Source organism: Rhodococcus sp. NPDC056506 (genome assembly GCF_042794945.1).
Taxonomy (GTDB): Bacteria; Actinomycetota; Actinomycetes; order Mycobacteriales; family Mycobacteriaceae; genus Rhodococcus_F.
Genome location: NZ_JBHTSW010000001.1, coordinates 407056 through 464726, shown reverse-complemented (window position 1 = coordinate 464726; position 57671 = coordinate 407056). Strand labels below are relative to the sequence as shown.

At 62.2% G+C, this 57671-nt stretch carries 53 protein-coding genes and 1 tRNA gene (2 of these 54 only partly in view); 27 read left to right on the top strand and 27 right to left on the bottom strand.

The genetic code is table 11. The features are described 5' to 3' along the window. On the top strand, positions 1–2188 hold the 3' portion of the coding sequence (locus ACFQ6H_RS02110) for a penicillin-binding protein (RefSeq protein ID WP_378445777.1). The gene continues 173 nt to the left of window position 1, outside the view; only the last 2188 of its 2361 coding nucleotides appear in the window; its start codon lies beyond the left edge, outside the window; the stop codon is at positions 2186–2188. 77 nt (positions 2189–2265) lie between these two features. On the opposite strand, the gene ACFQ6H_RS02105 is transcribed toward ACFQ6H_RS02110, so the two are convergent. Beyond that, positions 2266–2742 carry a GatB/YqeY domain-containing protein gene (locus tag ACFQ6H_RS02105; RefSeq protein WP_230816530.1) on the bottom strand — a complete coding sequence of 159 codons (477 nt, stop codon included), beginning with the start codon at positions 2740–2742 and terminating at the stop codon, positions 2266–2268. Positions 2743–2874: 132 nt separating this feature from the next. On the opposite strand from ACFQ6H_RS02105, the gene ACFQ6H_RS02100 reads away from it, so the two are divergent. From ACFQ6H_RS02100 to ACFQ6H_RS02085, 4 genes are all read left to right on the top strand, one after another. Continuing rightward, positions 2875–3843, top strand: a complete 969-nt coding sequence (locus ACFQ6H_RS02100; protein ID WP_378634165.1) for a metallophosphoesterase — start codon at positions 2875–2877, stop codon at positions 3841–3843. Positions 3844–3897: 54 nt separating this feature from the next. Beyond that, positions 3898–3971, top strand: a tRNA-Pro gene (locus ACFQ6H_RS02095). Between the two features lie 74 nt (positions 3972–4045). Continuing rightward, entirely contained in the window at positions 4046–4369 is a 324-nt protein-coding gene (locus ACFQ6H_RS02090; protein ID WP_378537074.1) for a hypothetical protein, read from the top strand. Between the two features lie 76 nt (positions 4370–4445). Continuing rightward, the gene (locus tag ACFQ6H_RS02085; RefSeq protein WP_378643336.1) at positions 4446–4799 is read left to right on the top strand and encodes a VOC family protein; all 354 of its coding nucleotides are present in this window, start codon (positions 4446–4448) and stop codon (positions 4797–4799) included. Between the two features lies 1 nt (position 4800). On the opposite strand, the gene ACFQ6H_RS02080 is transcribed toward ACFQ6H_RS02085, so the two are convergent. Next, positions 4801–6357 (bottom strand): acyl-CoA synthetase, encoded by a 1557-nt coding sequence (locus ACFQ6H_RS02080; RefSeq protein WP_378643333.1) that lies wholly within the window; start codon positions 6355–6357, stop codon positions 4801–4803. Between the two features lie 189 nt (positions 6358–6546). On the opposite strand from ACFQ6H_RS02080, the gene ACFQ6H_RS02075 reads away from it, so the two are divergent. Beyond that, the gene (locus ACFQ6H_RS02075; RefSeq protein WP_378537068.1) at positions 6547–7578 is read left to right on the top strand and encodes an ABC transporter substrate-binding protein; all 1032 of its coding nucleotides are present in this window, start codon (positions 6547–6549) and stop codon (positions 7576–7578) included. A 57-nt stretch (positions 7579–7635) separates the two neighbouring features. On the opposite strand, the gene ACFQ6H_RS02070 is transcribed toward ACFQ6H_RS02075, so the two are convergent. Then, entirely contained in the window at positions 7636–8112 is a 477-nt protein-coding gene (locus ACFQ6H_RS02070) for a MarR family winged helix-turn-helix transcriptional regulator (protein ID WP_378540474.1), read from the bottom strand. A 120-nt stretch (positions 8113–8232) separates the two neighbouring features. On the opposite strand from ACFQ6H_RS02070, the gene ACFQ6H_RS02065 reads away from it, so the two are divergent. Then, positions 8233–9849, top strand: a complete 1617-nt coding sequence (locus ACFQ6H_RS02065; RefSeq protein WP_378643330.1) for a DHA2 family efflux MFS transporter permease subunit — start codon at positions 8233–8235, stop codon at positions 9847–9849. 29 nt (positions 9850–9878) lie between these two features. Next, on the top strand, positions 9879–10586 hold the full coding sequence (locus ACFQ6H_RS02060) for a DUF6891 domain-containing protein (protein WP_378643325.1): 708 nt from the start codon (positions 9879–9881) through the stop codon (positions 10584–10586). A 5-nt stretch (positions 10587–10591) separates the two neighbouring features. Here the strand turns inward: ACFQ6H_RS02060 and ACFQ6H_RS02055 are convergent, their stop codons facing one another. From ACFQ6H_RS02055 to ACFQ6H_RS02045, 3 genes are all read right to left on the bottom strand, one after another. Continuing rightward, positions 10592–12358: a cholesterol oxidase substrate-binding domain-containing protein gene (locus ACFQ6H_RS02055; RefSeq protein WP_378643322.1), complete on the bottom strand. Its 1767-nt coding sequence runs from the start codon at positions 12356–12358 to the stop codon at positions 10592–10594. A gap of 97 nt (positions 12359–12455) precedes the next feature. Then, positions 12456–13259 carry a metal-dependent hydrolase gene (locus ACFQ6H_RS02050; protein ID WP_378643319.1) on the bottom strand — a complete coding sequence of 268 codons (804 nt, stop codon included), beginning with the start codon at positions 13257–13259 and terminating at the stop codon, positions 12456–12458. Between the two features lie 220 nt (positions 13260–13479). Next, positions 13480–13944 carry a hypothetical protein gene (locus tag ACFQ6H_RS02045; RefSeq protein ID WP_003943487.1) on the bottom strand — a complete coding sequence of 155 codons (465 nt, stop codon included), beginning with the start codon at positions 13942–13944 and terminating at the stop codon, positions 13480–13482. Positions 13945–14111: 167 nt separating this feature from the next. Here ACFQ6H_RS02045 and ACFQ6H_RS02040 point away from each other — a divergent pair, with 167 nt between their 5' ends. Continuing rightward, on the top strand, positions 14112–14816 hold the full coding sequence (locus ACFQ6H_RS02040; protein WP_378537054.1) for a response regulator transcription factor: 705 nt from the start codon (positions 14112–14114) through the stop codon (positions 14814–14816). Next, complete coding sequence (locus ACFQ6H_RS02035) at positions 14813–16192, top strand: sensor histidine kinase (RefSeq protein WP_378643316.1); 1380 nt, start codon at positions 14813–14815, stop codon at positions 16190–16192. Before ACFQ6H_RS02040 ends, ACFQ6H_RS02035 begins: the two co-directional genes overlap by 4 nt. On the opposite strand, the gene ACFQ6H_RS02030 is transcribed toward ACFQ6H_RS02035, so the two are convergent. The 7 genes from ACFQ6H_RS02030 to ACFQ6H_RS02000 form a co-directional block, all read right to left on the bottom strand. Continuing rightward, on the bottom strand, positions 16089–17078 hold the full coding sequence (locus tag ACFQ6H_RS02030) for an LLM class F420-dependent oxidoreductase (protein WP_007732341.1): 990 nt from the start codon (positions 17076–17078) through the stop codon (positions 16089–16091). The two genes, ACFQ6H_RS02035 and ACFQ6H_RS02030, sit on opposite strands and share 104 nt — an antisense overlap. 6 nt (positions 17079–17084) lie before the next feature. Further along, positions 17085–17771, bottom strand: coding sequence for an HAD family hydrolase (locus tag ACFQ6H_RS02025; RefSeq protein ID WP_378445712.1), 687 nt, complete (start codon positions 17769–17771; stop codon positions 17085–17087). Positions 17772–18040: 269 nt separating this feature from the next. Next, entirely contained in the window at positions 18041–19492 is a 1452-nt protein-coding gene (locus tag ACFQ6H_RS02020) for a catalase (protein WP_378643313.1), read from the bottom strand. Between the two features lie 31 nt (positions 19493–19523). Then, positions 19524–20078, bottom strand: a complete 555-nt coding sequence (locus ACFQ6H_RS02015; protein WP_378537052.1) for a Fur family transcriptional regulator — start codon at positions 20076–20078, stop codon at positions 19524–19526. Positions 20079–20191: 113 nt separating this feature from the next. Next, positions 20192–20950 (bottom strand): cupin domain-containing protein, encoded by a 759-nt coding sequence (locus ACFQ6H_RS02010; protein ID WP_378540488.1) that lies wholly within the window; start codon positions 20948–20950, stop codon positions 20192–20194. Then, positions 20919–22538, bottom strand: coding sequence for an AMP-binding protein (locus ACFQ6H_RS02005; protein ID WP_378643281.1), 1620 nt, complete (start codon positions 22536–22538; stop codon positions 20919–20921). The genes ACFQ6H_RS02010 and ACFQ6H_RS02005 overlap by 32 nt, the downstream gene beginning before the upstream one ends. Beyond that, positions 22532–24502 (bottom strand): thiamine pyrophosphate-dependent enzyme, encoded by a 1971-nt coding sequence (locus tag ACFQ6H_RS02000; protein ID WP_378643276.1) that lies wholly within the window; start codon positions 24500–24502, stop codon positions 22532–22534. Before ACFQ6H_RS02000 ends, ACFQ6H_RS02005 begins: the two co-directional genes overlap by 7 nt. 279 nt (positions 24503–24781) lie before the next feature. Here ACFQ6H_RS02000 and ACFQ6H_RS01995 point away from each other — a divergent pair, with 279 nt between their 5' ends. From ACFQ6H_RS01995 to ACFQ6H_RS01965, 7 genes are all read left to right on the top strand, one after another. Continuing rightward, on the top strand, positions 24782–25699 hold the full coding sequence (locus tag ACFQ6H_RS01995; protein ID WP_054187024.1) for an alpha/beta hydrolase: 918 nt from the start codon (positions 24782–24784) through the stop codon (positions 25697–25699). A 72-nt stretch (positions 25700–25771) separates the two neighbouring features. After that, the gene (locus ACFQ6H_RS01990; protein ID WP_378643263.1) at positions 25772–27070 is read left to right on the top strand and encodes a sugar ABC transporter substrate-binding protein; all 1299 of its coding nucleotides are present in this window, start codon (positions 25772–25774) and stop codon (positions 27068–27070) included. A 17-nt stretch (positions 27071–27087) separates the two neighbouring features. Beyond that, positions 27088–28617, top strand: a complete 1530-nt coding sequence (locus ACFQ6H_RS01985) for a sugar ABC transporter ATP-binding protein (RefSeq protein WP_378445706.1) — start codon at positions 27088–27090, stop codon at positions 28615–28617. Between the two features lie 8 nt (positions 28618–28625). Further along, positions 28626–29639 (top strand): ABC transporter permease, encoded by a 1014-nt coding sequence (locus ACFQ6H_RS01980; RefSeq protein WP_378643259.1) that lies wholly within the window; start codon positions 28626–28628, stop codon positions 29637–29639. Beyond that, on the top strand, positions 29636–30487 hold the full coding sequence (locus tag ACFQ6H_RS01975; protein WP_378643256.1) for a mycofactocin-coupled SDR family oxidoreductase: 852 nt from the start codon (positions 29636–29638) through the stop codon (positions 30485–30487). Before ACFQ6H_RS01980 ends, ACFQ6H_RS01975 begins: the two co-directional genes overlap by 4 nt. 49 nt (positions 30488–30536) lie before the next feature. Further along, the gene (locus ACFQ6H_RS01970) at positions 30537–31370 is read left to right on the top strand and encodes a mycofactocin-coupled SDR family oxidoreductase (protein WP_020905939.1); all 834 of its coding nucleotides are present in this window, start codon (positions 30537–30539) and stop codon (positions 31368–31370) included. A 26-nt stretch (positions 31371–31396) separates the two neighbouring features. After that, complete coding sequence (locus tag ACFQ6H_RS01965) at positions 31397–31699, top strand: hypothetical protein (RefSeq protein ID WP_378445703.1); 303 nt, start codon at positions 31397–31399, stop codon at positions 31697–31699. A 260-nt stretch (positions 31700–31959) separates the two neighbouring features. Here the strand turns inward: ACFQ6H_RS01965 and ACFQ6H_RS01960 are convergent, their stop codons facing one another. From ACFQ6H_RS01960 to ACFQ6H_RS01945, 4 genes are read right to left on the bottom strand one after another with little or no spacing between them, the layout of a single operon-like run. Next, the gene (locus tag ACFQ6H_RS01960) at positions 31960–32607 is read right to left on the bottom strand and encodes a hypothetical protein (RefSeq protein ID WP_378643251.1); all 648 of its coding nucleotides are present in this window, start codon (positions 32605–32607) and stop codon (positions 31960–31962) included. Further along, positions 32591–34306 carry a GMC oxidoreductase gene (locus tag ACFQ6H_RS01955; RefSeq protein ID WP_378643248.1) on the bottom strand — a complete coding sequence of 572 codons (1716 nt, stop codon included), beginning with the start codon at positions 34304–34306 and terminating at the stop codon, positions 32591–32593. The genes ACFQ6H_RS01960 and ACFQ6H_RS01955 overlap by 17 nt, the downstream gene beginning before the upstream one ends. Beyond that, positions 34303–35787, bottom strand: a complete 1485-nt coding sequence (locus ACFQ6H_RS01950; RefSeq protein ID WP_378643243.1) for a flavin-containing monooxygenase — start codon at positions 35785–35787, stop codon at positions 34303–34305. Before ACFQ6H_RS01950 ends, ACFQ6H_RS01955 begins: the two co-directional genes overlap by 4 nt. Then, complete coding sequence (locus ACFQ6H_RS01945; RefSeq protein ID WP_223304522.1) at positions 35784–36308, bottom strand: TetR/AcrR family transcriptional regulator; 525 nt, start codon at positions 36306–36308, stop codon at positions 35784–35786. Before ACFQ6H_RS01945 ends, ACFQ6H_RS01950 begins: the two co-directional genes overlap by 4 nt. Positions 36309–36500: 192 nt before the next feature. Here ACFQ6H_RS01945 and ACFQ6H_RS01940 point away from each other — a divergent pair, with 192 nt between their 5' ends. From ACFQ6H_RS01940 to ACFQ6H_RS01920, 5 genes are all read left to right on the top strand, one after another. Next, a complete protein-coding gene (locus ACFQ6H_RS01940) occupies positions 36501–37205 on the top strand; it encodes a LuxR C-terminal-related transcriptional regulator (protein ID WP_378537034.1) in 705 nt (234 codons plus the stop codon). Between the two features lie 167 nt (positions 37206–37372). After that, positions 37373–37639: a response regulator transcription factor gene (locus tag ACFQ6H_RS01935; RefSeq protein WP_378537032.1), complete on the top strand. Its 267-nt coding sequence runs from the start codon at positions 37373–37375 to the stop codon at positions 37637–37639. A 152-nt stretch (positions 37640–37791) separates the two neighbouring features. Beyond that, the gene (locus ACFQ6H_RS01930; protein WP_378537030.1) at positions 37792–38835 is read left to right on the top strand and encodes a sensor histidine kinase; all 1044 of its coding nucleotides are present in this window, start codon (positions 37792–37794) and stop codon (positions 38833–38835) included. Continuing rightward, entirely contained in the window at positions 38832–39863 is a 1032-nt protein-coding gene (locus tag ACFQ6H_RS01925; protein ID WP_378537028.1) for a hypothetical protein, read from the top strand. Before ACFQ6H_RS01930 ends, ACFQ6H_RS01925 begins: the two co-directional genes overlap by 4 nt. Before the next feature lie 112 nt (positions 39864–39975). Continuing rightward, positions 39976–40281: a hypothetical protein gene (locus ACFQ6H_RS01920; RefSeq protein WP_378643238.1), complete on the top strand. Its 306-nt coding sequence runs from the start codon at positions 39976–39978 to the stop codon at positions 40279–40281. Between the two features lie 6 nt (positions 40282–40287). Here the strand turns inward: ACFQ6H_RS01920 and ACFQ6H_RS01915 are convergent, their stop codons facing one another. Genes ACFQ6H_RS01915 through ACFQ6H_RS01905 form a run of 3 tightly spaced genes read right to left on the bottom strand, consistent with a single transcriptional unit; the run spans position 40288 to position 44218 of the window. Beyond that, positions 40288–41199 (bottom strand): hydroxymethylglutaryl-CoA lyase, encoded by a 912-nt coding sequence (locus ACFQ6H_RS01915; RefSeq protein ID WP_378537024.1) that lies wholly within the window; start codon positions 41197–41199, stop codon positions 40288–40290. A 1-nt stretch (position 41200) separates the two neighbouring features. Further along, on the bottom strand, positions 41201–42415 hold the full coding sequence (locus ACFQ6H_RS01910; protein WP_378537022.1) for a CaiB/BaiF CoA transferase family protein: 1215 nt from the start codon (positions 42413–42415) through the stop codon (positions 41201–41203). 36 nt (positions 42416–42451) lie between these two features. Further along, complete coding sequence (locus ACFQ6H_RS01905) at positions 42452–44218, bottom strand: multicopper oxidase family protein (RefSeq protein WP_378643233.1); 1767 nt, start codon at positions 44216–44218, stop codon at positions 42452–42454. A gap of 272 nt (positions 44219–44490) precedes the next feature. On the opposite strand from ACFQ6H_RS01905, the gene ACFQ6H_RS01900 reads away from it, so the two are divergent. Next, a complete protein-coding gene (locus tag ACFQ6H_RS01900; RefSeq protein ID WP_378643230.1) occupies positions 44491–45807 on the top strand; it encodes a DUF222 domain-containing protein in 1317 nt (438 codons plus the stop codon). Positions 45808–45896: 89 nt separating this feature from the next. Here the strand turns inward: ACFQ6H_RS01900 and ACFQ6H_RS01895 are convergent, their stop codons facing one another. Further along, positions 45897–46829: an oxygenase MpaB family protein gene (locus ACFQ6H_RS01895; protein ID WP_378643227.1), complete on the bottom strand. Its 933-nt coding sequence runs from the start codon at positions 46827–46829 to the stop codon at positions 45897–45899. Position 46830: 1 nt separating this feature from the next. Beyond that, entirely contained in the window at positions 46831–48618 is a 1788-nt protein-coding gene (locus ACFQ6H_RS01890; RefSeq protein ID WP_378643411.1) for an acyl-CoA dehydrogenase, read from the bottom strand. A gap of 138 nt (positions 48619–48756) precedes the next feature. Here ACFQ6H_RS01890 and ACFQ6H_RS01885 point away from each other — a divergent pair, with 138 nt between their 5' ends. Continuing rightward, complete coding sequence (locus ACFQ6H_RS01885; protein ID WP_378643224.1) at positions 48757–49398, top strand: TetR/AcrR family transcriptional regulator; 642 nt, start codon at positions 48757–48759, stop codon at positions 49396–49398. Between the two features lie 169 nt (positions 49399–49567). Here the strand turns inward: ACFQ6H_RS01885 and ACFQ6H_RS01880 are convergent, their stop codons facing one another. The 4 genes from ACFQ6H_RS01880 to ACFQ6H_RS01865 are packed head-to-tail and all read right to left on the bottom strand — an operon-like array spanning position 49568 to position 53242. Then, complete coding sequence (locus ACFQ6H_RS01880) at positions 49568–50602, bottom strand: aspartate-semialdehyde dehydrogenase (protein ID WP_378537010.1); 1035 nt, start codon at positions 50600–50602, stop codon at positions 49568–49570. A 6-nt stretch (positions 50603–50608) separates the two neighbouring features. Then, positions 50609–51874, bottom strand: coding sequence for an aspartate kinase (locus ACFQ6H_RS01875; RefSeq protein ID WP_378537006.1), 1266 nt, complete (start codon positions 51872–51874; stop codon positions 50609–50611). Between the two features lie 49 nt (positions 51875–51923). Further along, complete coding sequence (locus ACFQ6H_RS01870) at positions 51924–52877, bottom strand: hypothetical protein (RefSeq protein ID WP_378643222.1); 954 nt, start codon at positions 52875–52877, stop codon at positions 51924–51926. Further along, positions 52877–53242: a hypothetical protein gene (locus ACFQ6H_RS01865; protein WP_378540521.1), complete on the bottom strand. Its 366-nt coding sequence runs from the start codon at positions 53240–53242 to the stop codon at positions 52877–52879. The genes ACFQ6H_RS01870 and ACFQ6H_RS01865 overlap by 1 nt, the downstream gene beginning before the upstream one ends. A gap of 270 nt (positions 53243–53512) precedes the next feature. Between ACFQ6H_RS01865 and leuA the strand changes: the two genes are divergently transcribed. Together leuA and ACFQ6H_RS01855 are read left to right on the top strand one after the other, a co-directional pair. Continuing rightward, positions 53513–55321: a 2-isopropylmalate synthase gene (leuA, locus tag ACFQ6H_RS01860; RefSeq protein ID WP_003943488.1), complete on the top strand. Its 1809-nt coding sequence runs from the start codon at positions 53513–53515 to the stop codon at positions 55319–55321. A 240-nt stretch (positions 55322–55561) separates the two neighbouring features. Continuing rightward, on the top strand, positions 55562–55939 hold the full coding sequence (locus ACFQ6H_RS01855; RefSeq protein WP_003943489.1) for an SHOCT domain-containing protein: 378 nt from the start codon (positions 55562–55564) through the stop codon (positions 55937–55939). 123 nt (positions 55940–56062) lie between these two features. Here ACFQ6H_RS01855 and ACFQ6H_RS01850 read toward each other — a convergent pair whose 3' ends face one another. Further along, positions 56063–56956 carry a LysR family transcriptional regulator gene (locus tag ACFQ6H_RS01850; RefSeq protein WP_378542873.1) on the bottom strand — a complete coding sequence of 298 codons (894 nt, stop codon included), beginning with the start codon at positions 56954–56956 and terminating at the stop codon, positions 56063–56065. A 90-nt stretch (positions 56957–57046) separates the two neighbouring features. Between ACFQ6H_RS01850 and ACFQ6H_RS01845 the strand changes: the two genes are divergently transcribed. Further along, a protein-coding gene (locus ACFQ6H_RS01845; protein WP_378536993.1) for an EamA family transporter crosses the window boundary here: on the top strand, positions 57047–57671 show its 5' portion. It continues 317 nt past the right edge of the window; the window shows 625 of its 942 coding nt (coding positions 1–625); its start codon is at positions 57047–57049; its stop codon lies off the right edge, out of view.

The window sequence follows — 57671 nt, the reverse complement described above, 5'->3', positions numbered from 1 at the left end:
CGCCGGCAACCCCATTGCCTGGCTCTACGACCAACGACGCTTCGAAGTCCCGAGCGAGAAGATCTCCAACAACATGAAGTTGGCGATCGTCTCCATCGAGGACCGACGGTTCCCCGACCACAAGGGCGTCGACTGGCAGGGAACGCTGCGCGCCTTCCTCACCAACACGACAACCGGTGAAGTGCAGCAGGGCGCGTCGACGCTCGATCAGCAGTATGTGAAGAACTACCAGCTGTTGGTCGTGGCCAAGACGGATGCCGAGCGTCGCGCTGCCATCGAGACCACCCCGGCCCGAAAGATCCGCGAGATCCGGATGGCACTGACCCTGGACAAGGAACTCACGAAAGACGAGATCCTCACCCGGTACCTGAACCTCGTCCCGTTCGGCAACGGATCCTTCGGCATTCAGGACGCGGCTCAGACCTACTTCGGCGTCGACGCCGCAGATCTGAGCGTTCCCCAGTCGGCAATGCTTGCCGGCATGGTTCAGTCCAGCTCCGCACTGAACCCGTACACGAACGTCGAAGGCGTCACCGAGCGTCGTAACACCGTGCTCGACACCATGATCACGAACATTCCGGATCGCGCCGACGAGTTCCGGGCTGCGAAGGAAGAGCCCCTCGGCGTCCTGGAAACTCCCAACAACTTGCCGCGCGGCTGCATCGCCGCGGGCGATCGTGGTTTCTTCTGCGACTACGCACTGAAGTACCTCTCGGACGCCGGGATCACCCGTGACCAGATCAACGACGGTGGTTACCTCATTAAGACCACTCTCGACCCGCAGGTACAGGCATCGACCAAGGCCGGCCTGAATGCGAACGCGAGCGCCAACCTCGACGGCATCGCCAACGTCATGAACGTGATCAGACCCGGTCAGGATTCACACAAGGTCATCGCGATGGCCAGTAGCCGCACGTACGGACTCAACGCGGACGCCGACGAAACCGTCCAGGCGCAGCCGTACTCACTGGCCGGCGACGGTGCGGGCTCCGTCTTCAAGATCTTCACGACGGCTGCGGCGATGGAAAAGGGTCTGGGCATCAACGCGACCCTCGACGTACCCAAGCGCTTCGAAGCCAAGGGCATGGGTAGCGGCGGCGCCGCAGGTTGCCCGGTCTCGACGTACTGCGTGGAGAACGCGGGCAACTACCCGCCGACGCTGTCCGTGACCGACGCGCTGGCTCAGTCCCCCAACACCGCTTTCGTCAAGCTCATCGAGGCAACCGGTGTCACGCCGACGGTCGACATGGCTGTCCGTCTCGGCATGCGCTCGTACGCCGATCCGAACACCTCGGGCTTCGACGAGCGCAGCATGGCCGACTTCCAAAAGGAACAGAACCTCGGTTCGTTCACCCTCGGCCCCACCTGGATCAACCCGCTCGAACTCTCCAACGTCGCAGCCACTCTCGCCTCGCACGGCAAGTGGTGCCCGCCGAGTCCCATCGATTCGGTCTTCGACCGCTACGGCAAGCCGGTGGCCGTCACCGAGCAGGGCTGTGAGCAGGTTGTCGAGCCCGGCTTGGCAGACACCCTCGCCAATGCCATGAGCCGCGACGACGTCGGCGCCGGTACGTCTGCCGGTGCCGCGAGCAGCGCCGGTTGGAGCCTGCCGATGTCGGGCAAGACGGGTACCACCGAGACTCACAAGTCCTCGGCGTTCCTCGGCTTCACCAACAACCTCGCTGCTGCGGTCTACATCTTCGGCGACTCCCCCACCCCCGGCGAGATCTGCTCGAGCCCGCTGCGCCCCTGCTACAGCGGCAACCTGTACGGCGGTACCGAACCGGCGAGATCCTGGTTCGCGGCAATGAACCCGGTCGCCAACAACTTCGGGCCCACCTCGCTGCCCCCGATCGACGAAAAGTACGCACGGGGATCACAGAACGGCCAGGTTCCCGAGGTTGTCGGCCTGAGCCAGTCGGCAGCGACGTCCCGGCTTCAGGCATCCGGCTTCACCGTCAATTCCGTGACGACGGCATCCGGAGCGCGCGCGGGAACGGTCACCGGAGTTTCGCCGTCCGGGTCCGCGATCCCGGGTTCGACCGTCACGATCTACATCAGCGACGGTTCCGTGAGGGCTCCGGCTGCGCCCGCATCCCCCGCGGCCCCGGCACCGGGCGCAACTCCCCCGGATGCGACTCCGCCCGGAGGTGAACCCGCACCGCCTGCGGGGACCCCGCCGAACTGACCGCCCTGAAACAAGAACGGCCGCGATCTCCGAGTGATTCGGAGATCGCGGCCGTTTTCGGTTCTGGAAGCGCGCTTCTACAGGCGGGACTTCACTGCTGCAGAGATACGTGCGCCGTCGGCCTTGCCCTTGGCCAGAGCGTTGGCGGCCTTGATGACCTGGCCCATCTGACGCATCCCGGGACGCTCACCGAGCTCCTCGGAAACTTGAGCAAGGGCGGTGTCGACGACATCGACAAGCTCGGCGTCGGTCAACGGCGTCGGCAGGTACTCGTCGATGATCTGAGCTTCTGCGCGCTCTTTCGCGGCAAGCTCACCGCGACCGTTCTCGGTGTAGATCTCGGCCGATTCGCCGCGCTTCTTCGATTCCTTTGCAAGGACTTTGATGATTTCTTCGTCGGTGAGGACGCGAGCTTCCTTACCGGCTACCTCTTCGGTCTGGACGGCTGCCATGAGCATCCGAAGGGTGGCTGTACGTAGCGGATCCTTCGCCTTCATGGATGCAACCATGTCGGTTCGGAGGGTGGCTTTGAGCGATGGTGTCGTGTCGGACATGGTGGAAACGCTACGCGCTCGGCGTTTCGAGCGTGCCGATAGTTACCTCCGCCCGGACACAATTCTCTGTGGAATAGCTGTAAAAGGCGGCGAGAGCGACGCAGAAGAAGGTCACACCCGTATCCTTGAGGGGTGTCTGACCAGTTCCGCACCAACCTGACCCGCGCCGCACTTGGTGCCGCGGGCGCCGCTGCACTCGGGATCGGGTACGCATCCGGCATCGAACGCAATGCATTTGCACTGCGTGAGGTGACGATGCCAGTCCTGGCGCCCGGTTCGTCGTCGCTGCGGGTCCTCCATCTCAGCGACTTGCACATGATGCCGAACCAACGGTTGAAACAGAATTGGTTGCGTGAGCTCGAAGGCCTCGACCCCGACCTCGTGGTCAACACCGGCGACAACTTGTCGCACCAGCGCAGCGTTCCAGCAGTGGTCCAGGCGCTCGGAGATCTGTTGGCTCGACCGGGTCTGTTCGTCTTCGGCAGCAACGACTACTTCGCTCCGAAACCGAAGAATCCGCTGAGCTACATCTTCAACAAGGACAAGCGCGTCACCGGGGATCCTCTCCCCTGGGGCGACCTGCGGGCCGCGTTCACCGAGCGTGGATGGCTCGACATGACCCACGTGCGCCGCGAACTCGAAGTGGCCGGTATTCGCATTGCTGCCGCCGGCGTCGATGATCCGCACCTGAAGCGCGATCGCTACGACACCGTCGCCGGAACACCCAATCCCGTCGCCCAGCTCAAGCTCGGCCTGACGCACTCGCCCGAACCGCGAGTTCTGGACCGGTTCGCCGACGACGGCTACGACCTGGTGCTCGCCGGCCACACGCACGGTGGTCAGCTGTGCCTTCCGTTCTACGGAGCGCTGGTCACGAACTGCCAGATCGACCGATCCCGGGTCAAGGGGCCGTCCAAGTGGGGCGCACACACCCAGCTGCACGTCTCAGCGGGCATCGGCACTTCGCCGTGGGCTCCGGCACGCTTCTGCTGCCGTCCCGAGGCAACTCTGCTGACTCTGGTTCCGGCCACCAGGCGCGAACCGGAGCATGTCTCCGCACACAGTTCCGCAGAGTCTCCAGCGTCGGTTCTACGCAACTGACCTGCGGATTTAATGTCAGTCGACTCGGTAATGTAAGCTAACCGAGGTTCGACACGGGGTGTGGCGCAGCTTGGTAGCGCGCTTCGTTCGGGACGAAGAGGTCGTGGGTTCAAATCCCGCCACCCCGACAGTGAAGAACAGAAATTGAGGCCCTTCCGCTTACGCGGGAGGGCCTCGATTTCGTTGACGATAAGGTGAAGCCGTGGCATCCGAACCAGACTTCGCGCACAACGACATGGCGAGCCGTAGCCGACGTGAGAAAGCTGTCGGTCTTGCCAAGTTCGCCTGGGACCGCGATATCAGCAGTGCAGAGTTGCTCGACATGCCCGACGATCGGCTGCGCAAACTCGCGCGGGCGGCCGGTGCCAATCCGCCGAGCACGCGGGAGACTTGGACTATCGCCGCCAGTCTGCTCGATGAGAAAGCTGTGTGGTCAGCCGCTAACCCAGACCGTCCCGAGGCTCGGCGTGAGCATCCGGACGAGAAGATCATGTGGGTGAAGAAGCCGATCGAGCCCTGGCTGTGACAGCCGAATTCAGCGCAGCTGTGACAGCCGAATTGAGCGCAGTTGTGACAGCCGAATTCAGTGGAGCTGTGAACCGGTGATCGGGCAGGTCGACGAAGTAGTTGTGGATTGCTCCGCACCAGCTCAGTTGGCGGAATTCTGGGCCGGCGTCCTCGGTGGACAGCCGGTAGAGCGGAGCGAGGAGTGGGCGTTTGTCGACCCGCCCGGATGGACTCGCCTCGCCTTCCAACGCGTACCGGAATCAAAGCTGACGAAGAATCGCCTGCACATCGACGTCAGCGTGGATGACGTCGTCGCCGCAACCGAGGCTGCCGAGCGCCTCGGCGCAACTCGGGTCGGCAATGTTCAGGAAGACCCGGCCGGTACCTTTCAGGTGCTGCTGGATCCCGAGGGAAACGAGTGGTGCGTCGTCCGAGGTATCGGAAGTTGATTCACACTCCCGCTACGGTTTCGCGAGCCCAACGATAGTCGGCCTTCCCGCTGGGTGAGCGGAGGATGCTTGGTACGAGCACGATCGACCGGGGAATCTTGTACCCGGCGACGTGGGTGCGGCAATGCTCCGACAACGATTCCGTCGCAACATCTTCGAATCCCGGTCGAACCTGCACCACAGCGGCGACCTTCTCGCCGAATCGAGTGTCGGCCACACCCGCCACCAAAGCGTCGAAAACTGCCGGGTGAGTTTTGAGTGCCTGCTCGACTTCTTCGGGATAAACCTTCTCGCCTCCGGAGTTGATGCACATCGAACCGCGCCCGAGCAGCACGATGGTTCCGTCGGCTTCCATCGTGCCCATGTCCCCGAGTACCGCCAGACGCACCCCGTCGACGACGGGAAAAGTTGCAGCAGTCTTCGCAGGGTCGTCGAAGTAGGCCACGGGAACATGGCCGGCCCTGGCGATGAATCCGACTGTGTTCGAGCCTGGTTCGATGCGACGGAATTCGTCGTCGACAAGAATCATGTTGGGGTTGGATCGAATTCGCTTGGAACCGTCCTCACCGAATTCGACGACGCCGTCGTTGCCGGATTCCGAAGCACCGAATGCATCCTTGATCACCAGCCCCGGCAATCGGGTCGTCAGTTCCGCCTTGAGGTTCGGCGAGAACAATGCGCCACCCGAGCCGATCAGTTGGAGAGTCGAAAGGTCGTAGCGCCCTTCGCTAGCGGCGATGGCGTCGGCAATCGGTCGAGCAATCGCGTCGCCGACGACGGTGATTCCGGTGATCTTCTCGGCCTCGACCAGTCGCAGCACTTCCATCGGATCGAAGCTGCGGGTCAGCACACGGGGAGCTCCCATGAGAAATGCCGTGAGCAGTGAATAGATCGCGGCTCCATGCATGAGCGGCGGGATGAGTAGCAGCACAGTCGGATCGGTGTTGGCTACGGCCGCGTCCACAACCTCTTCGAGGCTTCGACGCGGCGGCCCGCTGAGGTTCGCTCCGGACAGCGCGGCGAAGAAGAAGTCTTCGTGCCGCCACACCACACCCTTGGGCATTCCGGTTGTACCGCCGGTGTAGATGATGAAATGGTCGTCGTTGCTGCGAGGGCCGAAGTCGCGGGTATCGGACTGCGCCGCAAGGGCGTTCTCGTAGTCGTCGCCGACGATCAGCACGTGGGTGATCTCCGGACACTGCGGAACCACGGCCAGTGCCGTCGGAGCGAATTCTGCCTCGACCAGCAGTGCCACCATCTGGGAGTTGGTGTAGATGTACGAGAGTTCGGCATCCGTGTAGCGAAAGTTGACGTTGATCGGTACCGCTCTGATCTTCAAGCAGGCAAGGAGCGCTTCGACGTACTCGACGCAGTTCCGCATGTGAATACCGACATGCTGGCCCGGTTCGACGCCCACCGATTGCAGATGATGTGCGAGCCGGTTCGATCGCAGTTCGAGTTCGGCGTAGCTCAACCGCGTGTCTTCCAGAATCAAGGGAACGCGATCGGGGATCGCATCGGCAACGGCCTCGAACAGATCGGCAATGTTCAGGGTCATCGAAATCCTCACTACACGCGTCTTCGCTTACCAGTACAGGTCTTTCGCGAAGCTAACACGTTGGTCGCGCCCTGTTGTCCTAATTGCGTAGAGGTCCCGCTGAGCGAGACCTGACGCGCCCTTCACCTGGTATCGACGGTGCGGATACCTCCCTGACCAAGCCATATGGACGGAAGGTAGGGTAGCCTAATGCACTCACGCACCACTCTCCGGAGCCGCACGTCGGTCCGGGTCGCCATGGTTGCCCTGGCGACTGTTTTTGCCGCCACGGCCTGCGGCTCTTCCGACGCCGGCGGCAACGCAAACGGCAACACCGATGTCGCGACCGGCGGCAAGCTGTTCAGCACCGCCGACACGGAAACCGCGAAGCTCGGCAGCGATGCCGCGCCCGGCGAGTTCCCGCGCACAATCACCCACGCTCTGGGCGAGACCACCCTCGAGGCCAAGCCCACCCGCGTCGTCGTGCTCGACAGCGGCGAACTCGACGAGGTTCTTTCTCTCGGGATCACCCCGGTCGGCATCGCCAGCCCGGAAAGTGCCGCCGGCCAGCCGTCGTACCTCGCCGACAAGCTCGTCGGCGTCCCCGACGTCGGCACCACCAACAATCTCAACCTCGAGGCGATCACCGCACTGCAGCCCGATCTGATCCTCGGCAGCAAGCTGCGCCAGGACAAGCTTTACCCGCAACTCGCGGCAATCGCTCCGACGGTCTTCAGCATCCGCCCCGGCTTCCCGTGGAAGGAGAACTTCCTCCTTGCCGGTGACGCACTCGGCGAAGAGACCAAGGCTGAGCAGGTTCTCAACGACTACCAAGAGCACGCCGACAAGGTCCGTGAGTCGATCGACGGCTCCCCGACAATTTCACTGGTTCGCTTCATGTCCGGAAAGCTGCGCCTGTACGGCAATCTGTCGTTCATCGGCGTCATCTTGAAGGACGTCGGTCTGCCCCGCCCGGCGATCCAGGACATCGACGAACTGGCCGTCGAGGTCAGCCCGGAAACGATCACCGAGGCGGAGGGTGACCGAATCTTCTACTCCAGCTACGGAAATCCCGCCGACACCGGCCAGACCACGGTTGTTGCCGGACCGCTGTGGGCCAGCATGGACGCAGTCAAGGAAGGACGCGCCACCGAGGTGAGCGACGAGACCTGGTTCCTGGGCCTCGGCCCGACAGGTGCCGGCCTGGTTCTCGACGATCTGCAGGCCAAGCTCGGCAAGTAGCCGTCACCTAAGCCAAGACCGCCGCTCGACTCTCCGGAGTCGAGCGGCGTTTTTTGTTCAGCGGTTGTCCTGCTCGAGGTGCTCGTTCATCGTGGAATGCAGGTCGACGAGAAATTCCTCGAATCGACTGAGCAGTTCGGGCGGGTACTTCGCCATCATGGCGTCGAGTCGCACAGCAAGGGGCCCGAAGAACTCGTCCGCCAGATCCTGCACATGCGCACTGCTGTGCAGCGTGACCACGCGGCGGTCTGCATTCTCGCGGGTCCGGACGATATGCCCTGCCTTTTCCAGGCGATTGAGCAACGCGGTGGTTGCGCCCGACGTCAGTGAGATCCGCTCGCCGAGGCGGGCAGGCGAGAGCGGCGCACCTTTCTCCTCAGCCGCCGTGATTTCCATCAGTGCGGTTGCGTCGGTGGAATGCAGGCCGAGCCACGACGCGAATCGATGACTGAATTCGGTGAACGTCCCACCGTACGTACGGAATTCGTCCATCAGCCGCTCCCGCTCCACGGAGATGTCGCGCGGTGCCTCCACCTCGGTGATCCCACCTTTCCTGTGCCAGACGGCGGCCGGTCGAGCCCAGCGCGCACGTTGACAACTTACCGCCTCAAATATACCTTCATAGTGAAGTTACTTCACAATGGAGGTTTATTCGTGAACATCTCACCCACCACCCGAAAGTGGCTGGGCCTGATCGCCATCGCACTCGGCGTGGCACTGATCGTCGTCGACACCACCATCGTCAACGTCATAGTCCCCTCGATCATCGAGGATCTCGGGATCAATTCCGTTCAGGCTCAATGGATCCAAGAGTCCTACGCAATCGTGTTCGCGGCGCTGCTGCTTCTGGTCGGCAGAGTTGCCGACCTGGTCGGCGCCCGTCGCATCTTCATCGCCGGAGTCGTCGTGTTCGGCGCAACGAGCCTGCTGGCCGGACTGGCGCCGAACGGCGGTCTGCTCATCCTGGCACGATTCCTGCAGGGCGCCGGCGCGGCCATGATCCTGCCCACGTCGCTGTCGCTTCTGAACGCGATGTTCACCGGCAAAGCTCGCGGCCAGGCCTTCGCTGTCTGGGGCTCCACCATCGGCGCTGCATCCGCCCTCGGCCCACTGCTCGGCGGCTGGCTTGCCGAACATGCCTCATGGCGTTGGGCATTCGGGATCAACATTCCGCTTGCTGCGCTCATTCTCATCGGCGCAGTGCTGTTCATCGCCCCCTCACCCCGCACCGCAGGGCGCATCGACGCCACCGGAGCAGCACTGTCCATCGCCGGGCTCGGACTGCTGGCCTTCGGCCTCGTCGAGGGACGAACGTACGGGTGGCTGACCACAAAGGAACCCTTCGATCTGTTCGGTCTGTCATGGTCCAGCGGACCGTCACCGGTTCTGGTGGCGCTTGTGCTCGCCGTTCTGTCGCTCGGTGCGTTCGCCTACCGTCAAACCATGCTCACCCGCAGCGCCGATCCGTCGCGGGCGCTGATGGACGTACGGTTGTTCTCCATCTCGTCGTTCCGCAACGGCAACATCGCGACGCTGATCATCGGACTCGGCGAGTTCGGAATCGTTGCGGTGCTTCCTCTCTGGCTTCAGTTCACGCTCGGCTACAGCGCACTCCAGGCCGGACTCGCACTGGTTCCCATCGCCATCGGCAGCTTTGTCGCCAGTGGTGCGAGCTTCGGGCTGGCATCGAAGGTCTCGCCGTTGGGCTTGGTACGCATCGGCCTGGCTCTCGAAGCGCTCGGTCTCGCCGGTCTCGGATTCATCGCTGCGACAGACAGCCCCTGGTGGACTATCGCCGCAGTGCTGTTCTTCTACGGAATCGGCGTCGGTTTCGCGACGGCGCAGGTTACCAACGTCGTACTCGAAGAGATTCCCGAGCAGAGCGCCGGTCAAGGCTCCGGCATTCAAAGCGCGTTCCGCCAACTCGGATCGGCACTGGGCATCGCCGTCCTCACCACGGTGTTCTTCAGCACTCTCAATTCGACGCTGAACAACGACCTCACCGAATCCGGTGTCGACCAAGCCCAGGCTGATCAGCTGACGCGGGCAGTCACCGACAGCGCAGGCGCCACCATCGACTCACTGGCCGGCTCACCGAGCACTGCCTTCGTCGCCGACGCCGCCCAATCTGCGATGACTCACGGCATCACACTCGGCGGATACCTTGCGGCCGGATTTGTCGTGGTGGGCCTGATCGCCACGGCGCTCATCCCGAACAAGCCCGCCCCGTCGACCGAGGAGGAAACGAAAGCAGCAGCCGACGTCGCCTGACGGTCGGATCGGTGCAGTACGGTGCCGGTATGCGATTGCCCTGGTCACAGTCACGACAGTCAGCACCGGTGCTCAGTGAGGCTGACATCGTCGCCGTACGTGAGCAAGCACGCGAACTGGTACTCCCAGGTTTCGCGACGTTCGAAGAAATCTGCGAAGCCGCCCGAGACTGTGTCGAGGGCGGCTTCGAGAACGACGAACTCGGCAGACAGATCGACGCGGGAGTGCGTGCAGTCTGGGACCACAGACTCGTGGAGCAGACGCAGTGGACGGCTCCCGGCGACTTCGAGCGCGTATCCGCAGCCTTCGATGATCTCGAGCGCAACGGCATCGTGGCCCGGATGAACTTCACCTGCTGCATGCAGTGCGGCACTACCGAAATCGACGACGAACGCACGCCGTCCGAACCCGACGAGAACGGGTATCCCTTTGCTCAGTGGGCGTACACGTTCTTCCACATGCAAGATGCGGAGCGTCTCGGCGACGAGCCGTCCGATCTCTACTTGTCCTACAGTGCGTTTCGTCCGGCCCATGATCTCGATTCCGCGCTGATCGCCGCTGCCTTCGGCGGCGACGAAACCGCCAAGGCACACATGATTGCGCACACCGATCGGACCGTCGGGCGCCAGGTAGCCGACGCACTCCGAGCCCAGGGACTGAGCGTCGACTGGAACGGTGACAACAATCAGCGTATCCGCGTCGCCGACGTACGTTGGCGCAAACCGCTCCCGCAGTAGGAGATTCAGCTGGGTGGCAAGACGCGGTCGAGGAACGTATTGCTGAATACACGGTGCGGGTCGTGTTCGTCGAGAGTAGCGAGAGCGAAGTCCCAATTCCCGTCGCCACCGGCACGGAAGGTGGCAGGCACTGTGCTGGTGAGGAATTCGTCGTCCTGGTACGCCGCATGATCGGTGAATGCCCACCCCTTGGACCACTCCGGACGGAAAGTCGCGTAATCGCCGGAGTAGTTCGCGACCATCCACCGTTCCATTTCGCGAAGGAAGGCAGGCAATCCCGCGGTGCCGGGAATCGAGACAACGTTCATCCAGATCGCTGTGTCCCAGTCCTGACGATCCGCCCGCGGCCGCACCGCTGACAGGTCTGGCACTCCGGCGCTGTCGACCAACACCTCGCCGTCATCGTCGACACCGCAGAGACGCACTTCGAACGGCATATTGACGGGATACTGCCCCAGCGACGCGTAGTGCGTCATTCGTTCGTTCAGCCAACTCGTCATCTCGTGCACGACACGGCCGATGTTGGACCGCTTGGTGATCACTGCGCCACCACCGGCTACGACGCGCAAGGTTGTGTGCCGCAGGTAGAACAGAACATCTTTCGACCAACCCCACAGATCGTCGGTGTCGGTCAGCACCAATCCTGCTGCTACGGCTCCGAACTGGGAGGTACCGAACAGTGGTGTCGCAGCTTGAAGACCCTGCGCCACCATCCCTAACGGGGTGGTGACTTCTTCGGGAATCGCGTCGGAGAAGAAGTAGTTGTACGGCCCGCTCACTTCTCGGGACTCCGGCGGTTTGACCGGGGTCGGCGTCCAGACCTTGAGCCACGGTGTTTCGGTGAACGGGAACCAGATCGCTTCCACCCGTCCGGATTTCTCGACGAAACTCTCGTAGGTACGCCCTGGCGAACCGGGAGCAGCAAAGAGTTCTTGCCACGGAATATCGGTGAAACTCTGGCACCGTAGCCGATAATTCTCCCCGGCTTGCAGCGTCACGGAGGTGACGAAGGTTCGGCCCAGGTGGGTCAGGAAAGCCGTGATCTTGTCATCCGATCGGTGAAAAGTCTTCAGTGCGTATCGATTACTGCCTTCGTCCCACGACACCACTGTGATCTCGGTGATCAGGTTGCTCAGCGATCCGTACGACTGACCAGGGGTGATCGTCTCCCCCGCCGCCGGATAGGTTGCCCCGTGGGCACCGATCGCCAGCGCTCCGGCGATGGACAGCTCACCGATCGCCGGAGAGTTGGCCCAGCCGAGCCCCTCTCGCTCGAGCGCTGTCAGAATCGCTTCGATGCTGGCCCCGGCGCCCGCCGTGACTGTTGCGGGCGTGCCGTGCTGCACCACAACCGAATCCAAGTTCGTCATCGTGTCGACCAGCAGAACTCGATCCGAAGGTGCGCCGGGCACCACCGTCAACGGACTCCACCCGTGCATCGTTCCGCGCGCACGCACCGTGTAACCGTTGTCGAACGCCCAGTTCGCGAGGGTGACGACGTCGTCGCTGTGACGTGCCGTCGCCGTCCACACACTGTCGAGCATGATTTCCCGCGACCAATTGGCGTATGCCTGCTGTGACAACGGAATGTCCGACGGAAATCCGGGAGGTGGCGCAATGGTCGATGCCGAGCCCCAGGGAACTGCTCCGGCCGGCGCCCAGGAAACACCCGCGAGAGCAGCTGCGCCGGCACTCGCTGCGAGAAATCCGCGCCGGCTCACACCGTCTTCTCTCGAGCTGTGCCCTGCCTTGCGCTCTGCTTGATGCACCACTGCTCACTCCGTCAGCCGACTCGGTTCATGTCAGGGACGAACGTAGAACAAATATGATTACGATGCCAGTGGTTCCGTAATAAAAGTTTTCCGACGCTTACTGCACCATCGGAGCGAAGACCGCGTAGATCGCTTCCGGGGCACCGTCGAACGCACTGATGATCAACCAGGCAGTCAGAACCGTCAGAGCCGGCCCGATCAGAACCTTCTCAAGGTTCCCACCTGCGCGGATGGACAGAAATGACGGCAGCCGTTGCTCCCACCATCGCTTGCCGCCGAGCGGGATCAGGGGTGCAAGAAACGGCACTCCCTCCTTGGTGATCGCATCGCCGAGACAATGCGTGGCGCAGCCCAGTGCCACCGCAACACCTAGCCCGGTGGATCCGGCCTCGCTGGGATACCACTGCCAGGTGAGGGCCGAGAGCACCAACGCAACGGCAGAAACCGCGAGCCATCCCTTCTCCTTGGCCAATTCACCAGCCAATCCTCGGATCGCCAACCCGAGGCAGAAGAACAGCGTGATGATGATGGCGGGTTTCCCGAACTGAACCACCAGCGCAGAGACCCCGGCACCGAGACCCGCGGCAAACAGTGCGGTGTGCGTGAGCGTCCGATGTCCACCACGACGCTTGCCGTCCTTCTTGCCTTTCGTCATGCGGTAGAAGGTCACCGAAATTGCGTCGATGCCCTTGGCCAGAGCCTTGCTGAGCGGACCGAATGATCGGGAAACCGTGGACTGACCGGTATCGAGGTCGGGAAGCAGGGCAGCTCCGGCGCACACCCCGGCAAACGTCAAAGTTTCCGCAGTGGATGTGGGTCCTCCCCAGTCGAGAGGTAACAACTCCGCAACCACCAACCCCACAGCAGCACCGGACATCGCGTGGGTGGGGCCCATGACCATGAAACACAACACCTTTCGAAACGCGCCCCGCGCCGGGCCGTACCGCACCCGGAGCAAGACACCACACACATGACGCCGTCGGCGACGGTCCCGGCATGCTCGCCGAGACCGCCCCGAACGTAGCAAGTGCTACCGACAGGCTTGACTACCCTCCAGACCCAGTTGAGTACGGCCGTACCGTTCCAGGTCAAAGCGGTTCATGCGGAGCTTTTTTCGCTCGTCAGCCCGCGGCAACCGTGCATGACAGGGCGACGCCTTCCTCCAGCGGAGCGACACCGGCCATGTCGAGCACCTCTGCCGGAACACCCTCGGTCGTCGGAGCCCACTCGACGGTCGGCAACGCCGGCACCCCTTCACGCGCAACGAATGTCGCAGCTTCGCTCGGCACTTCGATAGTGACTGCGGCCGTACCGGCCTCCTCCGCGCGCACAACCTTGCCCTCGTCGATGAGCTTCTGCAGCTCCTCGTCGGAAATCGGCGCCGCGACACCACACGCTACTTCGGGAGCCACACCCAACTCGGCTGGAGCGGTCGCGATCGATCGCACCGCCACCGGAGACCCGTCGGAAATCGGGTTGGAAGCCCAGGCGATTCCCGGCGCCACGGCCATACCGAGGACCGCCACGGACGCCACCACCACACCGGTCCGGCGGGCCCGCTTGCCGTTCACTTTCAATCGCGTCATCGTTGTTCTCCTTGATCGAACGTTCTCGAATTCTCGGCGCGGTCGCATCCGAGAAACCCGAGGTTATGAAGCCAACACTGCAGATCTGTTGTCGGTTTCTTAGGAGTTGATGAGAAAGCGGCGGCCCCCGCTCCGAGCGGGGCCCCGGGCCTTGATCCGATGGCACCATGGCTGGGGTGAGTACACGCGAGCGCATCCTGATCGTTGACGACGACGCGAAGGTTCTGAATTCGCTCGAACGTGGACTTCGATTGTCGGGCTTCGACACGGCAACTGCTGTCGACGGACGGTCAGCTTTGTCGTCGGTGAACAAGCAATGCCCGGCTGCGCTGGTACTCGACGTCAACATGCCCGGTCTCGACGGCGTCGGGGTCGTGACGGCATTGCGCGCGATCGGCAACGAGGTTCCGATCTGCGTACTCAGCGCCCGAAGTTCCGTGGGCGACCGCATCGCGGGGCTGGAAGCGGGCGCCGACGACTACCTCACCAAACCCTTCGAGTTGGCAGAACTGGTCGCCAGACTGCGCGCTTTGCTTCGACGCACGACGCGGGCCACCCCTACCCTCGATCACCCGATCACCGTCGGCCCTCTCACCGTTGATCTTCGTGGTCACCGAGCACACATCAGCGGTAAACGAATCGAACTCACCAAAAGAGAATTCGATCTGTTGTCCGTGCTCGCCGAGCACGCCGGCATCGTACTGAGCCGGGCACAGCTCCTGCGCCTCGTCTGGGGTTACGACTTCGCTGCCGATACCAATGTCGTCGACGTCTTTGTCACCTATCTACGCAAGAAACTCGAGGTCGACGGGGCGCCTCGCGTGGTCCACACCGTGCGCGGAGTCGGCTTCGTCCTGAGGGCCGAAAGATGAAGCGGCCGCTGTCACTACAGACCCGCGTAGCCATCGCCTCAGGCCTGGCCGCTGGAATCGTGATTGCCGCGATCGGAATTGCCTTCGCGGTCTTCCTGCGTGTCAACGGATCCGAACAACTCGAACGCACACTCGATTCCGTCACTCTGGGAGTTGCGGCAAGTGCACCGAGCCCGGCGTTCATCGAAACACCCACCGCAACAACACAACCACTTGTCGTCGACCCCGGCTTCACTGCCACGACCATCAGTGCGTTGGCTACCACCGACGTCCGCAGTCGGGATGTTCTGCTGCCCGGTGACAGCGGTGCCGCACTGGCCGTCAGCATCCCCGAAGACCCACTGACCCAGGCAATCCGTGAGCAGCAGGTCCAGGTGGCCGCTGCGGCGGTGGTCGCTATTCTCGCCGCGGCCGGGCTCGGCTGGTTCCTCACGGGCCGTGCCGTCCGCCCCCTACAACAACTGACCGAGACCACCAGTTCGATCGGCAACAACCTCGACGTCGAAGGACTCTCGCGCCGGGCACCGTCGGTACGTGGCACGCGCGAAGCCGAAGAACTTTCCGAAGCAATCCACAGCATGCTCAGTCGCATCGAAAGCGATCGAAGCCGCACCGAGGAGGCGTTGGAGTCGGCACGCGATTTCGCTCGCGTCTCCGCCCACGAACTACGCACCCCTCTGACGTCGATGCGTACCGATCTGGAAGTTCTCGCGACACTGGACCTCACGGAAAGCCAACGGCGCGAACTGTCCAGTGAATTGTTGGAGGCGCAGCGCCAGATCGAGCGCACCTTGACCGATCTGGAGACACTCGCCCTGGGTGAGGTGGCCGATCCCGAGGATTGTGCCGACGTCGACCTGGTGGAGGTCGCCGATCGCGCCGTCGCGGACGCCGGCCGGCTTCACCCGCAGGTCGACGTCCGTTTGAAAGCACCGGAAGAGCTTTCGGTTCAGGCCTTTCCCGCGGGCATCCGTCTGGTGTTGACCAACGCCGTCACCAACTCCGTTCGGCACGGCAATGCAGACGCAGTCGAGATCACCGTCCGATCAGGGGCTGCGACCGGTTCGGCGACGGTATTCGTCGACGACAACGGCACGGTGATCGCGCCGTCGGAACGGGAAGCGATGTTCGAACGATTTGTTCGTGGTACCGGTGCGGGCGACGCCGGAAGCGGTTTGGGTTTGGCCCTCGTCGCGCAGCAGGCACGGCTGCACGGCGGTAGCGCTCGCCTCGACAAGAGCCCGCTCGGCGGTACTCGATTGATTTTCTCGATCAACCCAATTCGACGTGCAGAGCCTCGAGCAGCGGCTTGGCCGCCTCGTCGAAGAATCGGTCTTGGGTATCTCCACCGATCTGTACCAGTGCCACATCGGTGAATCCGGCGTCCGTGTATGCCTTGACCGCCTCGACGATCACATCAAGATCGGGACCACACGGAATGCTTTCAGCTACATCCTCTTTACGCACGAACTGAGTTGCGCCCGAGAAGCTCGCCGGCGTCGGCAGTTCGGAGTTCACGGACCACCCTCCGCCGAACCACCGGAACTGCTGATGAGCTCGGGCAATTGCCGTGTCGCGATCAGGATCCCACGAGATCGGAATCTGACCGATGGTCCGGCCTGCGGGAGCCAATCCGTATGCCCGGCCGTGCACATGCTTCCACAGGTGCACCAGTTCCGAATCCGGTTGCACGGCAATCAGATCGTCGGCCATCGGACCGAAACGCTCGACGGACTTGTCACCGGACATGGCCAGCGCCAGGGGAACCGGGTTCTCCGGGAGATCCCAGATCCTGGCGGACTGGACGTCGAAGTACTCCCCCTTCCAGCTCACCAGATCTCCGGCGAGCAGTGCGCGAATGATGCTCACCGCCTCCTGCAGCATGTCCTGCCGAGTGTCGATGGACGGCCAACCCTCGCCAACCACATGCTCGTTCAGGCTCTCGCCACTTCCCAATCCCAGGGTGAAGCGCCCGTCCGCGAGGATCTGGATCGTCGCAGCTTTCTGAGCGACGACGGCAGGGTGGTACCTCACGGTCGGACAAGTCACGTACGTCATCAAGCCGACTCGCTCGGTGGCGTGGGCGACTGCTCCCAGCACCGACCAGGCGTAGGGCGCATGCCCCTGCTCGGTCAGCCACGGCGAGTAGTGATCACTCATCACTTCGAAGTCGAAGCCGACTTCTTCGGCCCGAACTGCGTGGCGAACCAGTTCTTTCGGGCCGGCCTGTTCGGTCATCAAGGTGTAGCCGAATCGTGCCATCACTGATCAACTCCTGGTATCGAGGCCTGAAACGAGTTCGGAGACCACACTGCCGTCGAGGTGGTCGAGAAGATCGCGAGCGTCGTCGTACACGGCAGCAGCACCCGCGCCTTCGAGTTCGTCGGTCGACATGCCGCCGCTGCGCACTCCCACAGCCACAACGCCCGCCCATGTCGCCGCCTTCATGTCCCAGACGGCGTCTCCGACCATGACCGCATCTCCCGCGTCGACACCTGCCTTAGCGAGCGCGACCTCGATCAGGTCCGGATCAGGCTTGGCCACGTCGACGGATTCCGAAGAGGTGGCGGCGTAAATCATTTCGTCGATGTCGAGCGTCCGGCGCAGCAACTCCAGTTCGTCGTCCGGCGCCGAAGTTGCGAGCACGACGTGCAGTCCGAGCGAGTGAACTCGGCGGATCAACTCTCGTGCTCCCGGCAGTACTCGGAGGCGGTCAGCCGACTGCCGGTAGTACTTGGTGTGAAGCTCCTTGGCCCGTGGCCCGCACCCGTCGATGTCTTCGCCGAGCAAGGTCTCCAGTAGTTGGTCTCCGTCCATGCCGATGCTGCGATGCACCCGCCACGCGTCGACCGGGCGACCTACCTCGAAGAAAGCTCGCGACCACGCTTCTACATGCAGGTAGTTGGAATCGACGAGCGTTCCGTCGATGTCGAAGAGAACCGCACCTATTGCCATGGGAATTGACTGCCCAACACCTCGGTTCGCGAAACTTGTGCCCCGAGCATTCTCAGCTCGAGAAGCGGATCATGGAGAGTGCGAACAGCAGAAGTGCACGTCGAACAGGGGTGTCGTCATGGAGTCAGTCGTTGTATTCCTTCTCGCATGCTTCGTCTACTGGTTCGCGCTGCTGTAGTTGGGCAGACGGAAACGGACCGCTGCCGGGAATCGATTTCCCTTGCAGCGGCCCGCATTCGGTACACCTATTCGATTGTCAGGTCAGCGGATCACTGACCTGCGCGTACGCCTTCTTCGACGCGCTTACCCAAATCTGCGTCGACGTTCTTCCAGTACTCGAAGACACGCAGCAGAACTTCCTCGCTGACGCCGGCAAGGGCATGGCCGACGATGTTGCTCACCAAGCGCTCACGAGCTGCGTCGTCGAGAACTTCACGGACCAGCGTTCCGGCCTGCGTGAAGTCGCCGTCCTCGGCGTGCTCGATGTATCCGGCGCGCACTGCCTTGCCGTCGAACGCCCACAGTCCTTCGTCACCGGCAACCGACGGATCGGCATGCGGTCCGCCGTACGAATTCGGTGCGTACACCGGCGTCGACGGGGAATTGAAGCTGTAACGCATGGCGCCCTCCTTGGAGTAGGAGTTCACCTCGTTCTTCGGGGCGTTGACCGGCAGGTCGGCGTAGTTGGTGCCGATGCGGTAACGATGTGCGTCGGCGTAGGAGAAGACGCGGCCGAGAAGCATTTTGTCCGGGCTGAATCCGATGCCGGGCACCACGTTCGACGGCTCGAACGACGCCTGCTCGATCTGCGCGAAGAAGTTCTCCGGGTTGCGGTTCAGCGTCCACTTGCCGACCTCGATCAGCGGGTAGTCCTTCTGGGACCAAACCTTGGTGAGGTCGAACGGGTTGAAGCGGTAGCCCTCGGCCTCGTCGACCGGCATGATCTGAACATTGAGGGTCCAGCTCGGGAAACGGCCGGCCTCGATGGCGTTGTACAGATCCGCGCGGTGGTAGTCAGGATCGCTACCGGCGAGGCTGTCTGCTTCTGCCTGCGTCAGGAACTCGATGCCCTGATCGGTCTTGAAGTGGTACTTCACCCAGAAGCGTTCACCCGCAGCGTTGACCCACTGGTAGGTGTGCGATCCGAAGCCGTCCATGTTGCGCCAGGTCTTCGGGATACCGCGGTCACCCATCAACCAGGTCACCTGGTGAGCGGTCTCGGGGCGCAGAGTCCAGAAGTCCCACTGCATGTCGTGGTCACGAAGACCTGAACCCGGGAGTCGCTTCTGCGAACGAATGAAGTCGGGGAACTTGATGGCGTCCTTGATGAAGAACACCGGGGTGTTGTTGCCGACGAGGTCGTAGTTTCCCTCTTCGGTGTAGAACTTCATCGCGAAACCGCGCGGATCGCGCCAGGTGTCGGGGCTGCCCTGCTCACCGGCGACGGTGGAGAAGCGGACGAGCGACTCGGTCTTCTTACCCGGCTGCAGGAACGCGGCCTTGGTGTACTGGCTGACGTCGTGTGTGATGACGAGTTCACCGAAAGCGCCGCCGCCCTTGGCGTGGACGATGCGCTCCGGGACACGCTCGCGGTTGAACTGCGCGAGCTTCTCGATCAGGTAGTGGTCGTGAAGGAGCACCGGCCCCTGAATACCCGCGGTCAGCGATTCGTCATCACTTGCGACCGCGATACCGAAATTGTTGGTGGTGGGCTTGGTCATGGCGAAGCCTCCTAGCGTTGTGGGCTGGGCGTCAGAGGAGCGGGGCTGCATCCGAGCCGAACGCATGGGCTGCATGCGAGGGGGCCGACTCGGAGGTTCTGGACGCATCAATTCGATTCTGCGAGACCGCGTCCGACTCGGTGTCGGATTCGGCAGAATTCTTCAGGCAATCTTGGCAACGGCCCCAGAACACGACCTCGGCTTCGTCGATTTCGAAGCCGTGATTATCGGAAGGTTCGAGGCAGGGAGCTTGGCCGACAACACAATCGACGTCGACGACCTTGCCGCAGCCGCGACAGACGAGGTGATGGTGGTTGTCACCAGTCCTCGTCTCGAACCGTGCGGGCGAACCCGCCGGCTCGATGCGTCGTAGCAATCCTGCGTTCACGCATGCCTTCAGCACGTCGTAAACGGCCTGTGTGGATACCGATCCGAGCTGCTGCCGCACGAGTGCTGCAACAGAATCGGCGTCTGAATGCGGTTGGGCTGTAACCGCATCCAGCACGGCGAGGCGCGGAGCAGTGACCCTCAACCCGACGGCGCGCAGTTGCGCTCGGGGGTCGAAGTCATGCTCTCCGTCTCGCATGTTTCCCAGTATGCCGCTTTTCTGGAATTAGTCAAGAAAAGGATTGCCTAAGTTGAATCGAGACCGGCGTCACACCCAGTGGCGTCACACCCCAGTGCACCGCACCCGGTCACTCAGCCCAGGACGAACCAGATCGCCTTGACCGTCTCGTCCGTCTCGTTGCGCAACCGGTGGGGAACGTTCCCGACCAGGTGTATCGCTTCACCCGCCTTGAGCAGCCGACGCATTCCGTCGATGTCGATCGTCAAAGTCCCTTCCAGCACGTACCCGTAGTCGTCACCCGAATGGGTCTGCGGTGCATCGCCCGGCGCAGAGTCGGCGCCGGGCTCGTACTCCGTGAGGAGGAACTGGACGTGATGGTTCGCGGGAGTATTCGCCAACCGTTGCCAGCGAACACCCGACCGAAAGGTGAGGCAGTCGGAGATCCGCGGTTCGTGAGTCTTCGTTTCGGATGCGGATTCACGTTCCGGATCGACGCTGTTGCCGAGCAGCACGTCCAACGACAGGTTGAGTTCGGTCGCGATTGCAAAAAGCGTGTTCACCGCGGCCTGACTCTGCCCCAGTTCGAACTGCGACAGGAAGGACGGCGATACGCCGAGCCGCCTCGCCAATTCACGAACCGGGATTCCCTGTCTCGTGCGTTCGGCACGAACCGTCTTGCCTACCGACGTCCCCAAACCGTTGTCCTCCGCCTTCTGTTTGCGCGCCGCCACCTTGGCCGGCGCCGACTTCTGCTGTGCCGACTTCTTATGCGCCGCCTTCTTCTGCGCCGTCGTCTTTTGGGGAGTCGTCTTGCGCGGTTGCGATTTCTTCGATGCAGCCGCTGTCGACTCGGCCGCCTTACGAGGTGGCTTTGCGCCGGTTGCCGTCATGTCCGAACTCGCTTCCGTAGGTCTCGGGGACCGCCTGTGCGGAGCCCAAGCCTAACGCTCGACGCAGGAGAAACTTCTGAACCTTCCCACTCTCCGTCCGAGGAAGCGACGCAACGGTCTCGACTCTCTCCGGAGCTTTCTGAACGGCAAATCCTTCGGACAGCAGGAAGATCCGCAGATCTCGAATGCTTGGCGGATCACCGTCCGGAACCACGAAGGCGCACGCGCGCTCCCCCAGTTCCTCGTCCGGATACCCGACCACTGCCACCTCTCCCACATTGGGATGAGCCTCGAGGGCCCACTCGATGTCGGCAGCGCTGAATTTCTCTCCGCCCCGGTTGATGATGTCCTTGATCCGTGACGTGATCCGGATCTGACCTGGCTCGTCCACGGCGGCTACGTCGCCGGTCCGGAAAAAGCCGTCCTCGGTGAATGATTCCGCGTTGATTGAGCTGTCGACGTAGCCGACGAACAGTTCCGGACCCCGCACCAACAGCTCGTCGTCTTCGCCGAGCCGGAATTCGTTTCCTCCGAACACCGCTCCTTCGTCCCCTGCCTGCAGGTCGATGTCACCGAAAGGATCGCCCATGACGAGGGTCGGAAGCTCCGTCGATCCGTAGGTACGAACAACCGCCGTACCCATCACGCGATGGGCCCGACGCACCAACTCGGGCGGAATCCCGGCCCCACCACACACGAATCGGGTCAGCTGGGATCGTCGATATCCGCCCTTCTCGTAGGCGTCGGCAAGACCACGGAGAAACGGTGTCGCGCTCACGGTGAACGTGCATTGCTCGCGTTCGATCAACGCAACTGCCTCTTCGGGAACCCAGCGTTGCATCAGAACTGTCGAGCAGGCTGCCGCTGCCGGCAGAACTACCGCATACGAAATCCCCGTGATGTGGGGTAACGGCGAAGGCATGAAAATTCGGTCCTGCGAATCCACGCCGCAATGCGCGATCATGCTCGAACTCTCGGCCATCAGAGTCCGATGAGTGTGCAGCACGCCTTTTGGAGCGGAAGTGGTACCCGACGTGTAGAGAACGAGGGCGACATCGTCGGGATCCGCGCAGTGGTCGGGCCGGTTCGACTCCATCCCGAAGTCCAGGAAGTCGTCGAACGTAGTGCGCCGCAACCCACCTTCGCCTCGCGCCTCCACCAGAAGAACCTCTCGGCCCAGATCACGGAGCACCGTCCCGAGCTCCTCGACGTGACGATATCCGCGGTATTCCTGCGGGGCGACGATCACCGACGGCTCAGCTTGCTCGATGATGAAGGACAGCTCGTGTGCGCGGTAAATCGGGACCACCGGAAGGAGAATGCCGCCGGCAAGCCACGTGCCCCAGGCCGCAACGACGGATTCCCACCAGTTCGGCAGTTGAACGAGTACCACGTCTCCGGGCTCGAATCCTGATTTATGCAGTGCGCCTGCAAATCTCGTCGACGCGTCCACCAATTCCTGGTAAGTCCACCGCACACTCTCGTCGACAAGGGCCAGTGCTTCGGGATCTCGACGCAGAGCGTCGAGAAGCATCTCGGGCAACACCCCGCCACCGGTCATTGCCCGCGGACGGGTAGCGCTCAGCACGACATCACCCGCCGAACGGCTGCAACGATGTCGTCAGGTCCGACTTCCCACTCACGTTCGAGCACCGGCGCATAGGGCGCAGGCGCGTACCGTGCGCCCACCCGCACTACCGGCGCGTCCAGTGAATAGAACCCGGAATCTACTGCCATAGCTGCGATCTCGGCTCCGACGCCGAAGTCCACGACGGCTTCCTGGGCAATGACCATCCGGTTCGTCCGACTGAATGATTCGAGAATCGTCTCCCGATCGAGCGGAGCAATCGTTCGTAGATCGATGACCTCGGCATCGATCCCTTCCTCTGCCAACGTCTGTGCCGCGGCCAAGGCGTGCATCGCCATACGCGACCACGAGACAATGGTGACGTCCGAACCAGGTCTCGTCACCGCCGCCTTTCCGATCGGAACCCGAAAATCCCTGCTCGGCAACACACTTTTCTTCTCGTACAGCAGACGGTGTTCGATGAACATCACCGGGTTGTCGTCCTCGATCGCCGCCCGCAGCAAACCGTACGCATCAGCGCCCGAACTGGGCATGAGAACAGTCAGTCCCGGGATGTGCGCCAACAGTGCCTCGAGACTCTGCGAATGCTGCCCACCCGATGATCTGCCGGAACCGAACTGCGTCCGCACCACCAACGGCAGGCTCACCGCACCGCCCGTCATGAACCGGAGCTTTGCCGCCTGATTCATCAGTTGATCCAGGCATACCCCGAGGAAGTCGAGGTACATCAGTTCCACGACGGGTCTACGGCCTGCCATCGCCGAGCCGACGGCGAGACCCATGATCGCCGATTCGGAGATCGGCGTATCGAGCACTCGCCCCGGATACTTCGCGGCTAATCCCCTGGTAAGACCGAAAACGTTCCCGCCGGCTACATCGATACCGGCAAGAAACACATCCGGATCGGCCGCCAGAGAGTCGTCGAGCGCCGCCTTGAGGATCTTGGACTGCGACACGGCCGCGCCGCCCGCACCGACACCCACGTCGAGGCGGTCCGGCGGGTAGATGCGACGCGGCGAAAAGATGTACTCCATCACGCTCGACGCCTCCGGTTGCGGCGACGACCGCGCGAAACGCTCCGCCTCGTCGACCACCGCCCTCACTCGCTTGTCCACCAGATCGAGTACTTCGTCCCCGATGCCGAGCTCTCGGAGTCGGCCACACGTCAGCGTCAGTGGATCGGCCTCGAGAATGTCTCGCGCCATCTCGTCCTTGTCGCGGTACACCTGCGGATCGCCCTCGTAGTGCCCGTGCACCCGCAGGGTCGTGACCTCCACGAACACCGGACCACCGCTGCCTCGCACCTGCTCGTACACCGGCCGAATACCGTCGGCGACCGCCTCGACGTCGTTGCCTGCCAGCGTGATCGATTCCATCCCGTATCCCGCTGCGCGCGCAGAGATCGGGACAGGATGCTGATCCACCGTCGAGGAAAACTCCGAGAATCCGTTGTTCTCGCACAGGAAGATGATCGGCAGTTTCCACAGCGCAGCCATGTTCATCGCCTCGTGGAACGCACCGGTCGCAATCGCCCCGTCACCGAAGAACGCCACCACCAGATCGCCCTCACCGCGATCCTTGGCAGCGAAAGCCGCACCGACGGCAATCGGCAACCCCGCGCCCACGATCCCGTTCGCACCGAAGATCCCCAAGCGGGGATCCGCCACGTGCATCGAGCCACCCCGGCCGTTGTTGGCTCCGGTGACCTTGCCCATCAACTCCGCCATCATCCGGTCGGGCTCGAGACCTTTTGCCAGAACATGGCCGTGCCCGCGGTGCGTCGAGGTGATGACGTCACTGACCCGCGCATGAGTGAGAGCCCCCACCGCGCACGCCTCTTGACCTATCGAAGTGTGAACGAACCCCGGAATGGTGTCGCCCTTGTAGAGCGCCGAGATGCGCTCCTCCATCACCCGGATCAACAACATCTTTTCGTAGGCACACAGAACTTCTTCGCCGTTCACGAGCCGGAACACCTCCAATAATGCTGCGCTCGTTACGAATACATGCGCAGTGGGTGAGCAGGACTATACCGACGGATTTTCCTTGCTGTCCAGTGACACTTGACAAAGGCTGTGAGGTGACTCACGATTACGGAGTACTTCGGATCCGCGACGATCCGCTCGGGGCAGTTGGCACGAGCGAACCGCGTCGATGCCGTAATACGCACGGCGACAAGACCGTCCGTTTTCTTTCGTACCTACTTCCGTTCAGCTTTCACTCGTTACATGAGGAGTCGCGCAATGCGCCGTGAAGATGTCGAATTCTCCAGCGACGGAGTCACCGTTCGCGGTTGGCTCTACCGACCCGACACCGACGACGACGTTCCGGCCGTCGTACTGGCAGGCGGTTGGTGCTACGTCCGCGAATTGGTCATGCCCTATTATGCCGAGGCCTTCGTGACGGCCGGTATGGCTGCGCTGGTCTTCGACTACCGCAACCTGGGCGTCTCGGACGGTGAGCCTCGCCAACATCTGGACCCGAAGCAACAGATTCGTGACTATCAGAACGCGCTCAGCTTTCTCGAGCGCACTCCCGGCATCGACAACGACCGTCTCGGCGCCTGGGGAATTTCCTACTCCGGCGGACACGTGATGATTCTCGCCGCGACCGATCCCCGGGTGAAGGCCATCGTGTCTCAGATTCCGGTGATCGACGGGTACCGCAACATGCGTCGGATCCACGGGACCATGGGTTATCGAAAGCTGTGGGACGCAATTCTCGAAGATCGCCGACTCCGCTTCGACGATCCGGATCAGCGACTGCACATCGCGCATGCGAGCGAGAACCCCGAGGAAGAACTGTCGTCCTGGCCGTTCCCCGAGACGAAGACGACCTTCGCGGCACTTCAAGCCACCGAAGCTCCTCTCTACCAGAACAGTTCGACCATGGAATCCGTCGATCTCCTGCTCGACTACGACGTCAACTACTTCGTACCCCGGATTCTCGACACGCCGTCGATGATGATCGTCGCCGAAGGCGACGACCTCACGTTGTGGGACTTGGAGATCGAGAGTTTCAACAACATCCCGACTCCGAAGAAAGAACTTGTCGTCCTACCGCACACGTCGCACATGACGCTCTACAGCGATCAGTCCAAGCTCGCAGTAGCGGCCGAACACGCTTCCCGTTGGTTCACAACGCATCTGCTGGCGAAGTAGCGAAATCTCCCGTTTCCTCCACACCTCGAGACAACCCCTCGAGCCCCCTCTTGTGAGACCAAGGATGTGATCATGCCTTCGATCGAATCGAAGATCGTGGACGTCGCGCGAAACGCGACGTTCTCTCATCCACTGACCCGACGTTCCTTCTTCGCCGCAATGGGCGCAGCAGGCATCACCCTCGGCGCAGTGGCCTGCGGAGCAGGCGGCAGTTCCACCAGTACCGCCGCCGGCGGTGGCGCCGGCGCCGGCAAAGTCCAGGAAAAGACCCTCTGCCAGGTCACAACTCTCTCCAACGACTACTTCGTCGCGTTCTCGGACGGCGGCAAGCAGGCGATGGACGCGCTGGGCGTGAGCATGTCCTCGGTGGAGGACCAGGGCAACGTCAACACTGCGCTGGGACAGGTAGGCAACGTCCGCGCTTCGGGCGGCAAGTCGATCTTCGGTACTCCCGCCACCGAAGCTCAAGCGGCAGCTGTCACGAAAGCCTGCCAGGCAGCCGGGATTCTGTATGCCAGCTCGTACACGGCGCCCGCCTGGTACACACCGGCCGACGCGGACAAGTGGGTCCGCTTCATCACACCGCCGTCCACCAAGATCGCCGTCGCAACCGCCAAGGCTTTGTTCGACAAGGTCGGCGGCAACGGAACCATCATTCATGTTCCGGGGCAGAAGGGTTCGTCTTCCGACGATCAACGGACAGCTGGCCTGAACGCCGCGGCCAAGGACTACCCGGGAATCAAGATCGTCACCGCGTCGCCGGGCAACTGGACTTCGGAAGACGCGAGAAAGGCGTTCACGAACATCTTGCCTTCGGTGCCGGACTTCGTCGGGGTGTTCGCGCAGAACGACAGTCAAGCTGCAGGAATCATTGCGGCACTGGACGCCGCGAAGATCACGGGCAAGATCGTGGTCGGATTCGACGGTAACAAGCAGAACGTCGAATACATCGCGCAGGGAAAGCAATACCTGACCAGTGCGACGGTCGGCGGACTCACGGCAGGAATTCTCGGTGTCACCATCTTCGATCAACTCAACGGCGTCGACCTGTCTCTGCCGGAGCGATTCCTTTCACAGGGAGCACTCCTGGTGACTCCGGAGATCGCCGACGACGTACTGAAAACCGTGTACGCACCCACACTTCCGTTCGACTGGGCAAAAATGAGCAAGGCCCTGCATCCTGACGATTGGGACCCGCAGACCGTACTCAACCCGATCGATCCGCGGGAGTACTACGCCGGCGTATCGCAGGACCAATACACGCTGAACAGCGCTTGGAACTCTGCAGATATCACCGGAGTACGCACCGAGTACGCAGCCGCGTTCCGCTCGGGCCCGTTGCTGCAGTACAAAGACCAACTCGTGGCCTGAAAATGAGTGATACGAAGGTGAGCGACACAGCAACCATCAGCTTGCGTGGGGTCTGCAAGAGTTACGGACCCGTTCACGCCCTCCAGGACGTCTCACTCGACGTCAGCCGAGGTGACGTTCTCGGCTTGATCGGTGAGAACGGCGCCGGAAAGTCAACGCTGATCGGCGTTTTGACGGGAACGGTGCGTCCCGACGCCGGAAGCCTCGATGTCAACGGGACACACGTGGAACTCGGCGACTCGCGCACTCTCCGCGAACTCGGAATCTCCGTGGTGGTCCAGGAGCAGTCATTGGTCGATGCACTGCGGGTGTACGAGAACATCTATCTCGGACGTGAGGGCGAGATAGGTGGTTGGGGACCCGGCCGGCGTCGGAGAATGCGCGACGCCGCCCAGTCGCTACTCGACACACTCGGCATCGAGGGGCTGCGCGCCGACGCCGTCGTCGCCGAATTGACCTACCCGCAAAGGCAACTGGTCGAGATCGCACGTGCCTTCTCGCGGATCACCGACGCCACCGAAGCGCCGGTGATCCTGCTCGACGAGCCGACAAGCGCGTTGACCGAGACCGAGGTGGAAATCCTCTTCGCGTTGATCGAAGGGTGGCGCGATCGGGTGTCGTTCATCTTCGTCTCCCACATCCTGCAAGACGTCCTGCGGATCAGCACACGGCTACTCGTACTTCGCGACGGGCGGTCCATCGAAACGCTCTCCGCTGACGGCGTCACGGCCGAGCGACTGCACGAATTGATGGTGGGTAGCGAGCGCAGCGCCGACTACTACCGCGAAGGCGAACAGACCGGAGCACTGTCGACGAAGCCGTTGATCGAACTCCGAGATGCAAGCAGCGCAGGCGAGTTCGAGTCGGTCGATCTTGTTGTGCGACCGGGCGAGGTAGTGGGACTGGCTGGAGTCATCGGTTCTGGGAAAGCGTCGGTGGCTGCAGCAGTCGCGGGTGCGGAGTCGTTGTCGACGGGTTCGATTCACGTCGAAGGTACTGCGCACGAGCACTGGTCGGTTCCCGCCGCCGTGGCAGCCGGAGTCCTGTACGTCCCACCGGAGCGCGCCCAGGACTCCCTGTTCCGCAGCGCATCGATCAGAAACAACATCTCGATCGGCTTCCTCGATCTCCTCCGGCACCCGTGGACGCGGCTACTGCGTCTGCGCACCGAAAGGGAACGGACGACGCAGCTGGCCCGCGCGCTGCAGGTCAAGGCCCCGTCGTTGTCGACGCCCATCGGGGAACTCAGCGGCGGAAACCAACAGAAGGCGATCTTCGCTCGGTGGCAAGGTCGCGAATGCAAAGTGCTGGTCCTCAGCGATCCGACGCGTGGAATCGACGTCGGAACGCGAGAGGAGATCTACGGTTTGGTCCGATCGATGGCTGCGTCGGGCGTCGGTGTGCTGCTGTGCGCCGAATCCCTCGAAGAAGTGATCGGAATGTCCGACCGAATCGTGGTCATGAAGGACGGGGTCATCAGCGCAGAGCTGGCGGCCCCTGCAGAGCACAAGCCCGCCGAAGTCGACGTGATCAAGCACATGATGTGAGGAATGCAGTGACCCAGACACTCTCGAAGCAATCGCCGGCCAGCGATGCCGCAGCGCCGTCAGGCGCGCGCGGTCTGCTGAGTCGACTCGATCAGCACCGCAACATAGTTGTACCGACGGTTGCAGTGCTGGTCCTGATCATCTATTTCCAGTGGCGCACGGAAAGTTTCATCACCGCGACGTCCGCGCAGAACATTCTCAACCAGATGGCTTTCCTGACCGTGCTCGCGCTCGCCGGCACGTTTGTCATCCTGATCGGTGGTATCGATCTTTCGGTCGCGGCGACGGCCACTCTCGCCGGAATTCTGATCGCCACGTGGATCGACAAGTTCGGTGGCCCGTTGGCGATAGTCATGGTGATCATCGCCGGGGCCGTGGTCGGACTGGTCAACGGACTGATCACGACAATGCTCAAGGTTCCGTCGTTCCTGGTGACGCTGGGAATGATGTCCGTACTCGACGGAATTTCCAACACCGTATCCAAAGGCGGTCCTGTTTCCTACAATTCGAATCTTCTCCAGAGCTTGGTGAACGAGTCGATGATTCCCAACGTCCCCAACGGGGCACTGATTGCAATCCTGCTGACCATCGGCGCGACAGTCCTGGCATTCGGTACGTCGTTCGGTCGCCACATGTATGCGGTCGGCGGCAACGAACGCGCCGCGGCACTCGTCGGTGTTCGCGTACGACGCACCAAACTTGCAGTCTTCGCGGTCGCCGGAGCCGTCGCCGCGATTGCCGGAATCATCTTCACCGGCCAGGCCAGCACCGGCGTCCCGATGGGTGCAGGCCCCAGCCTGCTCAATTCCATCGCAGCCGTGGTGGTGGGCGGCACCGCACTGTCCGGTGGCGTCGGCGGCCCACATCGAACGATCCTCGGCGCTCTCGTGATCGTATTGCTGAGCGCCGGAATGGACCTGACCTCCGTCGACCCCTACACACAACTCGTCATCAAGGGCATCGTGGTGATTGCCGCAGTTGCCCTCACCATCGACCGACGCCGATACGGAGTGATCAAGTGACCACCAGAGCACGCACCACCGGAAGAGTTTCGGGCAAGGTCGCGTTCGTCACCGGCGCAGCACGCGGCCAGGGCCGGGCACATGCGATCCGCTTGGCCGAGGAAGGCGCAGACATCATCGCGCTCGACATCTGCTCCGACGTCGAAGGCGTTCCGTACTCGCTGGCAAGCGAAGCCGACCTCGCCGAGACCGTCCGGTCGGTCGAGGCCGTCGGTGGACGAATTCTGGCCGAGGTGGCCGATGTTCGCGACTTCACCGCGATCAAGGGTGTCCTCGGCCGCGGAGTCGACCAATTCGGTCACGTCGACATCGTCTGTGCCAACGTCGGTATCAACATCCCCTCGCCTACACACGAACTCACCGAAAGCCAGTGGGGCACTGTCGTCGACATCGATCTCAGCGGCACGTGGCGAACCGCCAAAGCAACAATCCCCTACCTCGTCGAACAGGGCGTCGGGGGCGCGATCATCCTGACCAGTTCGGCGGCCGGACTCAAGGGATACGGCAACATCGCGCACTACACAGCCGCAAAACATGGCGTCAACGGATTGATGAAAACCCTCGCCCAAGAACTCGCCCCCCACCGAATCCGGGTCAACACGGTGAACCCCACCCAGGTCGACACTCCGATGATCATGAACGACGCGATGTACAAGTTGTTCTGTCCGGACATCGACAAGCCGACCCGTAAGGATTTCGCCCCGTTGTCGCAAGCAATGAATGCGCTGCCCATCCCGTGGGTCGAATCCGTCGACGTCAGCAATGCCGTGCTTTTCCTCGCGTCCGACGAAGCCAGGTACATCACTGGCGTCGCACTGCCCGTCGATGCAGGCGTACTCGTCAAATAGCTCTCCGATCACCCACGTACACAACAATTTCAGCAACAGGAGGATCCCCATGACCGGACGATTCGAAGGCAAGGTCGCATTCATCACGGGTGCTGCTCGCGGACAAGGGCGTAATCACGCATTGCGGCTGGCGCAGGAGGGCGCGAACATCATCGCTCTCGACTCCGTCAAGGACAACGACACCGTGCCGTACCCCTTGGCCACGGAGGACGACGTCCAGGAAACAATCCGTCTCGTCGAAGAAGCAGGCGGCAAGATCATCTTCTCGCACGCCGACGTGCGCAACTTCGACTCGGTCAAGCTGGCCCTTGAAGCCGGGCTCGATCGCTTCGGTCACGTCGACATCGTCATCGCCAACGCAGGCATCCTCTCCTTCGGGAACGCGCACGAGTTGGACGAGGAGAAGTGGGGCGAAATGATCGACGTCAACCTCAGCGGTGTGTGGCGCACCGTCAAGGCCGCGATCCCCCACATGATCGAACAGGGCACCGGCGGCGCGATCGTTCTCACTGCCTCCGTTGCCGGGCTACGCGCGTACACGGGCGTCGGACACTATGTTTCGGCCAAGCACGGCGTCGTGGGATTGATGAAGACCCTCGCCCAGGAACTCGCTCCGCATCGCATTCGCGTCAATACCGTGAACCCGACGCAGGTCGACACCGAGATGGTGCAGAACCAGGCGATGTACAACCAGTTCGTTCCCGGCACGGACAATCCGGGTCGCGACGACTTCGCCAAGGCCTCCGGCGACATGATCCTCTACCCGATCCCGTGGGTCGAGAACGACGATGTCACCAACGCCGTCAAATTCCTCGCCTCCGACGAAGCGCGTTACATCACCGGCGTCGCACTGCCCGTGGACGGCGGCGTGCTGGTCATGTGAGTGCCCGACCAGCTCAGGAGACTCCTGTGAACCGAGTGACGAAGATGCCACCTCAGCCCTGTGCAGGGACGAGCGTCGCAACCACCCACGAATGTCAGGTTCGACGCGCCAAGCGCTCGCGAAATCGTGGATCGTATGCGGACGACCTCATCGACTTCGCAATCCTGTGGCGCCCGTGGAACGGTGCCACTGCCGAGGACATCTTCGTCACTTTCGGTCTGTCGCCGCGAACTTATTTCAACCGACTGCGGTCAGCGCTGAGCGGGCCGGCGGGATCGGACCTGTGCACGGCACTGAAAAAGGAACTCGCACAACTCGGCCCTGTCTGAACTCGTCGCCCGCCCGTACTCACTGCACCAGGTCGGAAATTACTTGACGATCCCCGGGAACAAATCCGGGCAGACCACCGTTGAACACCCTGTCGGCGTCCGAACAAGCCCCGGGCCCCACCCCTTTTGTCGCTGCGAGCGACCACCCGCCGAGAGGCGCCTGTGGGACGTCGACACCTGACTTTCACACCACACGACCAAGGCCGCCCGGTCCCTGACAGGGGCGGCCTTGGTCGCTTTTCCGCGGGTCAAACCAACTACTACCTGTGCTCGGCTGCTCCCGTAGTCATTTTTCCGCCCAGAATCACGACACCGTGATGGGTGCCCGCAGCCAGCCAGCTCGGCAGTGTCGGCCCCTCCGACTCGACGCTCACACGCGCGTATCGGAACGATCCGGTCAGTCTCGCCGACGCAATCGCCACACCGCCGCCGGATTCCGGCTGTGCAAACCCCAACGCCCCGGCAATCGGCAGACGCGGCCCGAACATCCGCGTGTCCGAGCGCACGCGCCATCCGTCACCGGTTGCCGTGAATTTCCGCTGCACGTCTCCGTCGAACTCGGCCAGAACCTTGGGCAGTTGCCAGTGGACCCGTCCGCCGTGCACCGACGGTTCCGAATCCACCGCGATGAAAGGCACCGCCATACGCGGCATCGGCCCGATCCGTTTTCCGGGCGCATGCAAGACGGGGCTGGCGAGGATCTCGCGATACGGACCGACCGGAGAATCAAGGTAGTCCACCATCATGGCCACCGTCATCGGGATCGTTCGACCGTCCGGCCCGAGCTCGCGCGCCGCCGACGTACTGCGGTGCCACCACAATGTCGCGCGAACGCGAGCCGGCCACGGTGGCGGATCACTCACCGGCCAGTCGACTCGGTCACTTGTCGATTCAGGCACGCTCCACATCGGACACCTTCTCAGCTCGAATGGTCAGGGGAAGCCGCAAAGCTCCTGGTGCATGCGTCGGCACCACCGGATCGGACGGCAAAGTCGGATCGATACGTACGTATGGCTCGCCGGCCTCCGGGCGGGCGTCCGCCCCACCTTTGTTCGGCCACATCGCACACGCTCGTTCCGCCTGCGCCGTGATGGTCAGGGAAGGATTCACTCCGAGATTCGCGCTCACCACCGAACCGTCCATGACGTGCAGTCCCTCGTGACCGTATGCCCGCAGATACGGGTCCACGACGCCACTGGACGCGTCGTCACCGATCGCGCAGCCGCCCAGAAAGTGCGCCGTCATCGGGATGTTCACGATCTCGGCGATGGAACCGCCCGGATCGCCGTCGATCTTCGCGGCTACCTTACGAATAGCTGTATGGCCCTGCGGAATCCACTGAGGAGGCGGATCACCCGGCCCCGGCCTGCTGGTGAGTGAGCGTCCGAATCGTTTGGTGTTCTTGGAGAGTTCGAGGGAGTTGTCGTCGGTCTGCATCACCAGCGCGATGACGGTTCGCTCGGACCAGTTCCGCACCGACAACGATCGCAAGAACGCCCCTGGGTGCCGGGCCGCGACAGCCAGGGTCTTCAGCACCCGGGGAGTTCGCCCACCCCCGTCACTCAGGACGGTCTGTAGAAGCCCTATTGCATTGCTGCCCTTGCCGTATCGCACCGGTTCGATGTGCGTGTGATCGTCGGGGTGAAATGACGATGTGATCGCGACACCCTGCGTGAAGTTCTGTCGACGCGACTTCGACGTTGCGGCCAGCACGGCCTCCGAATTGGTACGTACGACGGTGCCCAGAGTGTCCGACAGGCCCGGCAAGGCACCGGATTCCTTCATACCGAGCAGCAGTCTCGCCGTTCCGTACGTTCCGGCGGCAACCACCACCTGGTCGGCGGTGAACCGAACTTCTCGGCGGCGGACGCCATCCGTTCGCCTCGCCAGCAGGTGGTACCCACCGCTTGCCGCCGGCCGCAGGTCGGTGACGGTCGTGAGCGGATGCACTCTGGCGCCCGCTTGCTCGGCAAGATGGAGGTAGTTCTTGACCAGCGTGTTCTTTGCCCCGACGCGGCACCCGGTCATGCATCCCCCGCATTCGGTGCAGCCGGTGCGCTCGGGTCCCTTCCCGCCGAAGAATGGGTCCGGCAAGGAAACTCCCGCCTCCCCGAAGAAGACGCCGACGGGTGTGGACGTGAAAGTCTCTCCCACACCCATTTCTTCCGCTACCTCCTTCATCACCGCATCGGCGGGAGTGAAGGACGGATTGGTGCGAACACCCAACATCCGCTTGGCCTGGTCGTAGTACGGCGCCAGCTCGTCGTGCCAGTCCGTGATGTGCGCCCACTGACGGTCTTCGAAGAACCGCTTGGGTGGCTGATACAACGTGTTGGCGTAGTTCAACGATCCTCCGCCAACCCCGGATCCCGCCATCACCAGCACATCCGGAAGCAGATGGATTCGCTGCACGCCGTAGCACCCAATCCACGGCGCCCACAGATACTTTCGCAGTCGCCAACTGGTTTCTGGTAGCTCGTCGTCGGAAAACCGTCGACCGGCTTCGAGCACCCCGACGCGGTATCCCTTCTCCGTCAGGCGAAGAGCGGCGACACTGCCACCGAATCCCGATCCGACCACCACCACGTCGTAGTGCGTCGTGGTCATGCCTCTACGCTCTCGATCTTGCGAGCCGAGTAGTTCTCACGATCGAAATGCTCCAGCAGCGACCGGAATTTGAAAGTGAACGTCGGCCACTGCACCGAGTTGCGTCCCTCCGGATCGATGTACCAGCTCGAGCATCCACCCTTGTTCCACACCGTGTGCTTCAACTCGTGCTGAATTCCCTTGTTGTAGTGCACCTGTACCGACTCGTTGACATCGAGAGCGTCCAGTCGCTCACGCTTCATGGTGTTCAAGGCGTCGTTGACGTACTCGGCCTGGGACTCGAGCATGTAGACGATCGAACTGTGACCGAGGTTGGTGTTCGGACCGTACATGAGGAACAGATTCGGGAACCCGCTCACCGCAGTGCCTTTGTACGCATTGGGGCTTCCGTTCCAATGCGCGGCAAGCGTCTCTGCCCGCTTTCCTGTGATCAGATGCGCTACAGGAGGTTCCGTCGGCGTGAACCCCGTGGCGAAGATGATCGTGTCGACCTTGTGCTCGACGCCGCGTCCGTCGACCACTCCGTTTTCGGTGACCGAGACGAGCCCACTGTCGACCAGACTCACGTCCGCGCGGTCAAGGGTGCGCAACCAGTCGTTGGACAGAAGCATGCGCTTGCAACCGATCGTGAAATCGGGAGTCAGTTTCCGGCGCAACACCGGATCTTTCACCTGTCGGCGCAGATGGACGCGCGCGGCCGCCTCGAAAGCAGGCAGCACCCACGTCGCGTGCGACATCGCGGCACCGAGCAGCTCACGGAAGCCGTAAACCCATCCTCGAACCACCTTCTGCGTAGCGGGAATCCGCGAGTACACGGTCTTCTGTGCGGCAGGTAGGGCGCGATCCATTCGCGGGATCACCCAGGCCGGAGTTCTCTGAAACACGGTGACGTGGGCCGCCGGATCGGCAATTTCGGGAACGAACTGAACCGCCGACGCTCCCGTTCCGATCACGGCTACGCGCTCACCACGCAGTTCGTGTTCGTGGTTCCACGTCGCCGAATGGAAAGTGGTACCGGAGAATTGGTCGAGACCGGGAAAGTCCGGAATCTTGGGTGTCGACAACGCCCCCGTTGCGGCGACCAACGTCTTGGCCGTCAAGGACCCTCGGGATGTTCGAATACGCCACAGCGCCGCATCCTCGTCCCAGACAGCACCTTCGAGTTCGCAGTTCAGGACTACGCGATCCCCGATGCCGGTGTCTGCAGCCACCTTCTTCAGGTAGGCGTAAATCTCGGGCTGACGAGCGAACGTGTGACTCCAATCTGCGCTCGGTGCAAACGAATACGAGTACAACGCCGTCGGCACGTCACAGGCACAACCTGGATAGGTGTTGTCTCGCCAGGTGCCGCCGATGTCAGCTCCGCGCTCGATCAACACGACGTCCGCTGCTCGGTTGTCGCGAAGCATTCTGGCCGCCAAGCCCATACCCGCGAATCCGGCACCGACGATCAACGTTTCGACATGTTCGGGAAGCTTCACTTCTTCTCCACTCGGGATTGCCAGGCCGGCAACAGTCGCGCTCTGAGCGCGTCGTCGGCTTCGGATGTACGGAAAAGGGCTGAGACGGCAAGCCCACGAACGAGTTCGATGGTGAGTTCGACCGACTCGGAATCGAACCGATCACCGAACAACTCCGCACTACCGAACTCGAGCGCCTCACTGACCTTGCGTTCGAGGGGCACCGTCGCCGCATGCAGAACGGGATCGGTTCGCGCCGCGACCCACAATTCGAGGGCGGCATAGAACAGCGGCCCGGAAAACGCGTCCGCCAGGACCTCGAGGCCTCGACCGCGATCCACTTCAGCGGTGAGGATTTCTTCCAGTCGCTTGTCGACCAGATACTCGACGGCCGCAACGACCAGCGATTCCTTTGTTGGAAAATGGTGCAGTTGCGTACCCCGCGAAACGCCTGCGCGGCGGGCGATCTCTTGCGTACTGGTCCGTGCGTAGCCCAGTTCGACTAACGATTCAACGGCGGCGTCGAGCAGGCGCCCACGCATCGCGGCAGTTCGTTCGGCCTGCGTACGGCTTACTTTCGCATCAGACGTGGTCTCGGTCACAAGACAACTGTAGAGCTGAAACGTAAAACAGTCCAGGCTGACTTCAAAACTTAGCCAGCCGATAACTTTATCCAGACCAACCGGTCAGCTTCCCTGATAACGTCTTCGCATCGAGAGGAGGGGGTCGTTCGTATGTCAGAGCAAACTGCATTTCCACATCGCCGTGTAGGGCTGGTCGAAGACCACGAGTCGGTGGCTATCGGCTTGTCCGTGATGCTGAAGGACGAGCCAGATCTCGAGTTGGTGTGCATCGCGACCACCGTGTCCGAACTGCTCGCCCAGAACGTCGCCGTCGATCTGGCAATTCTCGACCTCCGGCTGGCTGACGGGTCATCGCCCAAGAGCAACGTCGAGCAACTGCGGGCAGCCGGGCTCGAGACATTGATCTTCACCGGAGCAGAGAACCCGTTTCTCGTTCGCTCGGCTGCCCGTGCCGGTGTGCTGGGTGTTGTACGAAAGTCCGAGCCGACTGCCGTCGTGGTTGATGCGATTCGTTCCGCCGCGTCGGGAGGGCAGGTGGTGACGACGGAGTGGGCTGCCGCCATTGACGGGGATCCAGGTCTAGGTGAAGTGGGTCTGAGTCCTCGACAACTCGAGGTACTCGAACTTTACGCATCCGGAGAGAAGGCGGATCGCGTTGCGCGGCTCACCGGATTGTCGCCGCAAACGGTCAACGACTACCTCCAGCGCATCAGGCAGAAGTATGCGGCCGCCGGCCGGCCCGCCCCCACAAAGACTGATCTGTACAAACGCGCGGTCGAGGACGGGGTGTTGCCGATTCCGGAACGGACGAATTTCGGGAGCAATCTGACATTGACCAATAATGACCTTCAGTAATGAAGCTGTTTCGCTGACAATTACTTTCGCTAAGGCTGCCCCTGGAAATATGGGCAGAGGAATTGATGTCTGGGACAAAGGGTCAACTTCGACTTACATTCTCCTGGTAAGAAGACGGCGCTGTCGGGGAGTCTGTCATTCCGCTATTCGAAAGAAAGACGAAACTCATGACCGTCACTGTGGAAAACTGCACGGCACAAGAACCTGTCGGACCACACCTTTCGGAGCGCGAAGTCGAGGTTCTCAGGGCGTGGCTACTCAGTGATTCGAAGTCACGCGTCGCTCAAAACCTCTACATAAGCGTGGGAACAGTGGGAACCCACCTGTCCCGGATTCGCGAGAAGTATGCCTACGTTGGAAGGAACGCACCGACGAAATGCGAACTACTCGTGCGAGCAATACAAGATCAGATAGTCACGATCGACGAACTCTGACCCGAGCCACCGACGGCGAACCCGCTACCGCTTCTGACAATATTCTGAGGCTCTTCGGCCGTTTCATCGGCGCCGGCTACGTCTGTTATCTGATATTGCTTGCCCCTGCCATTTCAGACGCCACTGCTCTGTCCGAGTCATGGTGGACGCCCGTGGCTGTGGTCGCGACTTTCGGTAGTGGGCTGGCACTGGGAGCATCGACGTTTCACGCGGACACAAAGTGGGTGAAACGAGCCGCGAGTACCAATGCGCTTCTCTACGTTGTGGTCATCCTTCTGTGGTGGCCCGCGTGGAATGGTGAGCACGTCACGGATTTCACCTTGTGGATTACCAATTTCCCCGGTGTAGCCAGCCTTGCCGCAGCTGCCGCTTGGCGGCCGGCCGCTGCCGTCGTGCACCTATTCGTGGCGGCAACACTCGCGCAATTGACCAATCACATAATCCGCACCAGTCCCACCACACACCTGCTTGTTCCCGACCTCGCCTTCGCCTGGACATTTTGCGCGGTATTCGTCGCAGCGGCAGTCATGGCCTTGCGCACCGGCCGAGTACTGGATGCGACTATCGCCACCACTCATGCTGCCGCGGCCGGCGCCGCCGCAGCCGAGGCCAAGTCCGTCGAGCGCGAGAGATTCGACGCACTCATCCACGACACCGTGATGTCCACCCTGCTCGCTGCTTCAAGGAACGATGCCGATCCCTCGGTCGTCGCTCAGTCGCGAAGAACGGTGGCGAGCCTGGACGAACTCCGCTCCGGAACCGACCACGAGACGATCTTCGACTTCGACGGAATTCTCGCTCAGTTACGTTCAGCCGCTTCGGAAGTAGACGAAGGTATCGCCTTCGACAACGCCATCTCCGGTGGAGCTGATCCGAGCGGATATGCACCCGATTCGATTCGAGCGATGGCCGGCGCGATGGCCGAGGCGCTGCGCAACAGCGTCAAGCACGCCGGAAGCAGTGCACGACGGTCGGTCACGGTCACGGCAACCGCGACCGGCATCGAGGTAGTCGTCGCGGACGACGGCGTCGGCTTCGATCCGAGCTCCGTCGAGACACATCGACTCGGAATCACTGTCAGCATTCGCGGGAGAATGCGTCAACTCGACGGCGGATCGGCAGTCGTTCGATCGTCGCCCGGTCGCGGCACTTCTGTGACGCTCACCTTGAGCGCGCCCGAAACGGTGATGACGTGACCAGACCAGACGGGCGAGATATTCGCGATCTCCTCGGCATGCACAGCCGTGCCGCTCGATTCATGGCTGCATGCTTCGCCCTCACCTGCGTGATCTCGGTCGCCTACACGTCCTCCGACGTCCGAGCCGTCTGGCCGATGGTTCTGGCAATTGTCGTGTGCTCGACTGCGGCATTCACACTCGTTCTGAGCAAGGGCGACCCGATGCCGCTGGGGCAGAGCATTCTGGTGTCGTTGACCGGCGCCGTCACGAGTGGCTTGGTGTTGTCAGTAGTTCCAGTCCCCGTCAACGACATGACTCAACTGTGGATGTTCGGGATGTCGACAGCCGTCTTCACCTTCATGTGCGTTCGTGGGCGTACTGCTTTCGCATGGATTGGGCTTGGGCTCATGGTGTCGGTAACCGCCATCTGGTCCTCCACTACCGGCCAGGGGGCCATGTACGGAGTGTCGTTGACGGTTATCAACGCGGGTCCTGTTCTGATGGCGACCTTCTTCGCGTACACCATCCGCCCCCAGGCCAGGGTGATCTACGAACTCAGGGAGCAGTCCACCCGACGAATTGCCTCCGCATCCGCTAACGCTGCGATTCTCGAGGAACGCGACGCGCAACTCGACAGGCTAGATCTCCTTGCACGCCCGCTTCTCGAACGGATCGGTTCCGGGGTTCCGCTGACATCCGCCGAGCGACAAGAATGCGAACTCCTCGAGGCACAACTCCGAGATTCACTGAGGGCACCTGCCTTACAAGAGACAGATGTCGTCGAGGCGGTGTACTCGGCGCGGAGCCGTGGCGTCGAGGTGGTACTGCTCGACGACCACGGAATGGATGACGCGAACCCCGCTGTGCGCGACCGAATCCACTCGAGCATCGTCCGGGAACTCACCGCGATCACGCGAGGCAAAGTGACTATTCGGATCCTTCCACCACGGCGCACCGCCATGGCCACGATGCTGGTCGACACCGAAGACGTTCGACGAATCGAGTTCGATCACAACGGAATGCAACTGATACGGCAGAAGGGTTAGCGAAGCTCGGCACCGCATCCGTGTCCGTCGATCCGACTACAGACAGCGCCGTCGAACCCTAATAGCTTTCGAGGAGAGTGAGATTCACCGGGTCGACCACCAGGAGAAATGAATGATCTTCGAACTGCGTCCAGCACATGTCGCTCGCGCCCTCGCCGCGCTGTGCGCACTTCCGATTCTGTGGACCTTCGCGGTCGAGGGAATCACCACGACAACGGAATACGACTACAGCACAGGCGAAGCGTCGTCGTCGAGCGACCTGGGCTCCCAGATCGGAAGCGTCGCGATCTGGATCGTCCTCGCGATCATATTTGCCGCCGGTGCATGGTATCTGGAGAAGCAGCGCATCGGCTGGCCGCCGGCGGCACACGAACAGTTGGTCAAACTGCAGCTCGCGTCACCCAGCCGAGACGAGTAAGGCTCCCTATCGCTTCCGATCGCCCGCGCGGAGGAGATTACTGGGAACTGCATGGCCCACAATCTCTTCCGCAACGGCAGCGGCACGAATGCTCGCGTCCAGGTCGATACCTGTCGCAATGCCCATGTCTTCGAGCATGTAGACCAGTTCCTCAGTCGCAATATTGCCACTGGCGCCTGGAGCGAACGGACAACCGCCCAGACCGCCGGTGGACGCGTCCAGGTTTCGAACACCGTGCTGCACAGCCGCCAACGCGCAGGCAAGACCAGCACCGCGAGTGTTGTGGAAGTGCACACCCAACCCGAAGTCGCCCACTCTTTCGGCCACGGCGTCGATCAACCGTCCGACACGCCCCGGCGTGGCAGTGCCGATGGTGTCCGCGATCGAGAACTGATCAGCGCCGAACTCTTTGGCCTGCTCCGCAATCCGCAGAACACGATCCGGGTCGGTGGGACCGTCGAACGGGCAGTCCCAGGCTGTGGCCACGATGACCTCTACCCGCCCACCGGCGTCGTGGACGATCTGAACGACCTCTCCGATACGTTCGGTTGCTTGCTCGGTGGTCGACCGGGTGTTGGCTTCGCTGTGTCCATTCGATGCCGACACAACGTATTCGACGGTTCTCATTCCTGCAGCGACGGCCCGTTTCGCTCCTCCGATTCCGGCGACCAATGCCGAGAACTCGATGCCCGGCCACTGGTGCAGTTCTGCGGCCAATAACTCCGCGTCCGCCAATGCCGGCACAGCGCGCGGTGAGACGAACGACGTCGCCTCGATGCGCGAAACACCCGTCGCAGCCAGAGCTTCGACAAGTCGAAGTTTCTCCGCCAGCGACACCGGGTCTTCGATCTGCAACCCGTCCCGTGGCCCGACTTCACGAATACTGACTGCTGGAATACCCGCGTCAGGGACCGACATGTCAGATCACGCCCTTCGTTTTCAGTTCTGCCTGCTCGTCGTCCGAGAGTCCGAGGAGCCCGCCCCAGACCGAGGAGTTGTCGTGACCCGGCGCCGACGCTCCCGCGTTGCGCACGGATCCAGGGGTCTCACTGAAGGTAGGCACGACGCCCAAACCGAGGACGTTTTCCCCGATCCGCTCGTCGTAGTGGTCGACAAGCATTCCCCGTTCGATCAACTGAGGATCCTTGACGACGTCTTCAACCGTATTGATCGGTCCGGCAACAACTCCCACCTCGGTCAGCCGTTCCACCAGCGTCGCGGGATCCTGTGCCACAACCCATTCGGCGATCAGTTCGTCGAGTTCGTCCTGGTGCTTTCCCCGCGCAACGTGATCCGCGAAACGCTTGTCCTGAGCAAGTTCCGGTGAACCCATGATGCTGCACAGCCGAGCGAACAACGTGTCCTGATTGGCCGCGATCACCACCCAGTTTCCTTCAGAGGTCTGATAGATGTTGGACGGCGCGATACCCTCCAACCTCGTTCCCGAGGGCTGTCGGATGATGCCGCCACGGTCGTAATCCGGAATCGTGGATTCCTGCACCGCCAGACAGGATTCCGTGAGAGCAACGTCGACGACCTGACCGCGGCCGGTCCGCTCTCGCGAGAGCAACGCCGCCAACACTCCCTGAACGGCGAACATCCCGCCGAGGGAATCTCCGAGCGAAAGGGCAATACGCGGAGGTGCCTGCCCTGGATAACCGTTCAGATGCCGAAATCCGCTGACTGCCTCAGCCACCGAGGCGTAGCCGGCACTTTTCGCCTGCGGTCCGCTCTGCCCGTACCCGGATACCCTGGCCAACACCAACTTCGGGTTGCGTGCGCTGAGCACGTCGAATCCCAGACCCCACTTCTCGAGGGTGCCCGGCCGGAAGTTCTCGACCACCACGTCCGCATGTTCGACCAGATTCAGAAACAGGTCTCGTCCCGCGTCGACGCGAAGATCCAACGTCACACACCGTTTGTTGCGGGCGTGAACCGTCCAGAAGAATCGATGACCGTCCTGCTCAGCCTGACCCCAGGTACGAAGCGGGTCTGGGCGGTCCGGTGATTCGATCTTGATCACGTCGGCTCCCATGTCGCCGAGCAATTTCCCGGCGAAGGGCCCGGCGATCAAGGTTCCGAGTTCAATCACCCGATATCCGTCCAGGGGCCCGGTGGGCGCACCTTCCGACACAGCTGCCTCCTCTGGGAACTTTTCTCCCTTTGAAGGCTACGTCACCACCCGATATCGCAACATCATGTCGTGGTCTTCGTGATCGAGCATGTGGCAGTGCCAGACGTACCCCTGCAGGTCCTCCATGCCGGCCTCACCGTGTGCCGAGTGATCCGCCATGGAACCTCTCGCGAATGTTGCATCCGGATCGAAGCCCAGCTCGTCGGCCGTCGGAAAGCGAACGATCACGCGGGTAATCGAGTTGGCATCCACGATGACAGTGTCTTTCTCCCCCGTTTCCCACACTTCGGGAGGCCGCAGCGGGGAGGTCACGAACTCCTCGGCCGACGGCGTCCACCGGACCCCCAGGTCAGGTACCGGATACCGCTGCATCAGCGCTGCAGTGTCGATGTTCTGGCGTCCCACGACGCGGAACGCCACCAGATGCAGATGAATCGGATGCGGTTCCGTGGTGATGTTGATCAGATTCCATTGTTCGACGGTCCCCTGGCGCGGTAGTTCGATATCCGAATCGGTGAACCGCAAATTGTTGAGCGACATGGTGATCGAGGGATAATCCGAGGGACGCGACAGCTGCATGATCGTGAGATTTCGCACCACATCCGGGGACGCAGGCTCGGCGGCAACGGAATTCAACTTCTGGGGGATCGTGCCGGTGAACCCTGCTGCACTGCCCACGTCGAATCGGCAGAAGACCGGCATCACCTGCGTGCCGCGTTGAGCCACCGCAAGAGGTACCGGTTCGTCGTTGCGCAATTCCACCGTCGTGCCCGGCTCGAGCATGCTGAAGTCGACCAGCAGATCAGCGCGTTCACCTGGACTCAACCGGACGTGATCCGTCGGCGCAGGAGCGGCCAATAGTCCGCCTTCGGACCCGATCACCCAGAACCGCATACGATTTGCGAAGTGCAGATTCCACACCGAATAGGTTGCGGCATTGAGCAGTCGCAATCGATACAGTCCGCGAGCCACCTCCACTTTCGGCCATACGACGCCGTTCACCACACCCACGTCACCGGGAGTCGCCGGGTCCCATGAACCTTGCGGAGTGAGCCACGTGGAACGGACACTCTGCTGACCGTCGGAGGTGAATACCTTGTCCTGCAGAATCATCGGAAGCTCGAACTCACCGGACGGCAAGCCGAGAGAGTTCCCGGCGGTGCCTGTGTCAGCGTCGTCACGGAGAAAATACATCCCGACCAGCCCGGCGTAGACGTTGAGGCGAGTCATCCCCATGGCGTGATCGTGATACCAGAGATTACCGGCCGCACGACCATTCGTGTATTCGTGGACCAAACCTTCGCCCGGCCGTTGAATCAACTCCGGATGTCCGTCGAACTGTGGTGCAGTAACTCCTCCATGCAGGTGAAGCGAGGTGGGGACCTGCGTGCGGTCGAGGTCACTCACACCGTGCAGGCCCGGATCGACATCGGCGGCAAGCGGATACGCAGCAATGTCATTGGCGTATCGCACTGTCACGAGCTGATCGACGTGCGCCTCGATGGTGGGGCCCAGATAGTCCAACCCGCCGTATCCCAGCGACGGCGACGACGGTAGGTCCGGATGGAAACGATGCATCGACGACGCCGCGCGAAGTTCCAGATTGCCTCCCGAAATGCCCGGCAGGACAGGAAGGGGCTCCCGGAACGGTTCCAGCCGGGGTGACGGAAGTTGGAACGGGCGCAGTGGATCGACATCAGGAGGTCGAGCCGTCGCAGATCCAGCGGACAATGCACTGAGTCCGGCCAGCAGGCCAAGCCCTTGAACAAACGATCGGCGACGGATCTTGTACGACTCGTCCACTCACGGCCCCCTCACGCTGACGGCATCCGGAGCGGGTTACCCGTGTGCTCGCGCGGTCAAACGCCGACCGCATTCTTTAGCCAAGTTTGAGAATCGGTGGCCTATACCCCACCCCATCGGTCGTGACACTCGATGACGGCCTCCGTCCCGACGAAACACATTCGCGGACAACGGATGCACTCTTGAATCTTTGCGAGAAACCGAGGATTCAAAAACGCTCTTGACTCGAAAGTATGTTCGAGTATGATTCAAGGAGGGGATCGGGGGATTCAATGAGTGTCTTGTCGTCGGACGTGGTGTCGGGTTCTGCGGTGGGGTTACGCGGACGCCTGTGGCAGTTGTCTGCTGCGGAGTTGCGTGAGGCTGCGGTGTCGGCGAGTGCGGAGATTCTGCGTCTCGAGGCGGTGCGGGTGGCGGTGGTGGACGAACTGTCGATGCGCCCGGACGATCAGGTGATCGCGTCCCGCGGTGTCGGTGCGTGGTTGGCGGCGAACACGATGCTGCAGGTTCGGGACGGGAAGAAGATCGCCGCCCTTGGTGCCGCGCTACGGCCGTTTCCGGCGGTAGCGGCTCGGTTCGATGTTGGGGATTGCTCGTTCGATCACGCCGTCTTGATCGTGGCGTTCTGTGAATCGCCGCCGAAGGGGATGCCGGAGGAAGCGTTGCCTCGCTGCATCGACTTGTTGCTCGCGGCTGCGTCGGGGGTGGAGGCGACAACGACGAAGGTGCGCCACGTTATCGCGACCTTGGAGCGCGTGTTCGAATCGGATGAGATTCCGCCAGCCGAAGATGTCGACCTCAACGAGCTCCGTATCGCGTCGACGCTCAATGGTCGGGTGGTGGTGCGGGGTGATTTCGACGCTCTCACCGGCGAAATGTTGCTGTCGGCCCTGTCGAATCTGACGATGCCCACCCCAGCACCCGATGGAACCCCCGATGCTCGGTCGGCGGCGAAGCGGACCGCGGACGGGTTCACCGAACTGATCCGCCGCTACCTCGACTGCGCAAAAACCGGTACCGATGGTGGTCAACGACCGCACGTGAACGTGCACATCAACGCCCGCGACCTCGCTGAGCATCGGGACTGCGCCGCCGCGCCTTCTGATGTGGACGACGAAGGCTCGCCCGATCTGGACCTGTCAGATCTCGATGTCGGGCACATGCCATGGCTGGGACCACTGTCCGTGTCGCAGACCCGACTTCTCGGGTGCGATTGCTTCCTGTCGACTGTCCTACTCGACGATCACGGCGCGCCGCTCGATGCGAAACCCGGGAAACGGTTGGTCACCCCGGAGCAGAGAGTGGCGTTGATTGCCCGAGACAAGGGCTGCGCGTTCCCCGGCTGCACATGCGTGCCCGCGTGGACTGATGCGCACCATATCCGGCATTGGGCTAACGGCGGTCCGACGGTGATGAACAACCTGGTCCTGCTGTGCCGCTCGCACCACCGGTTGATGCACCGCAAATCCGGGTTCGTCGGAAAATGGGACATCCGAATAGGCGTCGAAAACAAACCGTGGTTCATCCCGCCGCCCTCGATCGACCCGCAGCAGCACCCGCGGCCGGCGAACACCACCTTCAAAACCTGAGAACAGTTTCTCAGGCGCAACAGAATACGGCCAGGCTCCGCATCGGACATCAGCACCCGATACGGAGCCCACAGGCCGTGGCGAACCCGTCAGACTGCCTGCGGAACTTTGGCGGCTCGCGGGAATCGCTCCCGAATCTCTGCTGGGGTGACAACCCTCGGGTCGAGGGGCTGCTCGTCACGCAGGTGGCGCTCCAACACCTTGCCCGTCATCGGCGCAATGACTTTCAGAGCAGTGGTCATATTCTTCGGCGAACTGCCCACCCGGACTGCAGTTCGCACCGCGGGCGCAATTGCCCTGTCCAACAACGCGGGCTGATCGAACCCACCCATCGTTCGCATCCAGCCGGGCAAAGTCGCGATAGTGGTAGGCGCGACCAATCGGCTGAAGGCCGCGAACTTCGTCTTCCCCTGCGCTCTCGGAGTTCTCAACAAGTAGTGCATTGCCCGGTTGGCACGCTCGGAGGTACACAATCTGGGCCTGACTTCTGCGAAGTACTCACGTACCTCGTCTCGGGAGCGTGGAACGTCGGAGGTCTTGCATGTCTGTAGTTCGGCAGCGATCACGCATTCTTCCCAGTACCGCTGCTCTTCGACGGCGGAGAGTGGGCCCGGCCCATACATCTCGTAGCACTTGAGCACCGAATGCCAACCGGTCACGTGGATCCACAGTTGTGACGCCGGATTGTTTGCACTGTAACGAGTTCCGGTGATCGGTTCGATGCCCGTGGCCTGAGCGTGAACCGTCATGAGATGGTCGGACAAGGCCAGTGCCGTCCGCCCGTCGGCAGTGGCGACGGTCAGGAAGTAGGCCAAGGTTCGGTCGAGTCGCCCGGCCGGATCGCTGTAGATTCCGCTCATGTCTGCCACTGCGGCAGCAAGAAAGGGGTCGAAGTGCTCGAGCACCACTGACCGTTGGAAACCGATCAATGCTGTCGGAGCCGCCCATATTTTCCAACTGGGTGATCCTGGGCCGAAGAAGCCGTAATCCTCACGCGGTCGATTCATTGTCAGTTCAGACATTTCATTCCTCCCCGTTCGTTTCGCGAGCACCGTTCATTTCGTATGCACCGGACAGAGCAACAACCTGCTGCCAGACGTACTCGAATCGCTCGGCCGCAAACGCGGGGCGCCGAATGGATGCGAGAGCCAACCGTTGTTGATCTTCACTGGCACTGGGCTTGCCGTACAACTCCACCGCCGCAGCACTGAAGTCTCGAACCAAGACATCGAAGATCTGATCCAGGACCCCGCCGTCGCGCTGCCCCTCGTCCAATCCCAAGATCTCGGCCTGTTCGAGGATCAGCTGGCCGTAGACGACGAGGGTGAAGAGTTCGGTGATCGCCAAGCCGAAGTCCAAGTCGACCTGCTGCGCCGCATCCGGTGCAGCTTCGACCAAAAGGGTCACGAGCGCTTCTGCCTGCTCGACGAACAGCGCGACGTTGGGAACATCCGCGAACTTCGCGTACACCGCTCGCCAGTCATCGAATCGAACCTTCGACAGCCCGCGTGCCGGGCCCTGACGGAACAGGAACTCGTCGTCGGCGGCGTCATTGCGCGTCGGAATCGCCGGAAATGACTCGGGGGCAAAGAGGTACGCCGGCATGAACTTGGCGATAAGGGCGAGATTGACGGCGACGGTCCCTTCGAGCTTGGGCAACCCGTCGACATCCATCTTGGCCACCGCGAGGTAGCTGTCTTTCTCGAAACCCTTTGCCGCAGCGATGTCGGAGAGCAGTCCGATCACTTTCTGCGCTTCGGTTGTCACCTTCATCTTGGTGACGGGGTTGAACAAGAGATAGCGGCGGTCTTCGGGCGATGCAGTACGGAAATAATCCACCGCTCGATCCGAGAAAAGCCTCATTGCCAGCAGGCGCGCGTACGCGTCTACGAACTCACGTCGCACGTGAGGGAAGGCGGTGACTGGATTACCGAACAGAATTCGATTGTGCGCGTGGGTGATCGTCTCGTACAACGCATGTGTCGACATACCGATTCCACCGAAGCACAGGTTGAACTTTCCGATGTTCACCGTGTTGAGTGCGGCACTGAAGGCTGCCTCACCGGTATGCAGAATACCTTCTGCCGCAACGGGATAGTCGGCGAGAGAGAACTCCGCCACGTACATCTGCGCCGGAACGATGTTCTTCACCACGGTGAATGCCGGATGGTCCGAGTCAGCGTAGAAGAAGACGTACTGATCAGCACCCTCCACTCCATCGACGCGACCGAAGACGGAAACAGTGTTGGCACAGTTGCCATTTCCGATGTAATACTTCGAACCGCTGGCCAGGTAGCCGCCACCGCCGTTCGGCGTCAAGACCATGTCGGTGGAGTAGACGTCGGCGCCGTGCTCTTTCTCGGACAATCCGAATGCCGCAACACCTCCGGAATTCAACGCGGAAGCTGCTCGCGCCCTTGCCGTCTCGTTGTCGCTCTGCCACACCGGCCCGAGACCGAGAATGGTCACCTGCCACGGGTACCAGTAGTTGAGTCCGTAGAAGCCGAGGATCTCGGACAGCGCGGCGATACGACTGGTATCCCAGCGCTTGTCGGAGTCACCACCGCTGTCGCGGGCCGGCGTCAGAAATGTGGAGAACAGCCCTTCCTTCGCCGCGAAATCGAGGAAATCGGAGTAGAAGGTCTTGTCGTGATAGTCGGCCAGGAGCCGACTCTTTCCACGCGCCTCGAACCAGTCGACGGTCGCGCCCAGCAGTCTCCGCGTGGTCGCGTCGAACTCCGGCCGATCGTAAGTGGAGGGATGGAGCAACAGATCATTCGGCGCTGTCATAGCGGTTGTTCTCCTCGAGATCTCGGCAGAGGCGCCTCACTGAGCACCCATTCGAATACAACGCCACCGTAACAATTGCAGACTCCGAATACAACGGTTGCGTATGATTCATGGAGAAGTGGCTGGCAGATTAGGGTGGGAGCGGAGGTGAGGCACACGATGACCAGGTCACAGGCAGACACAACGGACACACCGCGTCGAAAGTACGCTCCGCGCATGGCGCCCGAGCAACGTCGCGAACAGCTTCTAGACGCAGCATTCGAGGTCACCGGCCGCGCTGGCCTGCACAACCTCAGCATGGAATCAGTCGCCGCCGAAGCCGGCGTCGGCAAGCCCGTCCTCTACACAATTTTCGACACGAGAACCGATCTCGTTGCCGCACTGCTGCGCCGCGAGCACGAGCGAGCCATCGCTCAGGTGCTCGAAACCATGCCGACAGATCTAAGCGAGCTCGGCCCAGCCGCGTCGTACACCGGAACCGTTGGAGCCTTCGTCGACGCCGTACTCGCGAACCCGACGCGCTGGCGCCTGATTCTCACGTCTGTCGAGAACGCACCCAGCGAGTATCACGGTCTGTTGAAGCTCTCACGCGGAGCCGTTTTCGCTCGCGCCGAAGAACTGGCCCGCGCCGGAATTGCCATCGAACCGAAACTCGAAGGACTGGATCCGGTTCTCCTCGCCCACACGATGATGTCGTTTGCCGAAATGCTCGGACGGTTGGCCGTCAGCGACCCCGAAAGCTATACCCGAGAACGACTTTCCAGCTTCGCCGTAGCTCTCGCCCAATCGGTAGGTCGCTAGAAAGACGACTGAAACCTGTCGGTGAACTCGGTGCGCTTCTCGCCAAGGCGTATTCGGACGCCGACAACCTCGGCGGCCTGGTCGCGATCTCCGAACTGGACTGAAACGCACCAGCAAAACGACAGTGACCCCGCACCGCAAGGCACGGGGTCACTGGCAAAAAAGATGCTTAGCCGACCAACAGCTCGGCAATCTGAATCGTGTTGAGAGCGGCGCCCTTACGCAGGTTGTCACCCGAGACGAAGAGCGCGAGTCCGCGGCCCTCCGGAACACCCTCGTCCTGACGGATGCGACCGACCAGCGACGCGTTGCCACCGGCAGCGGCCAGCGGCGTCGGAACCTCGACCAGCTCCACACCGGGAGCATCGGCGAGGATTTCCTTCGCACGAGCGACCGAGAGCGGGTTGGCGAACTCTGCGTTGATCGCGAGCGAGTGCCCGGTCACGACGGGAACGCGCACGCAGGTGCCCGAAACCAGCAGATCAGGAAGTCCGAGGATCTTGCGGCTCTCGTTGCGGAGCTTCTGATCTTCGTCGGTCTCTCCGCTTCCGTCGTCGACCAGCGAACCTGCGAGAGGCAGGACGTTGAACGCGATGGGAGCGACATAGTTGTTCGGGGCCGGGAAGTCGACGGCACTGCCGTCGTGAACCAGCTTCTCGGCGTCGCCGACTACGGCGCGCACCTGGCCGAGGAGTTCCTCGACGCCGGCGATGCCGCTACCGGACACCGCCTGGTAGCTGGAGACGATCAGACGCTGCAGACCAGCTTCGTCGTGCAGAACCTTCAGCACCGGCATCGCTGCCATGGTGGTGCAGTTGGGGTTCGCGATGATGCCCTTGACCAAGTTCTTCGCGTCCTGCGGATTGACCTCGCTGACCACGAGGGGAACCTCGGGATCCTTGCGCCACGCGGAAGAGTTGTCGACAACGGTCGCGCCGGCAGCGGCGAAACGCGGAGCCTGGGCGCGCGAGAGCGTCGCACCGGCGGAGAAAAGGGCGATGTCGATGCCCTTGAGGTCCTCGTCGGACGTTGCTGCGGCATCCTCGACAACGATCTCTTCGCCGCGGAACGTCAGCTTCTTACCGGCAGAGCGCGCCGATGCGAAGAACCGCACCTTGTCTGCGGGGAAGTTACGTTCTTCGAGCAGAGTGCGCATGACGATGCCGACCTGACCGGTCGCACCGACAACAGCGATTGTCGTCATCAGAAATTACCGTCCTGTTCCTGCGTGTACTACAGCTTCTTCGTCGCCGCCCAGTCCGAAGGCTGCGTGGATAACGCGCACGGCGTCGTCGAGTTCGGTGTCCTTGACCAGCACTGAGATGCGGATCTCGGAAGTCGAGATGAGGTCGATGTTGATGTCGGCCTTGGCCAGCGCCTCACAGAACGTGGCCGTGACACCCGGGTGGCTCCGCATTCCGGCGCCGACGAGGGAAACCTTGCCGATGTGATCGTCGAACAAGATCTGTGTGAAGCCGATGTCTTCCTGGCGCTTGGTCAGGATCTCGACCGCGCGCGGGCCGTCAGCCGTCGGCAGCGTGAAGGTGATGTCCGTCTTGTTGGTCTCCACCTTGGAGATGTTCTGCAGCACCATGTCGATGTTGATCTCGGCATCGGAAACAGCGCGGAACACCTTGGCAGCGTGTCCCGGTGTGTCCGGCAATCCGACAACGGTGATCTTGGCTTCGCCGCGATCGTGCGCGACTCCGGTGATCAGGGCCTCTTCCACAGGAATGTCCTCCATCGATCCGGACACGATTGTTCCGGGCTTGGTGGTGTATGACGAACGGACGTGCACTGGCACGTTGTAACGACGGGCGTACTCGACGCACCGGAGCATGAGCACCTTGGCGCCACATGCTGCGAGTTCGAGCATTTCCTCGAAGGAAACCGTCTCGAGGCGGTGAGCGTCGGGGACGATGCGCGGATCGGCGGAGTAAACGCCGTCGACGTCGGTGTAGATCTCGCAGACGTCCGCGTCGAGAGCAGCTGCCAACGCCACGGCAGTGGTGTCCGAGCCACCGCGTCCGAGCGTCGTGATGTCCTTGCTGTCCTGGCTGACGCCTTGGAATCCGGCGACCAGAACGATCGAGCCCTCGTCGAGCGCGGTGCGAACACGGCCCGGGGTGACGTCGATGATCTTGGCGTTTCCGTGGCTGCCGGTGGTGATGACTCCGGCCTGCGAGCCCGTGAACGAGCGAGCCTCGGCACCGAGAGAATGAATTGCCATCGCAACCAAGGAGTTGGAGATGCGCTCACCCGAGGTCAGCAGCATGTCCATTTCACGGGCCGGCGGGGAAGGGCACACCTGCTGAGCCAGATCGAGCAGCTCATCGGTGGTATCGCCCATCGCTGACACCACGACGACGACATCATTGCCGGCCTTCTTGGTCTCGACGATCCGTTCAGCGACTCGTCGGATGCGCTCGGCGGTTGCCACCGAGGATCCGCCGTACTTCTGGACGACGAGAGCCACGCGTTTCTACCTCCAGGTCGAAATTGTTTACAGATACCAGAGGTCGAGCTTACCGAGGTGGTCCTGGGACTTCCCGATGCGTACTGCTGTTCGCCTCAGATCCCCGCGGGATCAGTTGCGAGATCCGCGCTCGCATCAACGTCGCAGAACGCGAGCCACCGGCAACATAACCGACCACCGCGACGGCAACTCCGCAGGCGAGAAGGACGCGGATACTGCTGACCAGCGAAACTGCCAGCGCGTCGTACACCGCGACTGCCGCCTCAGATGACGGTATGTCTGAATTCTGTAAATAGACCCGACGCACGACGGCCAGCGCCACCAGCAGGGCGATCATCGCCACCGCGGTCGCCAGCCCGACCAGGGACAGCGCCCGCATTCGCCCCGGTGCAACTGCGACGGCCGCGATCGCACACGCCACCGACACCCACGGCAGCCAAGCCGCTGCTCGGTCGAGAGAGTTCGAGAGGTCCTGAGCCCGCACCAGCTCGTCGGACTGCAGGATCTCGAACTGCGGATCGAACGTCGGGAGACGATCGACGACGGTGAATCCGCGATCGCGGAGGTTCGTCCGCAGTTCTGTCATGACCGGTTCGAGGGACAAGGTGACTGTTCCGCTGTCGTCGGACCGAACGATGCCGTCGGTGGCCCGGCCGGTCACCATCGCGGCAAGTTGCACGTGCGCCTGACGGTTGGCCGCGGTCCAGAGCGTCGCAAACTTCTCGCTCGAGACCAACGACTGAGCCGCCTCGCGAACGAGTCTCTCGGCCTGTCTCGTCACCACCTGCGGAAACCCGTCCAACCGCTGCGTCAATTCCTCGGTCAGCCGGTCAACGACAGCCGCTTGGACAGCAGGTTCGGAAGCCAACGGGGCAACCGTCTCGACGTAACTGTCGGTGTCGTTCACCTGGGTGTGGACGAACAGCGCAACCACCGAACCGGCAGAACCGAGCCCGGCGAGAACGATCAGCAGTGAACAGACGACCCAGCGGATCGAACGCATCACGTGTGCTTGGCGCGCGCCGGTCGGATCTTTGCGGTGATGCGGTGAATGCGGTGATCGTCAGCGGGTATCCGGAAAGTCTCGGTAACCCGAACGGTCATCAGGCTCCGCCCGAACAACCCGGCGTCAAGGAGGTACTCAGCCGTCAGGTCGTCCCCGTCGACCGTCCACTCCACCTCACGAATGTCGCGGATCACGCGATACTGAGGACCTCCGGAAAGGCTGCGCCGCAGATGATTCCCCGAAAATCCGGTCTTGAGCCCGACCTCGTGGCGTACCGCGTCCGGAGCCAGCGGTACGGAACTGCCATCGTGACTGCGGAGCGCGTCGAGGTACGTGCTCGCCACGGCGATTCGGGGATCCATGGACGACAGTCCACCATTTTCGGTGCCGAAACGGCAGCACAATTCGGCGACAAATTGGACATGAGGGCGAACCCCACCGTTTTCTCGCGAAATCCAGGAGTAGAGTGCTGTCCATGCAGCGCGCACTCCTTCTTGGTTGCCGCGACGGGGTCTGATCCAGACTGGCCTCCCGCCGCGGGGTTTTTGTGCGCCGGTCGACCAAGCCTTCCGGACTCATGGTCTTGACCAACAGGTCAACAGGCCGGGTCCACAATCCTGGAGATCACACCCATGTCCCCCGCTGACGCATTCACCACCGGCACTCGCACCATCACCCCGCCCACGAAGCCGGCACCTTCCGACCAGCCTGCGTGGAACACGCAGAAGAACTCGTCGATGCCGACGTTCCGCTACCGCCCGTTCGCCGAAGAGGTCGAGACAGTCACGCTGCCCGACCGCACCTGGCCGGACAAGATCATCGACCGAGCACCCCAGTGGTGCGCCGTCGACCTGCGCGACGGCAACCAGGCGCTGATCGATCCGATGAGCCCGGCGCGCAAGCGTCGTATGTTCGATCTCCTGGTTCGTATGGGCTACAAGGAAATCGAGGTCGGATTCCCGTCCGCGAGCCAGACGGACTTCGATTTCGTTCGCGAGATCATCGAGGACGGCGCCATCCCGTCCGACGTCACCATCCAGGTGCTGACGCAGTCGCGTCCCGAGCTGATCAAGCGCACTTTCGAGGCCTGTGAAGGTGCCGAGAACGCGATCGTGCACTTCTACAACTCCACCTCGATCCTGCAGCGCCGCGTCGTTTTCCGCGCCGACAAGGACACGATCAAGAAGATCGCCACCGACGCCGCCGAGCTGGTCCTGGCCGAGTCCAAGAAGTACCCGGACACGAACTGGCGCTGGGAGTACTCCCCCGAGTCCTACACCGGCACCGAGCTCGAGTACGCCAAGGAAGTTTGTGACGCCGTCACCGAAACCCTGGGTGCGACGCCTGCCAACCCGGTCATCCTGAACCTGCCTGCCACCGTCGAGATGGCCACGCCCAACGTGTACGCCGACTCCATCGAGTGGATGCACCGCAACCTGGCTCGCCGCGATTCGGTCATCCTGTCGCTGCACCCCCACAACGACCGCGGCACCGGCGTCGCTGCAGCCGAGCTGGGCTACCAGGCCGGCGCAGACCGCATCGAAGGCTGCCTGTTCGGCAACGGTGAGCGCACCGGCAACGTCTGCCTGGTCACTCTCGCTCTGAACATGTTCACGCGTGGCGTCGACCCGCAGATCGATTTCTCGAACATCGACGAGATCCGTCGCACGGTCGAGTACTGCAACCAGCTGCCCGTCCACGAGCGTCATCCGTACGGCGGCGACCTGGTCTACACCGCATTCTCCGGCAGCCACCAGGACGCCATCAACAAGGGCCTCGACGCCATGAAGGTCGACGCCGACAGCCAGAACTCCGACGTCGACGACATTCTCTGGCAGGTCCCCTACCTGCCGATCGACCCGAAGGACGTCGGCCGCAGCTACGAGGCCGTCATCCGCGTGAACTCGCAGTCCGGCAAGGGCGGCGTCGCATACATCATGAAGGCCGATCACGGTCTCGTGCTGCCGCGTCGTCTGCAGGTCGAGTTCTCGCAGTCGGTCCAGAAGATCACCGACGGTGAGGGCGGCGAGGTTTCGCCGAAGGAAATGTGGGACGTCTTCCACGAGGAGTACCTCGCTCCCATCACCCCGCTCGAGCGGATGAAGCAGAAGGTCACCGCGTCCGAGGAAGACGGCGGCACCGATGCGATCACCGCGATCGTCAAGGTGAACGGCAAGGAGCAGGAGATCTCGGGAACCGGCAACGGCCCGCTCGCTGCCTTCGTCGACGCGCTGGGAAGCATCAACTTCGACGTTCGTGTCCTGGACTACTCCGAGCACGCCATGTCCGCCGGTGACGACGCCCAGGCCGCGGCCTACGTCGAGTGCGCCGTGACGGGCCCGGAGGGCCAGAGCACCGTCGTCTGGGGTGTGGGTATCGCCACGTCGATCACGACGGCCTCGCTGCGCGCTGTGGTCTCGGCAGTGAACCGCGCCAGCTGACACTCAGCTCCCGACTCGTGAACAATCCCTGGTCTCACCCGATTTTCGGGTGAGACCAGGGTCGTTTTCGGGGCACTGAAGATTTTCGGTCCATGTTTTCGATTGGGCATGACATTGGTCCCGAAAGAGTCGGTTAGCGAAGTTAACAAAAAGAATTCACCCATCGAGGATGATGCAGACGCCACGTGCGCGTGAGATAGTCAGCTCAGACAAATCCGACTTGTGAAATGGAGCTCGACAATGGATTCCTTTTGGGACTTCCTCTGGCTGATCATCATCAGCTTCGCGTTCATCGCGTACTTGATCCTGCTCTTCTCGATCATCACCGACCTGTTCCGCGATCACAAGACCTCCGGCTGGGTGAAGGCAATCTGGATCGTCTTCCTGTTCTTCATTCCGCTGCTCACCTCGCTCGTCTACCTGATCGTTCGCAGTGACGGAATGGCACAGCGGTCCCTCGAGGCTGCGCAGCAGGTCAAGAACGCACAGGACAGCTACATCCGCGAGGTTGCCGGAAAGTCCCCGGCCGAATCCATCGCAGATGCAAAGGCACTTCTCGACGCCGGCACCATCAGCGAAGAAGAATTCGCAGCACTGAAGGCCAAGGCCCTCGCCTGATTCCGGCCATCGATAACCGGCCTCCACTAACCGGGCCTCAATAGTCAGTGGAGATTGCACTACCGAAGCGGGAGCGACACTAATCGTGTCGCTCCCGTTTTGTGTTCATTCACCAACCGTCGTTCATTCACCAACAGCACGTGCGACGTCACGAAAGGCGTCGAGTACCACTCCGATTGCCGGACTGCGATCGGAATGTAATCGAGTTGCCAATTCATAAACGCGTGCAGCGCGCACTCCCGCCACCGGTTTCCTCGATACTCCGGGATGCGTGATCGCGTAACGCGGCATCAAAGCCACGCCGTGACCCGCCGCCACCAACTCTTCGATGACGCGGAAATCGTTTATCCGATGAGCGACGCGAGGCTGGACCCCGGTTACCGACGCAACCGACAGCAGAACGTCGTCGACCGGAAACCCGCCGCGCACGCTTATCCAGTTCTCATCGGCCAATTGTTCCAACCGAACCGAATCCTGCTCGGCGAGTGGATGATCAGGCCGCAGCACCAGATCGATCGGTTCACGCATCAACGGTTGCACGCTGACCCGGGGAAATGACGTCTCGGCTCCGCGTTCGTCACGGTGAGTGAGGATCACATCGTGATCGGCCAACAGCCCAGGGACGGCCGACGCCGGCTTGTCGACGTCGTAGGCGTCGATGTCCACGTCCGAGTTCTTCAGCGCCGTCAGGACACCGGGCAGCAGGAGTGCCGCGCCGGAGGGAAAGAACGCGACTCGCACCTTGCCGCGCGGCGAGCCTCGGTACGACGCCATCTCGTCCGCTGCCCGGTCGAGCGCCGCCACCACGTCGTCGGCGCGAAGCACCAGCGCTCGACCCGCGTCCGTGAGGCGCAGCGTGCGCCCGTCCGGCTCGAGGAGCGAGACCCCCGCCTCTCGGCCGAGGATCTTGAGTTGTTGCGAGACGGCGGACGGCGTCATCGAGAGGGCGAGAGCAGTAGCGCCGACGGTTCCTCGGTCGGCGAGCTCGCGGAGGATTCGCAGGCGCGTGGCATCCATACGGTGACGAATATCCATGTAGTAAAACTACATGGATAGTGCATCTATATTCGCTTGTTCTGATGCTTTGTAAGGCTCACGATTAACGTCATGACTCCCCGCGACCGTCTCCTCGGCCTGACCGTGATCGTCTTGTGGGGTCTGAACTTCCTGGCCATTCGCGTCGGCCTGGATCATTTCCCGCCGTTCTTCTTCGCAGCGCTGCGGTTTCTGATCATCGCGATTCCGGTGGTCATCTTCGTGCCGCGTCCGCAGGTACCGCTCCGTTGGTTGCTGCTCTACGGATTCGGTTTCGGATTCGGCCAGTTCGTCTTCCTCTTCTGGGCGATGCATTCGGGGATGCCGACGGGCCTTGCATCACTTGTCCTGCAGTCGTCAGCACCGTTCACCGTCCTACTCGGCGCGTTCCTGCTCCGCGAGAAGCTCAGCGTCTGGCAGGTCTCCGGCATCGCCGTCGCCGTTGCCGGTATGTCCTTGATCGGCTGGGACCGCTCGCACCATGCGGCACTGTTGCCCGTGATCCTTACGCTCCTCGGCGGCCTGTCCTGGGCGTTCGGCAATCTCGGCAGCCGCTTGGCCGCGGCGAACACCGTCGGCGATCCCGCACCGATGCGCTTGATGTTGTGGATGTGTGTCATCCCGCCGTTGCCGATGCTCGCACTGTCAGCTGTGGTCGAGGGCCCCACCGTCGGCTGGCACGCACTCGGCACCGCAT

Excerpts from the sequence above, each read along its gene's own strand:
- ACFQ6H_RS02105 (WP_230816530.1), bottom strand. The coding sequence starts at position 2,742 with ATGTCCGACACGACACCATCGCTCAAAGCCACCCTCCGAACCGACATG.
- ACFQ6H_RS02080 (WP_378643333.1), bottom strand. The coding sequence starts at position 6,357 with ATGACCCTGAACATTGCCGATCTGTTCGAGGCCGTTGCCGATGCGATC.
- ACFQ6H_RS02075 (WP_378537068.1), top strand. The coding sequence starts at position 6,547 with ATGCACTCACGCACCACTCTCCGGAGCCGCACGTCGGTCCGGGTCGCC.
- ACFQ6H_RS02060 (WP_378643325.1), top strand. The coding sequence starts at position 9,879 with ATGCGATTGCCCTGGTCACAGTCACGACAGTCAGCACCGGTGCTCAGT.
- ACFQ6H_RS02050 (WP_378643319.1), bottom strand. The coding sequence starts at position 13,259 with ATGGTCATGGGCCCCACCCACGCGATGTCCGGTGCTGCTGTGGGGTTG.
- ACFQ6H_RS02045 (WP_003943487.1), bottom strand. The coding sequence starts at position 13,944 with ATGACGCGATTGAAAGTGAACGGCAAGCGGGCCCGCCGGACCGGTGTG.
- ACFQ6H_RS02040 (WP_378537054.1), top strand. The coding sequence starts at position 14,112 with ATGGCTGGGGTGAGTACACGCGAGCGCATCCTGATCGTTGACGACGAC.
- ACFQ6H_RS02035 (WP_378643316.1), top strand. The coding sequence starts at position 14,813 with ATGAAGCGGCCGCTGTCACTACAGACCCGCGTAGCCATCGCCTCAGGC.
- ACFQ6H_RS02030 (WP_007732341.1), bottom strand. The coding sequence starts at position 17,078 with ATGGCACGATTCGGCTACACCTTGATGACCGAACAGGCCGGCCCGAAA.
- ACFQ6H_RS02025 (WP_378445712.1), bottom strand. The coding sequence starts at position 17,771 with ATGGCAATAGGTGCGGTTCTCTTCGACATCGACGGAACGCTCGTCGAT.
- ACFQ6H_RS02020 (WP_378643313.1), bottom strand. The coding sequence starts at position 19,492 with ATGACCAAGCCCACCACCAACAATTTCGGTATCGCGGTCGCAAGTGAT.
- ACFQ6H_RS02015 (WP_378537052.1), bottom strand. The coding sequence starts at position 20,078 with ATGCGAGACGGAGAGCATGACTTCGACCCCCGAGCGCAACTGCGCGCC.
- ACFQ6H_RS02010 (WP_378540488.1), bottom strand. The coding sequence starts at position 20,950 with ATGACGGCAACCGGCGCAAAGCCACCTCGTAAGGCGGCCGAGTCGACA.
- ACFQ6H_RS01995 (WP_054187024.1), top strand. The coding sequence starts at position 24,782 with ATGCGCCGTGAAGATGTCGAATTCTCCAGCGACGGAGTCACCGTTCGC.
- ACFQ6H_RS01990 (WP_378643263.1), top strand. The coding sequence starts at position 25,772 with ATGCCTTCGATCGAATCGAAGATCGTGGACGTCGCGCGAAACGCGACG.
- ACFQ6H_RS01970 (WP_020905939.1), top strand. The coding sequence starts at position 30,537 with ATGACCGGACGATTCGAAGGCAAGGTCGCATTCATCACGGGTGCTGCT.
- ACFQ6H_RS01960 (WP_378643251.1), bottom strand. The coding sequence starts at position 32,607 with ATGTGGAGCGTGCCTGAATCGACAAGTGACCGAGTCGACTGGCCGGTG.
- ACFQ6H_RS01955 (WP_378643248.1), bottom strand. The coding sequence starts at position 34,306 with ATGACCACGACGCACTACGACGTGGTGGTGGTCGGATCGGGATTCGGT.
- ACFQ6H_RS01945 (WP_223304522.1), bottom strand. The coding sequence starts at position 36,308 with ATGCGTGGGCGCCTGCTCGACGCCGCCGTTGAATCGTTAGTCGAACTG.
- ACFQ6H_RS01940 (WP_378537034.1), top strand. The coding sequence starts at position 36,501 with ATGTCAGAGCAAACTGCATTTCCACATCGCCGTGTAGGGCTGGTCGAA.
- ACFQ6H_RS01935 (WP_378537032.1), top strand. The coding sequence starts at position 37,373 with ATGACCGTCACTGTGGAAAACTGCACGGCACAAGAACCTGTCGGACCA.
- ACFQ6H_RS01920 (WP_378643238.1), top strand. The coding sequence starts at position 39,976 with ATGATCTTCGAACTGCGTCCAGCACATGTCGCTCGCGCCCTCGCCGCG.
- ACFQ6H_RS01915 (WP_378537024.1), bottom strand. The coding sequence starts at position 41,199 with ATGTCGGTCCCTGACGCGGGTATTCCAGCAGTCAGTATTCGTGAAGTC.
- ACFQ6H_RS01900 (WP_378643230.1), top strand. The coding sequence starts at position 44,491 with ATGAGTGTCTTGTCGTCGGACGTGGTGTCGGGTTCTGCGGTGGGGTTA.
- ACFQ6H_RS01895 (WP_378643227.1), bottom strand. The coding sequence starts at position 46,829 with ATGTCTGAACTGACAATGAATCGACCGCGTGAGGATTACGGCTTCTTC.
- ACFQ6H_RS01885 (WP_378643224.1), top strand. The coding sequence starts at position 48,757 with ATGACCAGGTCACAGGCAGACACAACGGACACACCGCGTCGAAAGTAC.
- ACFQ6H_RS01880 (WP_378537010.1), bottom strand. The coding sequence starts at position 50,602 with ATGACGACAATCGCTGTTGTCGGTGCGACCGGTCAGGTCGGCATCGTC.
- ACFQ6H_RS01870 (WP_378643222.1), bottom strand. The coding sequence starts at position 52,877 with ATGCGTTCGATCCGCTGGGTCGTCTGTTCACTGCTGATCGTTCTCGCC.
- ACFQ6H_RS01865 (WP_378540521.1), bottom strand. The coding sequence starts at position 53,242 with ATGGATCCCCGAATCGCCGTGGCGAGCACGTACCTCGACGCGCTCCGC.
- leuA (WP_003943488.1), top strand. The coding sequence starts at position 53,513 with ATGTCCCCCGCTGACGCATTCACCACCGGCACTCGCACCATCACCCCG.
- ACFQ6H_RS01855 (WP_003943489.1), top strand. The coding sequence starts at position 55,562 with ATGGATTCCTTTTGGGACTTCCTCTGGCTGATCATCATCAGCTTCGCG.
- ACFQ6H_RS01850 (WP_378542873.1), bottom strand. The coding sequence starts at position 56,956 with ATGGATGCCACGCGCCTGCGAATCCTCCGCGAGCTCGCCGACCGAGGA.